This window comes from Mitsuaria sp. RG (assembly GCF_028369275.1).
Taxonomy (GTDB): domain Bacteria; phylum Pseudomonadota; class Gammaproteobacteria; order Pseudomonadales; family Pseudomonadaceae; genus Aquipseudomonas; species Aquipseudomonas peradeniyensis.
Map to the genome: position 1 here is coordinate 57,049 of NZ_JAQMYQ010000014.1, position 57,240 is coordinate 114,288.

General features: G+C 64.3%; 53 protein-coding genes and 1 pseudogene (2 of these 54 cut by a window edge). 31 read left to right on the forward strand and 23 right to left on the reverse strand.

What is annotated here, in order from left to right; genetic code table 11:
* On the reverse strand, positions 1-620 hold the 5' portion of the coding sequence (suhB, locus tag POF53_RS10515) for a type III secretion system regulator SuhB (RefSeq protein ID WP_110735793.1). It extends 199 nt beyond the left edge of the window; the window shows 620 of its 819 coding nt (coding positions 1-620); it begins with the start codon at positions 618-620; its stop codon lies beyond the left edge, outside the window.
* A gap of 151 nt (positions 621-771) precedes the next feature.
* Here suhB and trmJ point away from each other — a divergent pair, with 151 nt between their 5' ends.
* The 21 genes and pseudogenes from trmJ to POF53_RS10620 all read left to right on the forward strand — a co-directional run bounded on the left by trmJ (position 772) and on the right by POF53_RS10620 (position 19,555).
* On the forward strand, positions 772-1,527 hold the full coding sequence (trmJ, locus tag POF53_RS10520) for a tRNA (cytosine(32)/uridine(32)-2'-O)-methyltransferase TrmJ (protein ID WP_498967603.1): 756 nt from the start codon (positions 772-774) through the stop codon (positions 1,525-1,527).
* 3 nt (positions 1,528-1,530) lie between these two features.
* On the forward strand, positions 1,531-2,319 hold the full coding sequence (gene cysE / locus POF53_RS10525; RefSeq protein ID WP_028689587.1) for a serine O-acetyltransferase: 789 nt from the start codon (positions 1,531-1,533) through the stop codon (positions 2,317-2,319).
* A gap of 168 nt (positions 2,320-2,487) precedes the next feature.
* Positions 2,488-2,979 (forward strand): Fe-S cluster assembly transcriptional regulator IscR, encoded by a 492-nt coding sequence (gene iscR / locus POF53_RS10530; protein ID WP_050704358.1) that lies wholly within the window; start codon positions 2,488-2,490, stop codon positions 2,977-2,979.
* A gap of 44 nt (positions 2,980-3,023) precedes the next feature.
* The gene (locus tag POF53_RS10535; protein ID WP_232855676.1) at positions 3,024-4,238 is read left to right on the forward strand and encodes an IscS subfamily cysteine desulfurase; all 1,215 of its coding nucleotides are present in this window, start codon (positions 3,024-3,026) and stop codon (positions 4,236-4,238) included.
* Between the two features lie 46 nt (positions 4,239-4,284).
* Positions 4,285-4,671 (forward strand): Fe-S cluster assembly scaffold IscU, encoded by a 387-nt coding sequence (iscU, locus tag POF53_RS10540; protein ID WP_007929523.1) that lies wholly within the window; start codon positions 4,285-4,287, stop codon positions 4,669-4,671.
* A 28-nt stretch (positions 4,672-4,699) separates the two neighbouring features.
* Positions 4,700-5,023, forward strand: coding sequence for an iron-sulfur cluster assembly protein IscA (gene iscA / locus POF53_RS10545; RefSeq protein ID WP_023630636.1), 324 nt, complete (start codon positions 4,700-4,702; stop codon positions 5,021-5,023).
* Positions 5,024-5,031: 8 nt separating this feature from the next.
* The gene (gene hscB, locus POF53_RS10550) at positions 5,032-5,553 is read left to right on the forward strand and encodes a co-chaperone HscB (protein ID WP_110735787.1); all 522 of its coding nucleotides are present in this window, start codon (positions 5,032-5,034) and stop codon (positions 5,551-5,553) included.
* 43 nt (positions 5,554-5,596) lie between these two features.
* Positions 5,597-7,459 (forward strand): Fe-S protein assembly chaperone HscA, encoded by a 1,863-nt coding sequence (gene hscA, locus POF53_RS10555; RefSeq protein WP_498967610.1) that lies wholly within the window; start codon positions 5,597-5,599, stop codon positions 7,457-7,459.
* Positions 7,460-7,462: 3 nt separating this feature from the next.
* The gene (fdx, locus tag POF53_RS10560) at positions 7,463-7,804 is read left to right on the forward strand and encodes an ISC system 2Fe-2S type ferredoxin (RefSeq protein WP_028689592.1); all 342 of its coding nucleotides are present in this window, start codon (positions 7,463-7,465) and stop codon (positions 7,802-7,804) included.
* 16 nt (positions 7,805-7,820) lie between these two features.
* The gene (gene iscX / locus POF53_RS10565; RefSeq protein ID WP_498967644.1) at positions 7,821-8,015 is read left to right on the forward strand and encodes a Fe-S cluster assembly protein IscX; all 195 of its coding nucleotides are present in this window, start codon (positions 7,821-7,823) and stop codon (positions 8,013-8,015) included.
* 89 nt (positions 8,016-8,104) lie between these two features.
* Entirely contained in the window at positions 8,105-8,530 is a 426-nt protein-coding gene (ndk, locus tag POF53_RS10570; RefSeq protein ID WP_011532343.1) for a nucleoside-diphosphate kinase, read from the forward strand.
* A gap of 28 nt (positions 8,531-8,558) precedes the next feature.
* A complete protein-coding gene (gene rlmN, locus POF53_RS10575; protein WP_028689594.1) occupies positions 8,559-9,701 on the forward strand; it encodes a dual-specificity RNA methyltransferase RlmN in 1,143 nt (380 codons plus the stop codon).
* A 14-nt stretch (positions 9,702-9,715) separates the two neighbouring features.
* Entirely contained in the window at positions 9,716-10,477 is a 762-nt protein-coding gene (gene pilW / locus POF53_RS10580; RefSeq protein WP_203650719.1) for a type IV pilus biogenesis/stability protein PilW, read from the forward strand.
* Entirely contained in the window at positions 10,474-11,505 is a 1,032-nt protein-coding gene (locus POF53_RS10585) for a RodZ domain-containing protein (protein WP_234560413.1), read from the forward strand. The genes pilW and POF53_RS10585 overlap by 4 nt, the downstream gene beginning before the upstream one ends.
* Positions 11,506-11,508: 3 nt before the next feature.
* Positions 11,509-12,618, forward strand: a complete 1,110-nt coding sequence (ispG, locus tag POF53_RS10590; protein WP_011532347.1) for a flavodoxin-dependent (E)-4-hydroxy-3-methylbut-2-enyl-diphosphate synthase — start codon at positions 11,509-11,511, stop codon at positions 12,616-12,618.
* A gap of 24 nt (positions 12,619-12,642) precedes the next feature.
* Complete coding sequence (gene hisS, locus POF53_RS10595) at positions 12,643-13,929, forward strand: histidine--tRNA ligase (RefSeq protein WP_186712888.1); 1,287 nt, start codon at positions 12,643-12,645, stop codon at positions 13,927-13,929.
* A 38-nt stretch (positions 13,930-13,967) separates the two neighbouring features.
* Positions 13,968-14,609, forward strand: coding sequence for a tetratricopeptide repeat protein (locus POF53_RS10600; RefSeq protein WP_203650721.1), 642 nt, complete (start codon positions 13,968-13,970; stop codon positions 14,607-14,609).
* Positions 14,610-14,634: 25 nt separating this feature from the next.
* Positions 14,635-15,753, forward strand: coding sequence for an outer membrane protein assembly factor BamB (gene bamB, locus POF53_RS10605; protein ID WP_498967615.1), 1,119 nt, complete (start codon positions 14,635-14,637; stop codon positions 15,751-15,753).
* Positions 15,754-15,870: 117 nt separating this feature from the next.
* Positions 15,871-17,247, forward strand: a pseudogene (der, locus tag POF53_RS10610) (ribosome biogenesis GTPase Der); the annotation flags it as partial.
* Between the two features lie 380 nt (positions 17,248-17,627).
* Positions 17,628-18,776: a pyridoxal phosphate-dependent aminotransferase gene (locus tag POF53_RS10615; RefSeq protein WP_232855672.1), complete on the forward strand. Its 1,149-nt coding sequence runs from the start codon at positions 17,628-17,630 to the stop codon at positions 18,774-18,776.
* Positions 18,764-19,555 carry an amidohydrolase gene (locus POF53_RS10620; protein ID WP_203650728.1) on the forward strand — a complete coding sequence of 264 codons (792 nt, stop codon included), beginning with the start codon at positions 18,764-18,766 and terminating at the stop codon, positions 19,553-19,555. Before POF53_RS10615 ends, POF53_RS10620 begins: the two co-directional genes overlap by 13 nt.
* Before the next feature lie 114 nt (positions 19,556-19,669).
* On the opposite strand, the gene POF53_RS10625 is transcribed toward POF53_RS10620, so the two are convergent.
* Together POF53_RS10625 and POF53_RS10630 are read right to left on the reverse strand one after the other, a co-directional pair.
* Positions 19,670-22,222: a PepSY domain-containing protein gene (locus POF53_RS10625; protein WP_498967618.1), complete on the reverse strand. Its 2,553-nt coding sequence runs from the start codon at positions 22,220-22,222 to the stop codon at positions 19,670-19,672.
* A 219-nt stretch (positions 22,223-22,441) separates the two neighbouring features.
* Positions 22,442-24,664 carry a TonB-dependent receptor gene (locus POF53_RS10630; protein ID WP_498967646.1) on the reverse strand — a complete coding sequence of 741 codons (2,223 nt, stop codon included), beginning with the start codon at positions 24,662-24,664 and terminating at the stop codon, positions 22,442-22,444.
* Positions 24,665-24,943: 279 nt separating this feature from the next.
* Between POF53_RS10630 and POF53_RS10635 the strand changes: the two genes are divergently transcribed.
* Positions 24,944-25,624, forward strand: coding sequence for a Fe2+-dependent dioxygenase (locus tag POF53_RS10635; RefSeq protein ID WP_203650738.1), 681 nt, complete (start codon positions 24,944-24,946; stop codon positions 25,622-25,624).
* Positions 25,625-25,627: 3 nt separating this feature from the next.
* Complete coding sequence (locus POF53_RS10640; RefSeq protein ID WP_498967620.1) at positions 25,628-26,386, forward strand: tetratricopeptide repeat protein; 759 nt, start codon at positions 25,628-25,630, stop codon at positions 26,384-26,386.
* 51 nt (positions 26,387-26,437) lie between these two features.
* Here the strand turns inward: POF53_RS10640 and POF53_RS10645 are convergent, their stop codons facing one another.
* Positions 26,438-27,601, reverse strand: a complete 1,164-nt coding sequence (locus tag POF53_RS10645) for a type III PLP-dependent enzyme (protein WP_110735754.1) — start codon at positions 27,599-27,601, stop codon at positions 26,438-26,440.
* 656 nt (positions 27,602-28,257) lie between these two features.
* On the opposite strand from POF53_RS10645, the gene POF53_RS10650 reads away from it, so the two are divergent.
* The 3 genes from POF53_RS10650 to POF53_RS10660 all read left to right on the forward strand — a co-directional run bounded on the left by POF53_RS10650 (position 28,258) and on the right by POF53_RS10660 (position 32,252).
* Complete coding sequence (locus tag POF53_RS10650) at positions 28,258-28,746, forward strand: sigma-70 family RNA polymerase sigma factor (RefSeq protein WP_203650742.1); 489 nt, start codon at positions 28,258-28,260, stop codon at positions 28,744-28,746.
* A gap of 14 nt (positions 28,747-28,760) precedes the next feature.
* Positions 28,761-29,726: a FecR family protein gene (locus tag POF53_RS10655; protein ID WP_498967623.1), complete on the forward strand. Its 966-nt coding sequence runs from the start codon at positions 28,761-28,763 to the stop codon at positions 29,724-29,726.
* Between the two features lie 108 nt (positions 29,727-29,834).
* Complete coding sequence (locus POF53_RS10660; protein ID WP_475859580.1) at positions 29,835-32,252, forward strand: TonB-dependent siderophore receptor; 2,418 nt, start codon at positions 29,835-29,837, stop codon at positions 32,250-32,252.
* 115 nt (positions 32,253-32,367) lie between these two features.
* On the opposite strand, the gene POF53_RS10665 is transcribed toward POF53_RS10660, so the two are convergent.
* Genes POF53_RS10665 through POF53_RS10680 form a run of 4 tightly spaced genes read right to left on the reverse strand, consistent with a single transcriptional unit; the run spans position 32,368 to position 35,810 of the window.
* Entirely contained in the window at positions 32,368-33,525 is a 1,158-nt protein-coding gene (locus POF53_RS10665; protein ID WP_254464533.1) for an osmoprotectant ABC transporter ATP-binding protein OsmV, read from the reverse strand.
* On the reverse strand, positions 33,522-34,175 hold the full coding sequence (locus tag POF53_RS10670) for an ABC transporter permease (RefSeq protein ID WP_203650748.1): 654 nt from the start codon (positions 34,173-34,175) through the stop codon (positions 33,522-33,524). Before POF53_RS10670 ends, POF53_RS10665 begins: the two co-directional genes overlap by 4 nt.
* Positions 34,172-35,083 (reverse strand): glycine betaine ABC transporter substrate-binding protein, encoded by a 912-nt coding sequence (locus POF53_RS10675; protein ID WP_498967626.1) that lies wholly within the window; start codon positions 35,081-35,083, stop codon positions 34,172-34,174. The genes POF53_RS10670 and POF53_RS10675 overlap by 4 nt, the downstream gene beginning before the upstream one ends.
* Positions 35,084-35,096: 13 nt before the next feature.
* Positions 35,097-35,810 (reverse strand): ABC transporter permease, encoded by a 714-nt coding sequence (locus POF53_RS10680; protein ID WP_046854270.1) that lies wholly within the window; start codon positions 35,808-35,810, stop codon positions 35,097-35,099.
* 291 nt (positions 35,811-36,101) lie between these two features.
* On the opposite strand from POF53_RS10680, the gene POF53_RS10685 reads away from it, so the two are divergent.
* The 3 genes from POF53_RS10685 (at position 36,102) to POF53_RS10695 (ending at position 38,575) form a co-directional block, all read left to right on the forward strand.
* A complete protein-coding gene (locus POF53_RS10685) occupies positions 36,102-36,548 on the forward strand; it encodes a type II toxin-antitoxin system RelE/ParE family toxin (RefSeq protein WP_498967628.1) in 447 nt (148 codons plus the stop codon).
* Between the two features lie 3 nt (positions 36,549-36,551).
* Entirely contained in the window at positions 36,552-36,881 is a 330-nt protein-coding gene (locus POF53_RS10690; protein ID WP_203650753.1) for a helix-turn-helix domain-containing protein, read from the forward strand.
* Positions 36,882-36,991: 110 nt separating this feature from the next.
* Entirely contained in the window at positions 36,992-38,575 is a 1,584-nt protein-coding gene (locus POF53_RS10695; protein WP_234560398.1) for a peptide chain release factor 3, read from the forward strand.
* Positions 38,576-38,734: 159 nt separating this feature from the next.
* Here POF53_RS10695 and POF53_RS10700 read toward each other — a convergent pair whose 3' ends face one another.
* The 13 genes from POF53_RS10700 to POF53_RS10760 form a co-directional block, all read right to left on the reverse strand.
* Positions 38,735-39,814: a polyamine ABC transporter substrate-binding protein gene (locus POF53_RS10700; RefSeq protein WP_498967631.1), complete on the reverse strand. Its 1,080-nt coding sequence runs from the start codon at positions 39,812-39,814 to the stop codon at positions 38,735-38,737.
* 52 nt (positions 39,815-39,866) lie between these two features.
* The gene (locus POF53_RS10705) at positions 39,867-40,208 is read right to left on the reverse strand and encodes a cupin domain-containing protein (RefSeq protein ID WP_203650757.1); all 342 of its coding nucleotides are present in this window, start codon (positions 40,206-40,208) and stop codon (positions 39,867-39,869) included.
* 33 nt (positions 40,209-40,241) lie between these two features.
* The gene (locus POF53_RS10710) at positions 40,242-41,648 is read right to left on the reverse strand and encodes an NAD(P)/FAD-dependent oxidoreductase (RefSeq protein ID WP_498967633.1); all 1,407 of its coding nucleotides are present in this window, start codon (positions 41,646-41,648) and stop codon (positions 40,242-40,244) included.
* 64 nt (positions 41,649-41,712) lie between these two features.
* Entirely contained in the window at positions 41,713-42,522 is an 810-nt protein-coding gene (locus POF53_RS10715) for an AraC family transcriptional regulator (RefSeq protein ID WP_232855661.1), read from the reverse strand.
* A 366-nt stretch (positions 42,523-42,888) separates the two neighbouring features.
* Entirely contained in the window at positions 42,889-43,857 is a 969-nt protein-coding gene (locus POF53_RS10720; RefSeq protein ID WP_110735730.1) for a peptide ABC transporter ATP-binding protein, read from the reverse strand.
* Entirely contained in the window at positions 43,857-44,825 is a 969-nt protein-coding gene (locus POF53_RS10725; RefSeq protein WP_028689621.1) for an ABC transporter ATP-binding protein, read from the reverse strand. Before POF53_RS10725 ends, POF53_RS10720 begins: the two co-directional genes overlap by 1 nt.
* A 10-nt stretch (positions 44,826-44,835) precedes the next feature.
* Positions 44,836-45,762 (reverse strand): ABC transporter permease subunit, encoded by a 927-nt coding sequence (locus POF53_RS10730; RefSeq protein ID WP_096048649.1) that lies wholly within the window; start codon positions 45,760-45,762, stop codon positions 44,836-44,838.
* Positions 45,763-45,772: 10 nt separating this feature from the next.
* Complete coding sequence (locus POF53_RS10735; RefSeq protein ID WP_028689623.1) at positions 45,773-46,783, reverse strand: ABC transporter permease subunit; 1,011 nt, start codon at positions 46,781-46,783, stop codon at positions 45,773-45,775.
* Positions 46,784-46,860: 77 nt separating this feature from the next.
* The gene (locus POF53_RS10740; RefSeq protein WP_232855660.1) at positions 46,861-48,456 is read right to left on the reverse strand and encodes an ABC transporter substrate-binding protein; all 1,596 of its coding nucleotides are present in this window, start codon (positions 48,454-48,456) and stop codon (positions 46,861-46,863) included.
* Between the two features lie 72 nt (positions 48,457-48,528).
* Complete coding sequence (locus POF53_RS10745) at positions 48,529-49,908, reverse strand: OprD family porin (protein WP_203650760.1); 1,380 nt, start codon at positions 49,906-49,908, stop codon at positions 48,529-48,531.
* Positions 49,909-50,065: 157 nt separating this feature from the next.
* Positions 50,066-51,658 carry an ABC transporter substrate-binding protein gene (locus POF53_RS10750; RefSeq protein ID WP_203650762.1) on the reverse strand — a complete coding sequence of 531 codons (1,593 nt, stop codon included), beginning with the start codon at positions 51,656-51,658 and terminating at the stop codon, positions 50,066-50,068.
* 212 nt (positions 51,659-51,870) lie between these two features.
* Complete coding sequence (locus POF53_RS10755; RefSeq protein ID WP_050704070.1) at positions 51,871-53,496, reverse strand: ABC transporter substrate-binding protein; 1,626 nt, start codon at positions 53,494-53,496, stop codon at positions 51,871-51,873.
* 311 nt (positions 53,497-53,807) lie between these two features.
* Positions 53,808-54,530: an SIMPL domain-containing protein gene (locus POF53_RS10760; protein ID WP_203650770.1), complete on the reverse strand. Its 723-nt coding sequence runs from the start codon at positions 54,528-54,530 to the stop codon at positions 53,808-53,810.
* Positions 54,531-54,731: 201 nt separating this feature from the next.
* Here POF53_RS10760 and POF53_RS10765 point away from each other — a divergent pair, with 201 nt between their 5' ends.
* Together POF53_RS10765 and POF53_RS10770 are read left to right on the forward strand one after the other, a co-directional pair.
* Complete coding sequence (locus POF53_RS10765) at positions 54,732-55,991, forward strand: ATP-binding protein (RefSeq protein WP_203650772.1); 1,260 nt, start codon at positions 54,732-54,734, stop codon at positions 55,989-55,991.
* The gene (locus POF53_RS10770) at positions 55,988-56,548 is read left to right on the forward strand and encodes a response regulator transcription factor (RefSeq protein ID WP_023632665.1); all 561 of its coding nucleotides are present in this window, start codon (positions 55,988-55,990) and stop codon (positions 56,546-56,548) included. Before POF53_RS10765 ends, POF53_RS10770 begins: the two co-directional genes overlap by 4 nt.
* 162 nt (positions 56,549-56,710) lie before the next feature.
* Here the strand turns inward: POF53_RS10770 and POF53_RS10775 are convergent, their stop codons facing one another.
* Positions 56,711-56,899 (reverse strand): hypothetical protein, encoded by a 189-nt coding sequence (locus POF53_RS10775; protein ID WP_232857791.1) that lies wholly within the window; start codon positions 56,897-56,899, stop codon positions 56,711-56,713.
* Between the two features lie 14 nt (positions 56,900-56,913).
* On the reverse strand, positions 56,914-57,240 hold the end of the coding sequence (locus POF53_RS10780; protein WP_498967641.1) for a hypothetical protein. The gene runs 1,308 nt beyond the window's last position; the window shows 327 of its 1,635 coding nt (coding positions 1,309-1,635); its start codon lies beyond the right edge, outside the window; the stop codon is at positions 56,914-56,916.

Genomic DNA, 57,240 nt, shown 5'->3' on the forward strand with positions numbered 1-57,240 from the left:
GCGTCGAAGCGGCCAGCGGCTACATAAGCGAGGTCCAGGCTGGCGGAGCCGGCACGGCGGATGCCGGCGGTCTGGCCGGTCAGGGCGCGGAACATGCCCAGGTAGTTGTCCAGGTCGGCCATCTGGTTGTCACGGAACGGGAAGCCGGTACCCAGCAGCGCGCCTTCCAGGCTGGTGCGCGAGCTGACGCGCAGGCGGCGGCCGTTGATCTGGGCGCCACGGCCACGGCTGGCGGTGAATTCTTCCTGGCGAACCGGGTCGACGATCACGGCGTGCTCGAGGCGACCGCGGTATTTGCAGGCGATGCTGACGGCGAAGTGCGGAATGCCGCGCAGGAAGTTGGTGGTGCCGTCCAGCGGATCGATGATCCACAGGTAATCCTTGCCTTCTTCACCGCTGCCTGCATGCAGGCCGGTCTCTTCGCCCTGGATCGAGTGGTTCGGGTAGGCCTTGCGCAGGGCCTCGACGATGACCTTCTCGGCGGCGCGATCAACCTCGGACACGTAGTCCTTGGACTGCTTTTCGTCGACTTTGATGCTATCCAGGCGTTCGATGGAGCGGAAAATCAGTTCACTGGCGCTGCGAGCCGCGCGCAGGGCGATATTCAGCATAGGCTGCATGGGAAGGTCACCTGGAGATGTTAAAGAGGAAAGCCGATCATTCTAGCAGAAATCTTTGACGACAGAAGTGTCACATTTGCTTTCATGGCGTTACGCTGGTCGGTTCTGTAAGATCGAACCCTCCTGTTTCCGCATCCGAGAGCACGACACCTTGCTGCAAAATATTCGTGTTGTTCTGGTCAATACCAGCCACCCCGGCAACATCGGCGGCGCTGCGCGTGCCATGAAAAACATGGGCCTGTCGCGCCTGGTGCTGGTGCAGCCAAAAGAGTTTCCGGCCGCGGACGCCAGCGCCCGCGCCTCGGGCGCCGACGACGTGCTGGACAACGCCCAGGTGGTCGACAGCCTCGAGCAGGCGCTGGTCGGCTGCAGCCTGGTCATGGGCACCAGCGCCCGTGAGCGCAGCATCCCCTGGCCGTTGATCGACCCGCGCGAGTGCGGGGCGAAGGCCGTGGCCCAGGCCATGGGCGGCGAAGAGATCGCCCTGGTGTTCGGGCGCGAGCACGCCGGCCTGACCAACGAAGAACTGCAGCGATGTCACTTCCACGTGCACATTCCCTCGAACCCCGACTTCAGCTCGCTGAATCTGGCCGCCGCCGTCCAGGTGCTCTCCTATGAGGTGCACATGGCCTGGCTGGCAGGGCAGGGCGCGGCGGCGAAGGTCGAGAAGGTCGAAGCCAGCGAGCTGGCGACCATGGACGAAATGGAGCTGTTCTACGACCACCTGGAAAAGACCCTGGTGGACATCGGCTTCCTCGATCCCGAGAAACCCAAGCACCTGATGGCGCGCCTGCGCCGGCTGTATGGGCGAAGCTCGGTCGAGCGTCCGGAAATGAGCATTTTGCGCGGCATTCTTACCGAGACCCAGAAGGTCGCACGGGGCGAGCCGCATAAAAGGAAGGACTGACAGATGTTCGAGCGTCTGCGTGAAGATATCCAGAGCGTTTTCCATCGTGACCCGGCGGCGCGCAACGCCTTCGAGGTCCTGACCTGCTACCCGGGGATGCATGCCATCTGGCTGCACCGCCTGGGCAATGCCCTGTGGCGGCGCGATTTCAAATGGCTGGCGCGGCTGGTGTCGAACTTCGGTCGCTGGATGACTGGCATCGAGATCCACCCGGGGGCGACCATCGGCCGGCGTTTCTTTATCGACCACGGCATGGGCATCGTCATTGGCGAGACCGCCGAGATCGGTGACGACGTGACCCTGTACCAGGGCGTCACCCTCGGTGGCACCAGCTGGAACAAGGGCAAGCGTCACCCGACCCTGGAAAACGGCGTGGTGGTCGGTGCCGGGGCCAAGGTGCTGGGCCCGTTCACCGTCGGCGCCGGGGCCAAGATCGGCTCCAATGCCGTGGTCACCAAGGCGGTGCCGGCCGGCGCCACGGCGGTGGGGATTCCGGGACGGATCATCGTCAAGACCGAGGATGACGCCGTCGAGGCCAAGCGCAAGGCCATGGCCGAGAAGATCGGTTTCGACGCCTATGGCGTCAGCGGCGACATGCCCGACCCGGTGGCCCGCGCCATCGGCCAGATGCTCGACCACCTGCAGGCCGTCGACGAGCGCCTGGAGGGGATGTGCGGCGCGCTGACTCGGATGGGCAGTGACTACTGTGCCAAGGAGCTGCCGGCGCTGCCCGACGACGACTTCGCCGCGGCCTGCGCCGAGCTGAAGCAGGGCGACACTCAGTCGCATTGATTGCGCCGGGCCGACACAAGGGGCGTGTGCTTGCGCCCCTTGTCTGCTACACTCGCGCCCGCCTCCCGCATGCATACCCGACTAAAGCACTAGGTCTAATAGTTGACTTAAATGCTCGGGAATCGCATACTCGCACACATCCTGTAACTCCCGTGGTACCCATACGCCATGCGACTGACTACCAAAGGCCGATACGCCGTGACCGCCATGCTTGACCTGGCGTTGCACGCGCAGCATGGGCCGGTGTCTTTGGCCGATATTTCCGAGCGCCAGGGCATCTCCCTCTCTTATCTGGAACAGCTGTTCGCCAAGCTGCGCCGCAGCAGCCTGGTTTCCAGCGTTCGCGGTCCGGGCGGCGGCTACCAGCTGTCGCGGGGCATGGAAACCATTCAGGTGGCCCAGGTCATCGACGCGGTCAACGAATCGGTCGATGCCACCCGTTGCCAGGGCCTGGGGGACTGCCACGCCGGTGATACCTGCCTGACTCACCACCTGTGGTGCGACCTGAGCCAGCAGATCCATGAATTCCTCAGTGGCATCAGCCTGGCCGACCTCGTCATGCGCCGCGAGGTGCAGGAAGTCGCCCAGCGCCAGGACCTGCGCCGTGTCGCAGGCCGAGTTGCCCAGCTGGACAAGATTGAGACGTCCGCCGTCGACTGAAACCGCAGCGACGAGCGACGCCACCGCCTGATAGGAGATACTCAATGAAGTTGCCGATCTACCTCGATTACTCCGCGACCACGCCGGTCGATCCCCGTGTCGCCCAGAAGATGGCCGAGTGCCTGCTGGTCGACGGGAACTTCGGCAACCCGGCCTCGCGCTCCCACGTGTTCGGCTGGAAGGCCGAGGAAGCAGTCGAGAACGGCCGCCGCCAGGTCGCCGAGCTGATCAACGCCGACCCGCGCGAGATCGTCTGGACCAGCGGTGCCACCGAGTCCGACAACCTCGCCCTGAAGGGCGTGGCGCACTTCTATCAGACCAAAGGCAAGCACATCATCACCTCCAAGATCGAGCACAAGGCGGTCCTGGACACCGCTCGCCAGCTCGAGCGTGAAGGTTTCGAAGTCACCTACCTCGAGCCTGGCGAAGACGGCATCGTCACCCCGGCCATGGTCGAGGCTGTCCTGCGCGACGACACCATCCTGGTCTCGCTGATGCACGTGAACAACGAAGTCGGCTCGATCAACGACATCGCCGCCATCGGTGAACTGACCCGTTCGCGTGGCGTGCTGTTCCACGTCGATGCCGCCCAGTCGGCCGGTCGCGTCGAGATCGACCTGCAGAAACTCAAGGTCGACCTGATGTCGTTCTCCGCGCATAAGGTCTACGGCCCGAAAGGCATCGGCGCGCTGTACGTCAGCCGCAAGCCGCGCGTGCGCCTGGAAGCCATCATTCACGGCGGTGGCCATGAGCGCGGCATGCGTTCGGGCACCCTGCCGACCCACCAGATCGTCGGCATGGGCGAAGCCTTCGCCATCGCCAAGCAGGAAATGGCCACTGAAAACGTGCGCATCAAGGCCCTGAGCGACCGCTTCTTCAAGCAGGTCTCGGACCTCGAGGAGCTGTACGTCAACGGCAGCCAGACCCAGCGCGTGCCGCACAACCTGAACCTGAGCTTCAACTACGTCGAGGGCGAGTCGCTGCTGATGTCGCTGAAGGACATCGCCGTTTCGTCCGGTTCGGCCTGCACCTCCGCTTCGCTCGAGCCGTCCTACGTCCTGCGCGCCCTGGGCCGCAACGACGAACTGGCGCACAGCTCGATCCGCTTCTCCTTCGGCCGCTTCACCACCGAAGAAGAAGTCGACTACGCCGCGCAGGAAGTCTGCAAGGCCGTGAACAAGCTGCGTGAATTGTCGCCGCTGTGGGACATGTACAAAGACGGCGTCGACATCTCCAAGATCGAGTGGGCCGCCCACTAAGCAGTCGCCGGCAAGAGCGGCTCCCTGATGAGGAAGGAATTGCACCATGGCATACAGTGAAAAGGTCATCGACCACTACGAAAACCCACGCAACGTCGGCAAGATGAATGCCGAGGATCCGGATGTCGGTACCGGCATGGTCGGCGCTCCAGCGTGCGGCGACGTGATGCGTCTGCAGATCAAGGTCAACGAGCAAGGCATCATCGAAGACGCCAAGTTCAAGACCTACGGCTGCGGTTCGGCCATCGCCTCCAGCTCCCTCGCCACCGAGTGGATGAAGGGCAAGACCCTGGACGAAGCCGAAACCATCAAGAACACCCAGCTGGCTGAAGAGCTGGCACTGCCGCCGGTCAAGATCCACTGCTCCGTGCTCGCCGAAGATGCCATCAAGGCCGCTGTTCGCGATTACAAGCAGAAGAAAGGCTTGATCTAAGTCGACTGTCGCGAGGTAAGGAGTTCCGATGGCTATCAGCATGACAGAAGCCGCCGCCAACCACATTCGCCGCTCCCTCGACGGGCGCGGCAAGGGTGAGGGCATTCGCCTGGGCGTGCGCACCACCGGCTGCTCGGGCCTGGCCTATGTGCTGGAGTTCGTCGACGAGCTCGCCGCCGAAGACCAGGTGTTCGAGAACCATGGCGTGAAGGTCATCATCGACCCGAAAAGCCTGGTCTACCTCGACGGCACCGAGCTGGACTTCGTCAAGGAAGGGTTGAACGAAGGCTTCAAGTTCAACAACCCCAACGTGCGCGGTGAGTGTGGCTGCGGCGAAAGCTTCAACGTCTGAGGCTGGCCGTGGGTACTCCTTGTCATTTCGCCCTGTTTGAGCTGCAACCCGGTTTTCGCCTGGACCTCGACAAACTGGCTGTTCGCTACCGCGAGCTGGCCCGCGAGGTCCATCCGGACCGTTTCGCCGACGCTTCCGAGCGCGAGCAGCGCGTAGCCCTGGAAAAGTCGGCGGCCCTCAACGACGCCTACCAGACCTTGCGCAGCGCGCCGCGCCGGGCCCGCTACCTGCTGGCCATCGGCGGCCACGAGGTGCCCCAGGAAGTCACCGTGCACGACCCGGACTTCCTGTTGCAGCAGATGCAGTGGCGCGAAGAGCTCGAAGAGCTGCAGGACGAAGCCGACCTCGACGGCGTCGCCGTGTTCAAGAAGCGCCTCAAGGTCGCCCAGGACACGCTGAACGAGGATTTCGCCGCCTGCTGGGATGTTGCTGCAGAGCGTGAGCAGGCCGAGCGCCTGATGCGCCGCATGCAGTTCCTCGACAAGCTCGCCCAAGAAGTGCGCCAACTCGAAGAGCGCCTCGACGATTAACCCCGGCGTTGCCCGTGATGACGCCTAAGGTACTCAGATAAGCATGGCCCTACTGCAGATCGCCGAACCCGGTCAGAGCCCCCAGCCGCACCAGCGCCGCCTGGCGGTGGGCATCGACCTGGGCACCACCAATTCTCTCGTCGCCGCCGTGCGCAGCGGGCGCAGCGAGCCGCTGCCCGATGCCCAGGGTAGTGTCATCCTGCCGTCCGCCGTGCGTTATCTCGACAACGCTGTCGAAGTCGGCCTGGCCGCGCGCGAGGCTGCCCCCAGCGACCCGCTCAACAGCATCCTGTCGGTCAAGCGCCTGATGGGGCGTGGCCTGGCGGACGTCAAACAGCTGGGCGAGCAATTGCCGTACCGTTTTGTCGGCGGTGAATCGCACATGCCGTTCATCGATACCGTTCAGGGCCCGAAAAGTCCGGTGCAAGTGTCGGCCGATATTCTCAAGGTGCTGCGTCAGCGCGCCGAGCAAACCCTAGGTGGCGAGCTGGTCGGTGCGGTAATCACCGTGCCGGCCTATTTCGACGACGCCCAGCGCCAGGCCACCAAGGACGCCGCCAAGCTGGCCGGCCTCAATGTCCTGCGCTTGCTCAACGAGCCGACCGCAGCTGCCGTGGCCTATGGCCTGGACCAGGATGCCGAAGGCGTCGTGGCGATTTTCGACCTGGGCGGCGGCACCTTCGATATCTCCATCCTGCGCCTGACTGCCGGTGTCTTCGAAGTGCTGGCCACCGGTGGTGACACCGCCCTGGGTGGCGATGACTTCGACCATGCGATCGCTGGCTGGATCATCGAGCAGGCCGATTTGTCCGCCGACCTCGGTCCGGCCACCCAGCGCCTGCTGCTGCAGACCGCTTGCGCGGCCAAGGAAGCCTTGACCGACAGTGACGCCGTCGGCGTCCAGCATGGTGCCTGGCAGGGCGAGCTGACCCGTGCCGCCTTCGAAGCCATGATCGAACCGATGATCGCCCGCAGCCTCAAGGCCTGCCGCCGCGCCGTGCGCGACAGCGGCATCGAGCTGGAGGAAGTCGGCGCGGTGGTCATGGTCGGTGGTTCGACCCGTGTGCCGCGTGTGCGCGAGGCGGTCGGCGCGCTGTTCGGCCGTACTCCGCTGACCTCGATCGACCCGGACCAGGTGGTGGCCATCGGTGCCGCCATCCAGGCCGACACCCTCGCCGGCAACCGTCGCGAAGGCGGTGAGCTGCTGCTGCTCGACGTCATCCCGCTGTCGCTGGGTCTTGAGACCATGGGCGGGCTGATGGAGAAGGTGATCCCGCGCAACACCACCATTCCGGTGGCCCGCGCCCAGGAGTTCACGACTTACAAAGATGGCCAGTCGGCCATGATGATCCACGTGCTGCAGGGCGAGCGCGAGCTGATCAGCGACTGCCGTTCCCTGGCGCGCTTCGAGCTGCGCGGCATCCCGGCCATGGTCGCGGGCGCGGCGAAGATCCGCGTGACCTTCCAGGTCGACGCCGACGGCCTGCTCAGCGTCGCGGCCCGCGAACTGGGTTCGGGGGTGGAATCGAGCATTCAGGTCAAGCCGTCCTACGGTCTGACCGACGGCGAGATCGCCCGCATGCTCAAGGACTCCTTCGAGCACGCCGGCTCCGACAAGCATGCGCGCCAGTTGCGCGAGCACCAGGTCGACGCCGAGCGCCTGCTCGAGGCGGTGCAGGGCGCCCTGGACGCCGATGGCGAGCGCCTGCTCAGCAGTGACGAGCGCGACGCGATCGAATTCCAGATGCAAGAACTACGTGATTTGCTGACCGGCACCGATGGCGCCGCCATCGAGCAACAGACCAAGCGTCTGTCGCAGGTGACCGATGCATTTGCCGCCCGTCGCCTTGATTCGACGGTCAAAGCCGCACTGGCCGGGCGCAACCTGAATGAGATCGAGGAGTAACCGATGCCGCTGGTGACATTCCTGCCGCATGAGAAGTTCTGCCCCGAGGGCTTGACCGTGGAAGTGCCGACCGGGACCAACATCCTGGAACTGGCCCACGACCATCACATCGAGATGGAAAGCGCCTGCGGCGGCGTCAAGGCCTGCACCACCTGCCATTGCATCATCCGCAAGGGCTTCGACTCCCTTGAAGAAGCGGACGAGCTCGAAGAGGACATGCTGGACAAGGCCTGGGGCCTGGAGGCGCAGTCGCGCCTGGGTTGCCAGGTGGTCGTCGGCGATGAGGACCTCACCATCGAGATCCCCAAGTATTCGCTCAACCACGCCGCCGAAGCGCCGCACTGAGGGCCTGTACATGAGTCTGAAATGGGTTGATGTACTTGAGATCGCCATCCAGCTTGCGGAAAGCAAGCCCGAGGTCGATCCTCATTACGTGAATTTCGTCGATCTGCGCGCATGGGTCATGGCCCTGCCGGACTTCGATGACGATCCGTCGCGTTGCGGCGAGAAGGTTCTCGAGGCCATCCAGGCGGCCTGGATCGAAGAAGCCGACTGAGCGCACGCCGCAGGTTAGGCAATCCCCTGGAACCCGCGTATAATTCGCGGGTTTAATTTTTCGCAACACTCATATTTCTGGAGTTTTCCATGGCTGTTCAACGTACTTTCTCGATCATCAAGCCTGACGCCGTCGCTAAAAACGTCATCGGCAAGATCACCACTCGCTTCGAAGAAGCCGGCCTGAAAATCGTCGCTTCGAAAATCAAGCAACTGTCCAAGGCCGAAGCCGAAGGCTTCTACGCCGAGCACAGCGCTCGTGGCTTCTTCGGTGACCTGGTTGCCTTCATGACTTCGGGCCCTGTCGTTGTTCAGGTTCTGGAAGGCGAAAACGCCATCGCTCTGAACCGTGAGCTGATGGGCGCCACCAACCCTAAAGAAGCTGCTCCAGGCACCATCCGTGCTGACTTCGCCGAGTCGATCGACGCCAACGCCGTTCACGGTTCGGACTCCGAAGCTGCCGCTGCTCGCGAAATCGCTTACTTCTTCGCTGCTACCGAGGTAACCACTCGCTAAGCGAAAGCTTACGGGTGAGGGTGAATCCATGACGACATCGACTGACAAGATCAACCTGCTGGGGCTGACCCTGGCGGAAATGGAACAGTTCTTCGACTCAATCGGGGAGAAGCGCTTCCGTGCCGGTCAGGTGATGAAATGGATTCACCATTTTGGCGTCGATGATTTCGCCGCCATGACCAATGTCGGCAAGGTCTTGCGCGAAAAGCTCGAGGCCGTTGCCGAGATTCGCGGTCCGGAGGTGGTCAGTGAAGACATTTCCGCCGACGGTACCCGCAAGTGGGTGGTCCGCGTTGCCTCCGGCAGCTGCGTCGAGACCGTCTACATCCCCACCGACGATCGCGGCACCCTGTGCGTGTCGTCGCAAGCCGGCTGTGCCCTGGACTGCAGCTTCTGCTCCACCGGCAAGCAAGGCTTCAACAGCAACCTCACCGCCGCCGAAGTGATCGGCCAGGTGTGGCTTGCCAACAAATCCTTCGGGACCGTCCCGGCCAAGATCGACCGCGCCATCACCAACGTGGTCATGATGGGCATGGGCGAACCCCTGCTGAATTTCGACAATGTCATCGCCGCCATGAAGATCATGATGGAAGATCTGGGCTATGGCATTTCCAAGCGTCGCGTCACCCTGTCCACCTCGGGCGTGGTGCCGATGATCGACGAGCTGGCCAAGCACATCGACGTGTCGCTGGCCCTGTCGCTGCACGCGCCGAACGACGAACTGCGCAACAAGCTGGTGCCGATCAACAAGAAGTACCCGCTGAAGATGCTGCTGGAGTCGTGCATGGGCTACATGTCCACCCTCGGCGGCAAGCGCGTGCTGACCATCGAGTACACCCTGCTCAAGGATGTCAACGACCAGCCCGAGCATGCCGCGCAGATGATCGAACTGCTGCGTGATGTGCCGTGCAAGATCAACCTGATCCCGTTCAACCCGTTCCCGCATTCGGGCTACGAGCGACCGAGCAACAATGCCATCCGTCGCTTCCAGGACCTGCTGCACCACGGCGGCTTCAACGTGACCACCCGCACCACCCGCGGTGACGACATCGACGCCGCCTGCGGTCAGCTGGTGGGTCAGGTCAACGACCGTACCCGCCGCAGCGAGCGCTACATCGCCGTGCGTCAGCTGGCTGCCGACGAGCCGCAAGACAGCGCTGCGCGCCCCTGACGAGCACCTGCCCCATGAGCCTGCGCGCCGCGCTGTCGATCCTGACGCTTTCGCTGCTGGCCGGCTGCGTGTCCGGCGGCGCGGGCGACCCCCTGGCCAGCCGCCAGGGGCGTGAGGCGGCGGGGCAGGCCTACGTGCAGTTGGGGCTGGGGTATTTGCAACAAGGTTTGACCGAGCGCGCCAAGGCACCGCTGGGCAAGGCCCTGGCCCTGGACGCCCGTGACGCCGAGGCTCATGCAGCACTGGCCCTGGTGTTCCAGGCCGAGGATGAGCCCGCATTGGCCGGCGAGCACTTCGCCAAGGCCTTGGCCATCCGCCCGGATGACACACGAATCCGCAACAATTACGGCAGTTTCCTATATGCTCAGGGCCGTTTCGACGAAGCCCGGGCGATGTTCCTCCAGGCTGGGGCCGATACCCTGTATCCTGAGCGTTCCCGCGTGTACGAGAACCTGGGGCTCACCGCCCTGAAGCAGGGGCAGGGTGATCAGGCGCGTGCCTACCTGGAAAAAGCCCTTCGGCTCAATCCGCGGCAACCGAAGGCATTGCTCGAAATGGCTGAGTTGTCCTACGAAAACAGGCATTATGTGCCGGCCCGGGATTACTACGATCGATTCAGCCAGCTGAGTGACCAGGATGCCCGCAGCCTGCTGCTCGGCCATCGCCTGGCACTCGCCCTCGACGAACAGGGCACCGCGACCCGTTTGGGCCAGCAATTACAACGACTTTATCCCGGTACGCCGGAATATCAGCAATACCTGTCGGAGCAACGATGAAAGCCGCGCACACTGAAGTAGCAGCAGCGACTCGCCAGAACCCCGGTGATGTCTTGCGCCAGGCCCGCGAAAAACGCGAATGGAGCCAGGCCGAGGTCGCTCGCAAGCTCAACCTCACGGTATCTTCGCTGAACAACCTGGAAAACGGCGCCTTCGACAAGCTGCCCGGGCACACCTTCGCCCGTGGCTACATCCGCGCCTACGCCAAGCTGATGGACATGGACCAGGCGCCTCTGGTCGAGGCCTTCGACCAGATCACCGGCACCCACGCCCAGGGCAGCGAAGTGCACGCCCTCGGCCGCATCGAAGAGCCGGTGCGCCTGTCGCACAACATCCTGCGGGTGGTCAGCCTGTTGCTGCTGGTCGCGGTGGTCGGCGGTGGTTTCTTCTGGTGGCAGGACCAGAGCAGCCTGCGCGGCAAGGACCTGGCCAAGATCGCCCTGGAGCACGTCGAGGTCGAGAGCGCCGACGGCACCACGCAAATTCATCCGCTGGACGAGCCGGAAGACCAGGCCGTGAGCGAAGGCCAGCAGCCCGAGGGCCAGGCCCTGCCACTGGAGCCGAACGCTACCGAGCAGGCGCCGGTCACCGAGGCCCAGGCGCCAGTTGCGCCTGTGGCACCCGCCGCGCCAGCCACCAGCGCGGCACCGGCACCGACGGCCGCCGCACCTGTGGCACCGGTTGTCGCGCCAGCCGCTCCTGCAGTGGCCGCGCCTGTCGCCGCCGCGCCAGCCGCCCCCGTCGCTTCGAGCGCACCGGCTGCGCCCGCTGAAGTCGCCCCGGCCGGCAGCGCCAAGGTCCATATCCAATTCACCGCCGATTGCTGGACCCAGGTCACCGACGGCAACGGCAAGGTGCTGTTCAGCGCCATCAAGCGCAAGGGCGACAACCTGGAACTGACCGGCAAGCCACCGTTCGCGGTGCGCCTGGGCTTCGCCCGCGGCGCCCAGGTGAGCTACAACGGCCAGGCGGTCGATGTCGCCCCGTTCACCAGTGGCGAAACCGCTCGCCTGAAGTTGGGACAGTAAGTCATGCACGGCGAATCTCCGATCAAACGTCGCGAATCCCGCAAAATCTGGGTCGGCAATGTGCCGGTGGGTGGCGATGCGCCCATCGCGGTGCAGAGCATGACCAACACCGACACCAACGATGTCGCCGCCACCGTGGCGCAGATCCAGCGCCTGGTCGATGCCGGCGTGGACATCGTGCGGGTCTCGGTGCCGGACATGGACGCCGCCGAGGCGTTCGGCAAGATCAAGAAGCTGGTCAGCGTGCCGCTGGTCGCCGACATCCACTTCGACTACAAGATCGCCCTGCGCGTGGCCGAACTGGGCGTCGACTGCCTGCGCATCAACCCGGGCAACATCGGCCGTGAAGACCGTGTGCGCGCCGTGGTCGACGCGGCCCGCGACCGCGGCATCCCGATCCGCATCGGCGTCAACGCCGGTTCCCTGGAAAAGGACCTGCAGAAGAAGTACGGCGAGCCCACCCCGGCGGCGCTGGTCGAGTCGGCGCTGCGCCATGTCGAGCACCTCGACCGCCTGGACTTCCAGGACTTCAAGGTCAGCGTCAAGGCCTCCGACGTGTTCATGGCCGTCGAGGCCTACCGCCTGCTGGCCAAGCAGATCATCCAGCCGCTGCACCTGGGGATCACCGAAGCCGGCGGCCTGCGCTCGGGGACGGTGAAATCCGCCGTCGGCCTAGGTATGCTGCTGGCCGAAGGCATCGGTGACACCATCCGCATCTCCCTGGCCGCCGATCCGGTCGAGGAAGTGAAGGTCGGCTACGACATCCTCAAGTCGCTGCACCTGCGTTCCCGTGGCATCAACTTCATCGCCTGCCCGAGCTGCTCGCGGCAGAACTTCGATGTGGTCAAGACCATGAACGAACTGGAAGGGCGCCTGGAAGACCTGCTGGTACCGCTGGACGTGGCGGTGATCGGCTGCGTGGTCAACGGCCCGGGCGAGGCCAAGGAATCGCACGTGGGCCTGACCGGCGGCACGCCGAACCTGGTCTACATCGATGGCAAGCCATCGCAGAAGCTGAACAACGACAACCTGGTCGACGAGCTGGAAAAGCTCATCCGCCAGAAAGCGGCCGAGAAGGCCGAGGCCGACGCGGCGCTGATCGCCCGCGGCTGAGACACAGATTCGTAAGGACTACTCGTGAGCAAATCGCTGCAAGCCATTCGTGGCATGAACGACATCCTGCCCGACCAGTCGCCGCTGTGGCGCTATTTCGAGGGCACCGTGGCCGGCTTGCTGGACAGCTACGGCTACAGCCAAATCCGCACGCCGATCGTCGAGTTCACCGAGCTGTTCAAGCGCTCGATCGGTGAAGTCACCGATATCGTCGAGAAAGAGATGTACACCTTCCAGGACAACAAGGACTCGCTTACCTTGCGTCCGGAAGGCACCGCCGCTTGCGTGCGCGCAGTGCTCGAGCACGGCATCATCGGTAATGGCCAGGTGCAGAAACTCTGGTACGTGGGCCCGATGTTCCGCCACGAGCGCCCGCAACTGGGACGCTACCGCCAGTTCCACCAGATCGGTGTCGAGGTCTTCAACCTGGCCGGCCCCGATATCGACGCCGAACTGATCATGCTCACCTGGCGCCTCTGGGCGTTGCTGGGTATTCAGGACGCGGTGACCCTGGAGCTCAACAGCCTGGGCACCAGCGAAGCCCGCGCGCGCTATCGTGATGCACTGGTCGAATTCCTGTCCCAGCGCATTGATCAGTTGGACGAAGACAGTCAGCGCCGCCTGAAGAGCAATCCGCTGCGTATCCTCGACAGCAAGAACGAAGGCACCCAGGCCGCCCTGGTGGGCGCGCCGAAGCTCGAAGAGTACCTGGACGAAGAGTCCCGCGTGCACTTCGATGGCGTGAAGGCCCGTCTTGACGCTGCCGGCATCCCGTTCGTGATCAACACCAAGCTGGTGCGCGGCCTGGATTACTACAGCAAGACCGTGTTCGAGTGGGTCACCGACAAGCTCGGTGCCCAGGGCACGGTCTGCGCCGGTGGGCGCTACGATGGCCTGGTCGAGCAGATGGGCGGCAAGCCGACCGCCGGCGTTGGCTTTGCCATGGGGATCGAGCGTCTGCTGCTGCTGATCGAAACCCTGGGCCAGGTGCCTGAGTCGATCAGCCGTACCATCGACGTTTACCTGTGCGCCTTTGGCGAGCAGGCGGAGCTGGCTGGTCTGAAGATCAGCGAGCAACTGCGTGATCGTCTGCCGAACCTGCGCCTGGCAGTCAATGCCGGTGGCGGCAACTTCAAGAACCAGTTCAAGAAAGCCGACAAGAGCGGCGCGCTGTTCGCGCTGATTCTGGGCGACGACGAGCTCGAGAAGCAGCAGATCGGCCTGAAGCCCCTGCGTGGCCAGGGCGAACAACAGAACATTGCCTGGGATGCGCTTGCCGCGCACCTGGAAACCGCGATCGCCCAGGCGTGACGCGGTCTGACAACGAATAGGCGAATAGGAGTATTGGGGTGTCGAGTACCGATGATGAGAGCCTGGCAGCAGCCAAGGACTGGTGGAACCGCAACGGCAAGCCGCTGCTGACCGGCGCCCTGCTGGCCGGCGTGGTGGTGTTGGGCTGGCAGACCTGGCACAAGTACCAGGCCAACCAGTCCCAGGGCGCCTCGGTGCTGTATCAGGCGCTGCTGGAAACCTCGTTGACGCCTGACGGCAAGCCCGACGCGAGTAAGGTTGCCGAGCTTTCCGGCAAGCTCAAGAGCGAGTTCGGCGGTACCGCCTACGCCCAGTACGGCAGCCTGTTCGTGGCCAAGGTCGCGGTCGAGAGCGGCAAGCTTGACGATGCGGCCAGCGAGCTCAAGGGCGTGCTGGACAAGCCGGCCGACGCCACCCTCGGCGAGATCTCGCGCCAGCGCCTGGCCCGCGTGCTCGCGGCCCAGGACAAGGCCGAGGACGCGCTCAAGCTGCTCGACGGCGACACCGACAAGGCCTTCCTGGCCAGCCGCGAAGAACTCAAGGGCGACCTGCTGGTACAGCTGGGCCGCGCCGACGACGCGCACAGCGCCTACGAAAAAGCCAAGGCCGCGCTGTCCGACGACGCCGCGATCGGTGGCCTGCAACTGAAGCTGGATGACCTGGCCAAAGGGGACGCCTGAAGTGAAGGGTTGGAAACAAGCAGCAGTGCTCACCCTCGCCGTGCTGGCGGCGGGTTGCAGCAGCAACAGCAAGAAGGAACTGCCCCCGGCCGAGCTGACCAAGTTCACCGAGGAAGTGGTGCTGAAGAAGCAGTGGAGCCGTTCGATCGGTGACGGCCAGGGTGAGACCTACAACACCCTGGTACCGGCCATCGAGAACGACCGCATCTACGCCTCCGACGTCAACGGCGAGGTCTTTGCGCTGAACCGCATCACCGGCGACGTGGTGTGGAAGAAGGACCTCGAGCTGCCGGTTTCCGGCGCCGTGGGCGTGGGCTACGGCCTGGTCATGCTGGGAACCCTCAAAGGCGAGGTCATCGCCCTGGATTCCAGCACCGGCGAGGAGCGCTGGCGCTCGCGCGTCAGCAGCGAAGTGCTGGCGCCGCCGGCCAACAACGGCGACGTGGTGGTGGTACAGACCCAGGACGACCGCCTGGTCGGCTTCGACGCCGCCACCGGCGACCGTCGCTGGATCTACGAGAACAGCCCGGCCGTGCTGACCCTGCGCGGCACCGGCGCGCCGGTGGTGACCAACCGCCTGGCCGTGGCCGGCCTGTCCACCGGCAAGGTGGTGGCGGTCGACATCAGCAACGGCGTGCCGGTGTGGGAGAGCCGCGTGGCGATTCCGCAGGGCCGTTCCGAGCTGGACCGGGTGGTGGACATCGACGGCGGCCTGCTGCTGTCCGGTGGTACCCTGTACGTCGGCACCTACCAGGGTCGCGTCGCCGGCCTGGAGCTGGAAAGCGGTCGCGTGCTGTGGCAGCGCGATGCCTCCAGCTACGTGGGTGTCGCCCAGGGCTTCGGCAACGTCTACGTAAGCGAAGCGTCGGGTACCGTGCAAAGCGTCGACGAGCGTTCCTCCAGCTCGCTGTGGAGCAACGACTCGATGGCTCGCCGTCAGCTGTCGGCGCCGGAAGTGTTCTCCAGCTATGTGGCGGTGGGCGACTTCGAAGGTTACCTGCACCTGCTCAGCCAGGTCGATGGCCGCTTCGTCGGCCGTGAGCGTATCGACAGCGATGGCCTGCGCGCCCGACCCCTGGTGGTCGGCGACACCATCTACGTCTTCGGCAACAGCGGCAAGCTCGAGGCACTGACCATCCGCTGAAGCTATGCTTGAGCTCGCTCGCGGGCTCAGGCCGCGGCGCATGAAGCGCCGCCCGAACTCCGGCCGCTGCCTTGCAGCGGCCTTTGCATTTTCAAGAATTCAAGAGTGGAGAGCCGCATGGTTCCCGTAATCGCCCTGGTGGGCCGGCCGAACGTCGGTAAATCCACCATGTTCAACCGCCTGACCAAGACCCGCGACGCCATCGTCGGTGACCTGTCGGGCCTGACCCGTGACCGCCAGTACGGCGATGCCAGCTGGCAGGGTCGTTCGTACATCCTCATCGACACCGGCGGTATCACCGGTGACGAAGTGGGCATGGACGAGAAGATGGCCGAGCAGTCGCTGATGGCCATCGAGGAAGCCGACTACGTGCTGTTCCTGGTCGATGCCCGTGCCGGCATGACCGCCGCCGACCAGATGATCGCCGATCACCTGCGCAAGCGGAACAAGGAAGCGATCCTGGTCGCCAACAAGATCGACAACATCGACCCCGATATCGCCCGCGCCGAGTTCTCGCCGCTGGGCATGGGCAACGCCATTCCGGTGGCGGGCTCCCAGGGCCGTGGTATCAACGCCCTGATGGAGTCGCTGCTCGGCCATATTCCCCGTGATCCCGAGGAAGAAGCCCTCGACGAGGATGTCGCCGAAGGCGAGGAAGCCACGCGCATCCCCGGCCCGAGCGAGAAAGACGGTATCAAGATCGCCATCATCGGCCGCCCCAACGTGGGCAAGTCGACCCTGGTCAACCGCATGCTCGGCGAAGAGCGCGTGGTGGTGTACGACCAGCCGGGCACCACCCGCGACAGTATCTACATCCCGTTCGAGCGTGATGGCGAGAAGTACACCTTCATCGACACCGCCGGCGTGCGCAAGCGCGGCAAGATCCACGAGGAAGTCGAGAAGTTCTCGGTGGTGAAGACCCTGCAGGCGATCAAGGACGCCAACGTGGTGATCTTCGTCATGGACGCCCGCGAAGGCGTGGTCGACCACGACCTCAACCTGCTGGGCTTCGCCCTGGACGCCGGCCGCGCCGTGGTCATCGCCCTGAACAAGTGGGACGGCATGGAGTCGGGTGAGCGCGACTACGTGAAGACCGAGCTGGAACGCCGGCTGTTCTTCGTCGACTTCGCCGACATCCACTTCATCTCGGCGCTGCACGGCACCGGCGTGGGCCACCTGTACAAGTCGGTGCAGGCCGCGTTCAAGTCGGCGGTCACCCGCTGGCCGACCAGCCGCCTGACACAGATCCTCGAAGACGCCATCAGCGTGCACCAGCCGCCGCTGGTCAACGGTCGCCGGATCAAGCTGCGCTATGCCCACCTCGGTGGCGCCAACCCGCCGCTGATCGTGATCCACGGCAACCAGACCGACAAGATCCCCAACTCCTACTCGCGTTACCTGGAGAACACCTACCGCCGGGTGCTCAAGCTGGTCGGCACGCCGATCCGCATCGAGTACAAGGGCGGTGACAACCCGTTCGAGGGCAAGAAAAACACCCTCACCGATCGCCAGGTCAACAAGAAGCGTCGCCTGATGTCGCACCACAAGAAGGCCGAGAAGAAGCGCCGCGACAAGCGTTAACAACCGCTTGGCGTGCCTTCCCAGGCCGTGCGCCCCCTGTAGGAGCGGCCTTGTGCCGCGAAAGGGCTGCGTAGCAGCCCCAGGGTTCAGAATGCGCTGCAAGGAAGCCGGGGCTGCTTTGCAGCCCTTTCGCGGCACAAGGCCGCTCCTACAGGGATGTGCGTAAATCCTGATCTCCCCCTACACGTTGACCCACCGCAATCCCCCTATTGTTTCAACCTTTTTCCTGACTGCTCGATCCGCTATGCTCGGACCCAACCCCGTGCCGGACAAACCCCAGGAAAGAGGGCTCCATGATCCGCAGCAAACTGCCGAACGTCGGCACGACCATCTTCACCACCATGTCGCAACTGGCCATGCAGACCGGTGCGCTCAACCTCTCCCAGGGCTTCCCTGACTTCAACGGCCCCCAGGCCTTGCTCGATGCCGTCGGTCGTCATGTGGCCGCCGGGCACAACCAGTACTCGCCCATGACCGGCCTGCCGGCACTGCGCCAGCAGGTGGCGGCGAAGATCGCCCGGCTGTACGGCGCGAATGTCGATGCCGACCAGGAGGTGACCATCACCCCCGGTGCCACCGAGGCGATCTTCTGCGCCATCCAGGCGGTCATCCATGCCGGCGACGAGGTGATCGTCTTCGACCCCAGCTACGACAGCTACGAGCCGTCCGTGGAACTGGCCGGCGGGCGCTGCGTGCATGTGCCGCTGACCGACGGCAGCTTCAGCATCGATTGGCAGAAATTCAGCGATGCCCTGAGCCCGCGCACGCGCATGGTCATCCTCAACTCGCCGCACAATCCCAGCGGCGCGCTGATCAGCCGCGAAGACCTGGACCAACTGGCCAGGCTGATCGGTGACCGCGATATCTACCTGATCAGCGACGAGGTCTACGAGCACCTGATCTATGACGGCGTGCACCATGCCAGCGTGCTGGCCCACCCGCAGCTCTATTCGCGGGCGTTCGTGGTCAGCTCGTTCGGCAAAACCTACCACGTCACCGGCTGGAAGACCGGCTATGTGGTCGCTCCGCCGGCACTGGGCGCGGAACTGCGCAAGGTACACCAGTACGTCAACTTCTGTGGCGTGACCCCCTTGCAGTGCGCCCTGGCCGACTTCATGGCCGAGCACCCCGAGCATATCGACGAGCTGCCGGCCTTCTACCAGGCCAAGCGCGACCTGTTCTGCGACCTGCTGCAGGCCTCGCGTTTCACCTTCACCCGTACGCCGGGCACCTATTTCCAACTGGTGGACTATTCGCAGATCCGGCCCGACCTGAACGATGTCGACATGGCCCTGTGGCTGACCCGTGAGCATGGCGTGGCCAGCATCCCGGTGTCGGTGTTCTACCAGCAACCCATCCCCGAGCAACGCCTGGTGCGCCTGTGCTTTGCCAAACGCGAGGAGACGCTGCGCCAGGCAGCGGAGAAACTATGCGCGATCTGAGCCAACTGCCGAACCTGAAAATCGCCCTGGTGCAGACCACCCTGGCCTGGCACGACCGCGAGGCCAACTACGCGCACTTCGAGGAACTGATCGGGCAGGCCGGCGAGGTGGACCTGGTGGTCCTGCCGGAAATGTTCACCACCGGTTTCTCGATGGAGTCCGAAAGCCTGGCGGAGCCGGAGAACGGCCCGACCTACAAGTGGCTCAAGGCCCAGGCGAAAAAAGCCAACGCGGTGATCACCGGCAGCGTGATCATCCAGGCCGCCGACGGCAGCCACCGTAACCGGCTGCTGTGGGCACGGCCCGACGGTGAGATCCTGCACTACGACAAGCGTCACCTGTTCCGCATGGCCGGCGAGCACAAGCACTACACCCCGGGCGAGCGCCAGGTGCAGTTCGAGCTCAAGGGTTGGCGGATCCGCCCGCTGATCTGCTACGACCTGCGCTTCCCGGTGTGGAGCCGCGACGCCCAGGACACCGACTTGCTGCTGTACACCGCCAACTGGCCGGCGGCGCGGCGCCTGCACTGGAACCGCCTGCTGCCGGCGCGGGGCATCGAGAACCTGTGCTTCGTCGCGGCGGTGAACCGGGTGGGCACCGATGGCAAGGGCTTCGCCTATTCCGGCGACAGCCAGGTGCTGGACTTCCAGGGCGAGAGCCTGCTGAGCGCGGGTGAGGCCGACGGGGTGTTCACCGTGGTGCTGCGGGCTGCGGAGCTGGCAGCGTACCGGGCGCGGTTCCCGGCGAACCTGGATGCCGATACCTTCGAATTGCATTGAAGGTCATGAGGCGCTTTCGCGGCACAAGGCCGCTCCTACAGGAGATCGCAACCCCATGTAGGAGCGGCCTTGTGCCGCGAAAGGGGCGCAACGCGCCCCCAGGGATGTGACTGTTCAATACACGTCTCGCCGATATCGCCCATCCTCGATCAACTGCTGCACGACAGCTTCACCCAGCATCCCCTGCAACGCCGCATCCACCCCGGCAGCCATCCCTTGCAGGCTCCCACAGACATACACGCAAGCGCCGTCATCCACCCAGCGCTTGAACTCGGCGGCCTGCTGCAACAGCACGTCCTGCACATAGATTTTCTCGGCCTGGTCCCGCGAAAACGCCAGGTCCAGTCGTTGCAGATCGCCGCTTTCCACCCAGCCTTGCAGTTCCTCACCGCACAGCAGATCGTGCGCCCGGTTGCGTTCGCCGAACAGTAGCCAGTTGCGCTGTTCGCCCCCGGCAATCCGGGCCTTGAGCAGGCTGCGCAGACCGGCCAGGCCGGTGCCATTGCCGATCATTACCAAGGGCGCCGACTCGGCGGGCAAATGGAAACCGCTATTGCGACGCAGGCGCGCGCTGACGCTGCCTTGCAGCGGCAGGTATTCGGTCAGCCAGCCGGAGCCCAGGCCGAGGTTGCCATCGGCGTGGCGTTCCTGTCGCACGATCAGCTCCAGCACGCCATCGCTGGCGATGGAGGCAATCGAGTATTCACGGGCGGTGAGCGGGATCAGGGCATCGACCAGTGCCTGGGCATGCAGTCCGACCAGGTGTTCGCGGCTGACCGGCAACTGGCGGGTGGCCAGGGCCTGCACCAGTGTTTCCTGCAGGTCGTCGAGCTGCACCGGGCTGCCTGGGTCGAGGCCCAGGCCGGCAAGGAAGGCATCGACACGAGGCTGGCCGTTGCGCGGCAGGATCTCAATCAGGTCGCCGGCTTCCCAGGTCGCGGGCGCTTCTGCCTGCAGGCCCAGCAGGTACACCGGCGCCCCCTGGCTGCCCGGGTTGATCCGTTCGCGGCGCAACAGTTGCCAGTTGCCGAAGCTCGGCGGCTGCCAGGCGGCGACCGGGCGGGCGCCAGTGAATTGCGTCAGTTCCTGTTGCCACAGCTGCAGCGCGGCGGGGTCGGCGTTGTCCACCTCCACCGGGCTGAAGGCGCAGGTGGCACCGCGTTCGCCGAGCCAGGCCTGGAGCCGGCGGGCGAAGCCGCAGAAGTGTGGGTACTGGCGGTCGCCCAGGGCCAGCAGGGCGTAGTCCAGGTGATCCAGCGGCCAAGGTTGGCCGAGCACCTTGCGCTCGAAGCCACGGGCGCTGTCCGGGGCTTCGCCGTCGCCGAAGGTGCTGACCACGAACAGCGCGCGGTTGGCCTGGCGCAATTCGGCCTCGCCCAGTTCGGCCAGCGGGCGTACCTGCACCGGCAAGCCGGCGGCTTGCAGTTGACCGGCGCTCTGCCAGGCGAGCTGCTCGGCAAAGCCGCTCTGGCTGGCGAAACCGATCAGCCAGCTGTCGCCGTCGTTCGCCTGAGCGGCCACCGCGCCACGGGCGGTGCGCACCTGGCGCTTCTTGCTCCGGCGGTCGAGGTACAGCAGCCAGCCGGTGACGAAGAATAGCGGCATGGTCAGGCTGGCGAGGGTGACGATGATTCGCCCCGGCAGGCCGAAGTAGCTGCCCACGTGCAGGGCATAGACGCTCTGCAGCAACTGGGCCTTGAACGACTTGTCGGTGTAGCGCTCGTGACGCTTGACCTGGCCGGTGGCCGGGTCGAGTGTGAGGGTGTTGAGGGCGCGCTCGTGGTCGGCGCCCTGCAGCAGGTAGAACAGGGTCGCCGGTTGCCCGCCGGCCGGCGGCAGGCGCAGGTTGTAGGTGGACAGGCCAGGGCCTGCGGCGGCCTTGAGGTTGGTCCAGATGGCCTCGTAATCGACAATAAGAGGCGGAGCGTTCTTGTCGGCCTTGGGCGGCCCATGGCGACCGCCACGGCCTTCGCCACGCTTCTGCTCGCCCGCCGCAGGCTGGTCGGCCAGCAGGCGATTGAGGCCTTCGCGGTACCACTCGTAGGACCAGAACAGCCCGGTCAGGGCGAACAGCAGGTAGAACACCAGGCACCAGGTGCCGAACACCGCGTGCAGGTCCCAGTTGAAGGCACGGCCTTTCTTCGCCCAGTCCAGCGTCAGCCAGGTCCGCCAGTTCAGTGCCTTGCGCGGCCAGCGCAGGTACAGCCCGGAGAGGCAGAAGAAGATCAGCATCAGGGTGCAGGCACCGGTGATCTGCCGGCCTGTGTCGCCCATGGCCAGGAACCGGTGCAGGTTGAGCATGAGGTTGAAGAAGCCCAGGCCGGCGACGTCACCCTTGAGCTCGCCGGTGTACGGATCGGCGTAGCGCAGCGCACCACGGCGCTCGCCGGGGGCGGGGGTGAAGAAGATCCGTGCGGCGTTGCCTTCGCGGATATCGACCCAGAGCATGGAGACCTTGTCGCCTTGCGCGGCCTCGACCCGGCGCACCAGCTCGGCCGGCGGCAGCACGCCTTCCTGGCGTACCTCGACCTTGAGCACCTCGGCGTTGAACGCGCGCAGCAGTTCTTCCTGGAACGACCAGATCGCGCCGGTCACGCCCATCAGCGCCAGCACCAGGCCGGCGGTGATGCCAAAGAACCAGTGCAATTGGAACAGCGTCTTCTTCACCACATCGATCACCTTGTATTGCCGCCAGGAACTGCGCGGCGTGCATTATGCCTTGGTACGTAAACGCCCCGTTCACGGGAATGAACGGGGCGGGGTGTCCTGTGCCGGCCTCTTCGCGGGCAATCCCGCCCCCACAGGTACAGCACTGACCTTCGGAGCGGTGGCGAACCTGTGGGGGCGGGTTTACCCGCGAAGAGGCCAGTGCAGACGCCGCTTACATCAGAAGTGCACGCTGGTGGTCAGCAACGCCGTGCGCCCTGCCGCCTGGTTGGCGAAGTGGGTGGAGTAGGCCTTGTCGTAGTAGACCTCGTTGGTGAGGTTCTGCACGTTCAGCTGCAGGTCGATGTTCTTGGTCAGCTTGTAGGCGGCCATGGCGTCGTAGCGTACGTAGCTGTCGACCATGGTGGTGTTGGCCACGCTGCCGTAGACGTCATCCACATAGAAGGCGCCGCCGCCGACCGTCAGCTTCGGCGTCAGCTGGTAGGTGGTCCACAGGCTGGCGCTGTTGTTCGGCGTGTTGGGCAACTGGTTGCCGTCGTTCGCCTTGCCCAGCGGGCCACCGTCGATCTGGCGGGCCTGCATGTAGGTGTAGCCGGCGAACACCTGCCACTTGTCGGTCAGCTTGCCGCTGGCCGACAGCTCGATGCCTTGCACACGGGTTTCACCGACGTTCTCGTAAGTGTTGGTGTTGACCTGGACCCGGGCGTTCTCCTTCTCGGTGCGGAACAGCGCCGCAGCCAGGGACAGGCGCTGGTCGAGCAGGTCCCACTTGGTGCCGAGCTCGTAGTTGGTGGTCTCTTCCGGCTCCATGTCACTGCCCAGCAGGTTGCCGGAACGGTCGGTGGTGTTGCCCAGCGGGTTGCCTTCGGTGCCCTCGCCGAGCATGGCGCCAGGCGGCGTGGCGGAGGTGGCGTAGGACACATAGATGCTGCCGTTGTCCGCCGGTTTCCACACCAGGCCCAGCTGGCCGGTGATGAACTCGCTGGTGTCCGAGCCTTTGGCGGGTACGCCCTTGCTGCTCACCGCGGTACTGCCGTCGGCATTGTAGCCACGGTAATCGGTGTCGAAGTGGTCATAGCGCAGGCCCATGTTCAGCAGCCATTGCGGGGTCAGCTCCAGGGTGTCGAACACATAGAGTGCGCGAGTCTTGCTGTTGGTCCTGGTGCCGGCGTAGTTGCGCTCGACCGTGCCGACCCAGTTGTCGTCCGGGTTCGGGTTGTCCAGCGAGGTGCAGCTGCCGCCGCTGCCCGGGCCGGTGCAGGTGAGCTTGCTGTTGGGGGTAACGGTGTAGCTCTGGCGGTCGGACTCTTCCTTGGTGAACTCGACGCCGGTGGAGAAGCTGTTCTTCAGGCCGCCCAGGTAGAACTCGCCGAACAGGTCGGTCTGGTTGGTGGTGGTGGCGGTGTTGCCCACACGGCTGTTGGCGCGACGCCAGACACCGTTGTTGTTGACGTTGCCGGCGCTGTCGTCGGGCTGGGTCAGCACGTAGTCCTGCATGCTGTTGCCGTGGCGCAGGGTGTTCTTGATGGTCAGCGTGTCGGTCAGGTCGTGCTCGATGGCGAAGGTCGCGATATCGACACGGGTCTTACGGAAGTCGCGTCCGGTCAGGCCGTAGAAGTTGTCGCTGTCGCCACCGTCGACCGGCTTGTCCGGATGCGCCGAAGTCCGTGCGGTGCTGCCTGCACGGGGCACGCTGTAGGGGATGCCGGAGTCCGGCAGGTCGTCGCTTTCCAGGTGGTAGTAGTCGAGGTTGACGCGGGTTGGTGTACCCAGGCCGAAGGCCAGCGAGGGGGCGATGCCCCAGCGGTCGTAGTTGACCTTGTCGCGACCGGCGACATTGCTTTCGTGGGTCATCAGGTTCAGGCGCCCGGCAACGCTGTCGCTGAACTGGTAGTTGCCGTCGAAGGTGTAGCGTTGGGTCTGGTCGCTGCCCCAGGTCCAGGCGCCGTCCAGCGAGTTGCCCAGGTGCGCGCGCTTGCTCACCAGGTTGATGGTGCCGCCTGCGGCGCCACGGCCACCGACCGCCGAGTTCGGCCCCTTGGCCACTTCGACAGACTCGATGGCGAAGATTTCGCGGGTCTGGGCACCCGTGTCGCGCACGCCGTCCAGGTAGGTGTCGCCCTGGGCGTCGAAGCCACGGATGAAGGGACGGTCGCCTTGCGGGTTACCGCCTTCACCGGCACCGAAGGTGATACCCGGCACGGTGCGCAGAGCATCCTGCAGGGACATGGCGTTGGTGTCCTTGATCACCTGCTGCGGGATCACGGTGACCGACCGTGGGGTGTCCACCAGCGGCGCGGTGTACTTCTGCGACGAGGCCTTGTCGACCTTGTACTCGGTGCTTGCCTGTTCGGCCTTGCCATTGACGCTGGTGGCGTCCAGGGTGATGGCGGTAATGGCGGCCGGGTCGGCGGCATAGGCCGAGGTGGCGGTGATCGCCATGCCGATGGCGGAGGCGAGCAGACGTGGTGAACTCACAGCAGATGGCACGTGACGCATTGTTGTAGACCTTCCCCAAGGTATGAAGGCCGCGGAGCATAATGTAAGTGATTGTAACGAACAATTGAGAAGCGTTTACATTCGCCATAAATTTACATTCTTTACAATTTCGCCTTACGGTTTTTACGGTCTCATCCGTCGTGCCATGGATAAAGGGCTTGTGGTAGGTAAAAGGGAATCAATATCATTGGCGCTCCTTCAGTCATACCTGGTGCCGCCGCCATGCTGCTTCATATTCCCGGGCTGTTCGACGCCGACGAGATCTCGCGCATTCGCGAGGCCCTGGAGCAGGCCGACTGGGCAGACGGCAAGATCACCGCGGGGTACCAGTCGGCCAAGGCCAAGCACAACCTGCAGTTGCCCGAGGGCCATGCGCTGGCCAAGGAGATCGGCAGTGCGCTGATCGAGCGGCTGTGGCGCAACCCGTTGTTCATGTCGGCGGCCCTGCCGCACAAGGTGTTCCCGCCGCTGATCAACTGCTACCGCGAAGGGGGCAATTTCGATTTCCACATCGATAACGCCCTGCGCCAGCCCAAGGGCAGCCCGGAGCGGGTGCGCACCGACCTGTCCTCGACGCTGTTCCTCAGCGATCCGGACAGCTACGACGGTGGCGAGCTGGTGATCCAGGACACCTTTGGCATGCGCGAGGTCAAGCTGGCCGCCGGCGACCTGGTGCTGTACCCCGGCACCAGCCTGCACAAGGTCAACCCGGTCACTCGCGGGGCGCGCTATGCGGCGTTCTTCTGGACCCAGAGCCTGGTGCGCGAGGACAGCCAGCGCACCTTGCTGTTCGAGATGGACAACGCGATCCGCCAGCTCACCGCCGATGTGCCCGAGCATCCGTCGCTGCTGCAACTGACCGGTACCTATCACAATCTGTTGCGCCGCTGGGCCGAGGTCTGAGCCGTGTCCTATCAGTTGCGTCGTGAAGAGGTGGTGGATGTTGCCGGGTTGCAGGCGATGCTCGAACACAGTCCGGGCCAGGCCGCCCAGGCGATCCTGGCGGCGGCGGGGCAGGGGGTGGTCGAGGCGCAATTGTTGCTTGGGCAGATCCTGCTCGATGGGCGCGGTATCGAAGAGGATGCCGGCGTGGCCCGCCGTTGGTTCGCCATCGCCGCCCAGGGTGGCAGCGCCATGGCGCACAACATGCTCGGCCGTTGCCTGGAGCACGGCTGGGGTGGCGAGGTGGAGCTCGCGCAGGCGGCCATTCACTATGCCCGTGCGGCCGACGCCGGCCTGGACTGGGGGATGTACAACCTGGCCAACCTGTTGGCCACCGGGCGCGGGGTGCCGGCCGACCAGGCCCAGGCGTTGATGTGCTACGAGAAGGCCGCGCAGCTGGGGCATGCCAAGTCGATGAACCTGTATGGGCGCTACCTGGAGCAAGGTATTGCCACTGCGCCAAGCCCTGCCCGGGCCGTGCGCTGGTATCGGCGCTCGGCCGAGGCCGGGGATTTTCGCGGGATGTTCAGCCTGGCGCTGGTGCTGGTCGAGCGCGGGGAAATCGGCGAGGCCGGGCCATGGCTGGAGCGGGCCAGGGTCGAGGGCAACCTGAATTTCCTGCGCAGTGCGCTGGTGACGTTGCAGGGGGCGGGGCCGGCGCTGATGGCCCATGCGGCGCGCTATGCCGAGGAGATCGAACGAAGGCCGGCGCCACCCCTGTAGGAGCGGGGCAGGGCGGCAAATGAAAACGGGGCCTTGCGGCCCCGTTGTGCATTACAGGTAGTAGGCCTTCAGCGGCGGGAAGCCGTTGAACTCCACCGCGCTGTAGCTGGTGGTGTAGGCGCCGGTGGACAGCCAGTACAGGCGGTCGCCGATGGCCAGGTTCAGCGGCAGGCCGTACTTGTAGTTCTCGTACATGATATCGGCGCTGTCGCAGGTCGGGCCGGCGATCACCACTTCCTCGGTCTCGCCTTTCTTCTCGGTCCAGATCGGGAACTTGATCGCCTCGTCCATGGTTTCGATCAGGCCGGAGAACTTGCCCACGTCGGTGTAGATCCAGCGCTCGACGGCGGTACGCGACTTGCGCGCCACCAGCACCACTTCACTGACCAGGATGCCGGCGTTGGCGATCAGCGAACGGCCTGGCTCGAGGATGATTTCCGGCAGGTCGTCGCCGAAGTCTTCCTTGAGGAAGCGGATGATTTCTTCGGCATAGGTCTCGAGGCTGTTGGTGCGGGTGATGTAGTTGGCCGGGAAGCCGCCGCCCATGTTGATCAGCTTCAGTTCGATGCCGTCTTCTTCCTTCAGGCGCTCGAAGATCACCTTGACCTTGGCGATGGCCGCGTCCCACACGCTGATGTCGCGCTGCTGGGAGCCTACGTGGAAGGAGATGCCGTAGGGCACCAGGCCCAGGTCGCGGGCGAGGATCAGCAGGTCCATGGCCATGTCGGTCTGGCAGCCGAACTTGCGCGACAGCGGCCAGTCGGCGGTGGTGGAGCCTTCGGTGAGGATGCGCACATAGACTTTCGAACCCGGCGCGGCCTTGGCGATGTTGCGCAGGTCCGCTTCGGAGTCGGTGGCGTACAGGCGCACGCCCTTCTCGAAGAAGTAGCGGATGTCCTTGGACTTCTTGATGGTGTTGCCGTAGCTGATGCGATCGGCGCTGACGCCACGGCCCAGCACCTTGTCCAGCTCGTAGATCGAGGCGATGTCGAAGCTCGAGCCTTTTTCCTTGAGCAGGTCGATGATCTCGACCGCCGGGTTGGCCTTGACCGCGTAGTAGACCTTGGCGAACTCGAAACCGGCGCGCAGGTCGTCATAGGCCTGGCTGATCATCTGGGTATCGATGAGTACGAACGGGGTTTCCTGCTTGTCGGCGAACGCCTTCATTTTCTGGAAGGTGTCACGCGCAAAGTAGTCTTCGACCTGGATCGACATGCTCAAGGGCTCCATGGGCAAACTGAAAAGATAAGTGGCAGCAAACTGAACGTCCTCCGTATCCCCACTTTGGTTCGCCTACTTCCCAAGGCATGTCGCCGAAAGCAAAAAGGTCAACCGTGCCAGGGAAGGGCGGCGGGTGACCTTGCTGTCTCGTCGTCAGTACTTGAGCCGGATGGATCGTTTCCAGCATGGACGTTCGGCGCGCACTTTAGGACGTGAAAACCGCAAGATCAACAGGCAGGTCCGGGGTGTTCGTCGTGTATCGATGCCCCACCGCTGCAATAACCGACCGATGCGTGGCGTGGATGTTCCGGAAAAGGCCACAAGCGTTAAAAATTGTGGAATAGGTGGCGATCTGGTCGCGAACGGCTGATAGCTGGGTTCTTTGCATGTTGGCTGGCTTTCGCCGCGAAAGAGCCGAAGAATCGGCAGAAGACCGTTTGTCGGGGTTGTGTGGTGAACGGGGTTTTTCCGGAGAGTGTTCATATTTATGGCCACGGCGCGACGCCCGTCATTTTTTTCGAAATCGCCATAAATTTTTTGTTACCGACACCGGAAACCACCCTTGGTCGGCTCAAGAATGGGCCGATTGCCGTCCTTGATGAGAAACATTACTATTCGCGACCTCATCTGCCTCCCTGACGACCCCGAACGTGTCCGGACACAAAGGCTTCCTCGACCACTACCATGAGCTGATCGGCACCTGGACGCGCAAGTTGCGCAGTCGTCAGCAGGCCGAGGACCTCGCTCACGACGCCTTTGTCCGGGTTCTGGAAAACCCCAACGAGCAGGTCGAGCAGCCGCGTGCCTACCTGCACCAGACCGCCCGCAACATCGCCGTCGATGGCTTTCGCCGCGAGGACCGTCGCCAGGCGCTGGAACTTGAGGCGTTCGCCGACGGCGCCGCCAATGGCAGCGACCCGGAGGCTTATGTGCATGCCCTGGAACTGGCCGACAGCGTCGAGCGGGCGCTGGCCGAACTGCCGCTGAACTGCCGCCGGGTGTTCATCTGGCAGAAGCTCGAGGGCCTGACCCAGGCAGAGATCGCCGAGCGCATGGGTTTGACCAAGAACATGGTCGAAAAGTATATGATCCGCACGCTCCGACATCTGCGTGAGCACTTGGATGTGTCGGCCAGATGAGTCAGGAGAGCCCATTGATCAGACAGCATGCGCCCGATCCCGTGGGCGAGCAGGCGGCCAGCTGGTTTGCCCGGGCCCAGGAAGCGCCGCATGACAGCGCCGTGCAGCAGGCCTTGCAGGCATGGCTGGCGCAGCACCCACGCCATCGCGAGGAATACCAGCGCCTGGTGCAGCTGTGGCGCGCCGCCGATTTCATCCCCCGACAACGCCTCGAAGCGCTGTGCCAGCCCGAGCCGGTGCGCCAGCTCCCACGCCGCCGCCTGCTGCGCCAGGCATTGGCGGCCGGCGTGGCGGTGGTCGCGCTGGGGCTGGGCTGGACGGGTTGGCAGTATCAGCAGCTCAACCATCAGGACACCTTGACTACAGCCCTGGGCGAGCGGCGTCCGGTCGAGCTGCCGGACGGATCACGGCTGGAACTCAACAGTGCCACCCAGGTGCAGGTGATGTTCTCTTCGGGGCGTCGCCATGTGCGCCTGGCTGCGGGCGAGGCGATGTTCATCGTTGCCCACGACAGTGGCCGACCATTCGTGGTGAGCACCGCACAGGGCGAGGTCACCGTCACCGGCACCCGCTTCGATGTGCGCCAGGAGCCGACCAGCACCCGCGTGGCGGTGGAGCAGGGTTCGGTGAAGGTGCAGGGCGCGGCCGAGTCGCTGGCGCTGCTCGGTGCCGGGCAGGGTTCGCACATCGACGCCCAGGGTAAGGTCGCCGCGCCCTATGTAGTCGACGCCAACGCCGTGACCGCCTGGCGCCAGGGCAAGCTGGTGTTCGACAACGCGCCGCTGAGCGAGGTGGTGGCGGAGGTCTCGCGCTATCGCGCCCAGCCGCTGCATGTGGCACCCGGCAAGGCCGCCGCGCTACGCCTGTCGAGCACCTTCAGCACCGATGACCCGGACGCGCTGCTGCGGGCGTTGCCAAGCATCCTGCCGGTGCAGGTGAACACCCGTCCGGATGGCTCCAGCGAAATTGTTCTGAAATAAATTCAGGTTTTTTTCCGTTCGTTCGTCTTCCCCGCCAGCTGCAACTGCCAAGCATTTACATTTGCATGCGGTTGGCGTTTATCCCGACTCTCAGGACCTCTCGAAGACGTGAACAACAATAAGCCCCTTCTCCAGCTGCGCCGCCTGGCGCTTGCCCTGGCGGTCAGCGCCGCCGCTGGCAACAGCTACGCCGATACCATCCAGATCCAGGCCCAGCCGCTGGCGGGCGCGCTCAAGCAGCTTGGCCAGCAGACCAACCTGCAACTGTTCTTCAGCCCCGAGCTGGTGGACGGCAAGCAGGCCCCGGCGGTGTCCGGCAACCTGGCGCCGGAGCAGGCCCTGCAGCAACTGCTGCAAGGCAGCGGGCTGACCTTCGAGCAGTCCGCGGACACCGTGGTGGTCAAGCCGGCCCAGGCCGCCGGCAGCCTGACCAGCGGCAGCCTGGAGCTGGCGCCCACCGATGTGAAAGTGGTCGGTGACTGGCTGGGCGACGCCCAGCAGAGCGTGGTGCAGAACCATCCTGGCGCGCGCACCGTGGTGCGCCGCGAAGCGATGGTGGAGAAGGGCACGATGAACGTGCGCGACGCCCTGCGCGGCATTCCGGGCGTGCAGGTGCAGGACTCCAACGGCACCGGCGGCAGCGACCTGTCGCTGAACGTCGGCGTGCGCGGCCTTACCTCGCGCCTGTCGCCGCGTTCGACCGTGCTGATCGACGGCATCCCGGCGGCCTTCGCCCCTTACGGCCAGCCGCAGCTGTCGATGGCGCCGATCTCCTCGGGCAACCTCGACAGCATCGATGTGGTACGCGGCGCCGGTTCCGTGCGCTACGGACCGCAGAACGTCGGCGGGGTGATCAACTTCGTGACCCGGGCGATTCCCGAGAAGGCGACCGGCGAGTTGTCCACCACCCTGGAGACTTCCCGCCATGGCGGCTGGAAACATACCGAATCGGCCTTCGTCGGTGGCACCGCCGATAACGGCATGGGCGTGGCGCTGCTGTACACCGGCGTAAACGGTGACGGCTACCGCAGCAGCAACAACGACAACGATATCGACGACGTGATGCTCAAGACCCACTGGGCACCGACCGATGTCGACGAGTTCTGGCTCAACTTCCACTACTACGACGGCCGTGCCGACATGCCTGGCGGGCTGACCCAGGCCCAGTACGATCACGACCCCTACCAGTCGGTGCGCGACTACGACTACTTCAGTGGCCGGCGCAAGGACGTGTCGTTCAAGTGGCTGCGCCAGATCGACGACGCCACCCAGTTCGAGGTGCTGACCTACTACACCGACAGCTTCCGTGGCAGCGCCATCGCCGCGCGCGACATGAAGACCCTGTCGTCGTACCCGCGCAACTACCACACCTTCGCCATCGAGCCACGCCTGTCGCGGATCTTCTTCGTCGGCCCGACCACCCAGGAAGTCAGCGTCGGCTATCGCTACCTGAAGGAAGCCATGCGCGAGCAATCCACGCGCCTGGCCCTGGTCGACAACGTGCCCACCGTCACCCCGACCTCCGACGGCCATGTGTTCCAGGACCGCAGCGGCGGCACCGAGGCCAGCGCCTACTACATCGACGACAAGATCGACGTCGGCAACTGGACCATCACCCCGGGCATCCGCTTCGAGCACATCAACACCGACTGGCGCGACCGCCCGGTGCTGGACGCCAACTACCGCCCGGTGGCGGAGAAGAACCGCAGCATCACCAGCAACGAACCGCTGCCGGCGCTGAGCGTGATGTATCACATGTCCGATGCCTGGAAGCTGTTCGCCAACTACGAGACGTCCTTCGGCAGCCTGCAGTATTTCCAGCTGGGCCAGGGCGGAACCGGCAACAACACGGCCAATGGCCTGGAGCCGGAGAAAGCCAAGACCTATGAAGTGGGTACGCGCTATGACAACGGCGGTTTTGCCGGTGAGCTGACCGCGTTCTACATCGACTTCGACGACGAGCTGCAGTACATCAGCAACGACATCGGCTGGACCAACCTGGGGGCGACCAAGCACCAGGGCATCGAGGCCTCGGTGCGCTATGACCTGGCCGGACTCGATCCGCGCCTGGAAGGCCTGTCGGTCAATGGTGGCTACACCTACACCCGCGCTACCTATGAAGGGGAGATTCCCGGCTTCAAGGGTCGCGACCTGCCGTTCTACTCGCGCCAGGTAGCCACTGCCGGGCTGCGTTACGCCGTCAACCGCTGGACCTGGAACCTGGATGCCTACGCCCAATCCAAGCAGCGCGCGCCGGGGACCGGGATCAATGCCAACGGCAGCTTCAACGGTGACTACATTACCGAGCCGAGTGCCGACGGGCAGTATGGCGATATCCCGGGGTACGTGACCTGGCATGCCCGTGGCGGCTATGACTTCGGGCCGCAGCTGTCGAACCTGAAGCTGGCGGCGGGGGTGAAGAACCTCTTCGACAAGCAGTACTTCACCCGTTCCAGCGATAACAATGCCGGGATCTATGTGGGTGAGCCGCGCACGTTCTATGTGCAGGCCAGTGTAGGATTCTGAATGGGACCGCTTTGCGGTCCTTTCGCGGCACAAGGCCGCTCCTACAATGGAATGCGGTCCCCTGTAGGAGCGGCCTTGTGTCGCGAAAGGGGCGCAAAGCGCCCCCGGCTTTCTATCAGGAGGCCACTGCCTCGGCAGGCGACACGATACTGGTCTTGCCGCCCCGCGACCTGCCCGAGCTCAGGTACGCCGCAATCGACTCCTGCGTCACCTCCCCCAAAAACATCCCTTCGGCATCCAGCACCGGCAACCATGCCCGGTTGAACTCGTACATCCGCGACAGCAGGATGCGCAAGTGCTCGTCATGGGCCGCGGTGGCATTGAACGTCCGCAGGAAATCCCCGCACGTCCCCTGCTGGCGGTGCATGTCGCGCCTGCGCACATAACCCAGCGCCTTGTTCTGCCCATCGGTGACCACCACGTAGCGGCGGTCATGCTCGTCCAGCAGTTCCAGCGCGTCGCTCACCGCTGTTTCCGGGCTCACCGATGGCGCGTTGTCCGCGGCATCCTCGGCGCGGACCAGCAGCAGGCGCTTGAGCGTGCTGTCCTGGCCGACGAAGTTGCTGACGAAATCGTCCACCGGATGGGCCAGCAAGGTGTCCGGGTGATCCAGCTGCAGCAGCCGGCCTGCGCGGAAGATGGCGATCTTGTCGCCCAGCTTGATGGCCTCGTCGATGTCGTGGCTGACCATGATCACGGTCTTGTTCAGTGCCCGCTGCATCTCGAAGAACTCGTTCTGGATCATCTCGCGGTTGATCGGGTCGACCGCGCCGAATGGCTCGTCCATCAACAGCACCGGGGCCTCGGCGGCCAGGGCGCGGATCACGCCGATGCGCTGCTGCTGGCCACCGGAGAGTTCGCGTGGGTAGCGCTGCAGGTACTGCTTGGGCTCGAGCTTGATCATGTGCATCAGCTCGCGGGCGCGGTCGTGGCAGCGCTGCTTGTCCCAGCCGAGCAGGCGCGGGACCACGGTGATGTTCTCTTCGATGGTCATGTTGGGGAACAAGCCGATCTGCTGGATCACGTAACCGATATGCCGGCGCAGGGTCACTTCGTCCAGCGCGCTGGTGTCCTCGCCATTGATGAACACCTGGCCGGCGGTCGGGGTGATCAGGCGGTTGATCATCTTCAGCGTGGTGCTCTTGCCGCAGCCCGAGGGGCCGAGGAACACGCAGATTTCCCCTTCGTTGACGGTGAGGTTGACCGCGTCGACGGCTTTGACGTCCTTGCCGTTGACGTTGAAGGTCTTGCTGAGGTTCTTCAGTTCGATCATGGGCGCAGTCCTTCCGGAGTCAGGGCACGTTGCAGGGTTTGCAGGAGCAGGTCAGCGATGATCGCCAGCAGGCTGACCAGCACGGCGCCGACCAGCAGCATCGACATGTCGCTGCGGCTGATGGCGGTGAGGATGAGCACGCCCAGGCCGCCGGCGCCGATGGTCGCGGCGATGGTCATCACGCCGATGTTCATCACCACGGCAGTGCGCACGCCGGCGAGGATCACCGGCACGGCGATGGGCAACTCGACCATGCGCAGGCGCTGGCCGAAGGTCATGCCGATGCCGCGTGCGGCCTCGCGGATGCCCGGTTCGACGTTGGTCAGGGCCAGGTAGGTGTTGCGCAGGATCGGCAGCAGTGAATAAAGGAACACGGCGGTGATCGCCGGCAGCGGTCCCAGGCCCTGGCCGAACTTCGAATAGAACGGCAGCAGCAGGCCGAACAGGGCAATCGAGGGGATGGTCAGCAACACCGTGGCGCTGGCCTGCAGGGGGCCGGCGAACACCGGGAAGCGGGTCATCAGGATGCCCAGCGGCACGCCGACGATGATGGCCAGGCTCACCGCGATGCCGACCAGCATGATGTGCTGCCAGGTCAGTTGCAGGACCTGCGCCCAGTCGAGGTGGGCAAAGGTGTCGAGCAGGTTCATGGTTGTACCTCGCCGAGTGAATGCTCACGCAGGAATGCCGCGGCGACCACGGTCGGGCTCTGATGCTCGACATCGACCTGGGCGTTGAGCTTGCGCATGGTCTGGTCGTCGAGCTGATTGGCCAGCGGCTCGAGCAGGGTGGCCAGTTGCGGGTGGGCGTCGAGCACTGCCTTGCGCAGCACGGGCGCTGCGGTGTAGTCGGGGAAATAGTGCTTGTCGTCTTCCAGCAGCTTGAGGTCGAAGGCGTCCAGGCGCCCGTCGGTGGTGTAGACCAGGCCGGCGAACACCTGGTTGTTGCGCATCGCCGTGTAGACCAGGCCGCCATCCATCTGGCGGATGTTGCGCCGGTCCAGGGGCAGCCCGTACATCTCGCGCAGGCCGACCAGGCCATCGGGGCGGTTGGCGAACTCGGTGTCCAGCGCCACCAGGTGGTTGCGGCCGGGCTCGTTACGCAGCACCTGGTTTAGATCGCTGATGGTGTTGACCTGCGGATAGGCTGCGGCAACCTGCCTGGGCAGCCCCAGGGCGTAGGTGTTGCTGAATTTCGACGGAGTCAGCCAGACCAGTCCTTTTTCTGCGTCGAGTTTTTTGACCCGGGCGTAGGTGGCTTCGGCGCTGGGCATGCGTTCGTCGATATGGTTGTAGGACACCAGTGAGACCCCGGTGTATTCCCACATCAGGTCAAGCTGCCCGGTTTCCTGGGCCTGGCGGGCGATGTTGCTGCCAAGACCGGCGGTCACCCGCACGTCGAAGCCGTTGGCGCGCAGGTACTGGGCGGTGATTTCGGCGAGCACGGTCTGTTCGGTGAACACCCGTGCGCCGATGCGGATCAGCGGTTTTTCCGCTGCCTGGGCAAAGCCTGCGCATAGCAGGGCCGCGCCCAGCAACAGGGCGATTGTTTTCTTCATGGTTTCCCTCTTGTTATCGGGCCAGGCCACGTTCCAGCCAGCGTTTGCTGGAGAAACTCACCAGCGCGTCGAGCGCCAGGGCCAGCAGCGCGGTACACGCGGCACCCAGCAACAGCTGCGGCTGGTTGTTCAGGGCGATGCCGGGGAAGATCAGGCTGCCCAGGCTGTTGGCGCCGATCAAAAACGCCAGCGGCGCGGTACCGACGTTCAGCGCCAGGGCCACGCGGACTCCGCCGACGATGATCGGCACGGCATTGGGCAGTTCCACCTGCCACAGCTGCTGGCGCGGGGTCATGCCGATGCCGGTGGCGGCTTCCTTGAGCGAGGCGGGGACGTTTTTCAGGCCCTCGTAGGTATTGCGCACGATGGGCAGCAGGGAGGCGAGGAACAGCGCGAAGATCGCAGGACCCGCGCCGATGCCCAGGATACTCAGGGCGATGGCCAGGACGGCCAGGGGAGGAATGGTGTTGCCAACGTTGAAAAACTGCATGAAGCGCTCGGCCTTGTCGACCCGGTGCGGTCGACTCAGGGCAATGCCGGCGGGGATGCCCACGGCCAGCGCCGCCGCCATCGAAGCCAGCACCAAGACCAGGTGCGCTTGCAGGTAGAACCCAAGATCGTCGCGGTAGCGGTCGATCGTGTCGATGCCGATCCAGTGGACCAGCAGGGCCAGGATGACGAGCACGGCGGCCCATCCCAACAGCCCTTTTCCGTAGCGTGCAGCCACAGGCGGACTCCTTTTTTATAGTCGGCGATCACACCCCCGTGTGGCCGGCCATTCCTGGCGGCGGGCAGCGTGGTCGCGAGCAGCAGCCCGATGCGCGGCATCAGGCCATGAGCCGAACCCCGTCGGGCTCGTGAAGCAGGTGAAACCAGCCCTGAACCGAAGCGGGTTGCAGGGGAGTGGACGTCTCCGTGGAGGGAAAGGTTCCCATCTGGGGCGGCATTTGGCCAGTGCTAATCACTGGCATTTAGGAAATTTCACGCGAAAATCAAGCGTGAATATTACGTTGAGACGTTGAAGTACCTGCTATCGAGGCATCTTGCAGATGTTCAGAATTTCTTCTCGAATAATCTCGATATGCGCTTGAGGGGATATTCCCTTGGAGGTATTTTGATGGGGTGGTCTATTGGAATGTGCCGGGAGTTCAATGCCGAGCTAGAGGTGTTGACCGAGGTGGTACAGGATGAATTGCTGGCGCAGCTTCATCTGCTCAAGCATTTTGGCCCCGCATTGGGGCGTCCACATGTGGACACGCTGAAGGGCTCGCGGCATTCGAATATGAAAGAGTTGAGGTTCAACGCAGATGGTGGTGTATGGCGGGTCGCATTCGCTTTCGATCGTTCGCGCTCTGCGTTGTTGCTCGTTGCGGGGGACAAGGCTGGCATCAATGAGCGTAGATTTTATGGAAGCCTGATTACCCGTGCCGATGAACGGTTTGATCGACATTTGTCCAGAGGTTGAGAAATGTACAAGACGCTTGAAGACGTAATGAACGAGCTGACGCCTGAGCGCAGGGCCAGAATCGAGGAGCGTGGTCGCGAACTGATTCGTGAGGAAATGACGCTTCAGGCCTTGCGTAAACAGCTCGAGATCACCCAGGAAAGCATGGCCGAGCGCCTCGACGTTCGTCAGGGCAATGTTTCCAGGTTCGAGAACCGTAGCGATATGTTGATCTCTACGTTGCGTGACTATCTGGAAGCCATGGGGGGAAGACTGGAGCTGGTCGCTCATCTGCCTGGCCGCGCTCCTATAACCATCGAGGGGCTTGCCGGCGATTCGCTTGTCGATGGTTAACCGATGCGGCAGGGGCGAGTTGGGTCGAACCGTTGGGGCTTGTTTTGGCCTGACGCCCGACTTCAGGTATGATATCGCCCCTTTTTGAATCCCCAGTCAGGCGATTTCCCATGACCAACCAGGCCGCCGAAGTCGCGAAGCGCCGCACTTTCGCAATCATTTCCCACCCCGACGCCGGTAAGACCACCATCACCGAGAAGCTCCTGCTGATGGGCAAGGCGATCGCCGTCGCGGGCACCGTGAAGTCGCGCAAGTCCGACCGCCACGCCACCTCCGACTGGATGGAAATGGAGAAGCAGCGCGGTATCTCCATCACCACCTCGGTGATGCAGTTCCCCTACCGCGAGCACATGATCAACCTGCTCGACACCCCCGGCCACGAGGACTTCTCGGAAGATACCTACCGCACCCTGACCGCGGTGGACTCGGCGCTGATGGTGCTCGACGGCGGTAAGGGTGTAGAGCCGCGTACCATCGCCCTGATGGACGTCTGCCGCCTGCGCGACACGCCCATCGTCAGCTTCATCAACAAACTCGACCGTGACATCCGCGACCCGATCGAACTGCTCGACGAGATCGAGGCGGTGCTGAAGATCAAGGCCGCGCCGATCACCTGGCCGATTGGTTGCTACCGCGACTTCAAGGGCGTGTACCACCTGGCCGGCGACTACATCATTGTCTACACCCCGGGCCACGGCCATGAGCGTACCGAGGCGAAGATCATCGAGAAGCTCGACTCCGATGAAGCCCGTGCGCACCTGGGTGACGAGTACGATCGCTTCCTCGAGCAGCTGGAGCTGGTACAGGGTGCCTGCCATGAGTTCGATCAGGACGAGTTCATCAATGGCCAACTGACGCCGGTGTTCTTTGGTACCGCACTGGGCAACTTCGGAGTCGACCATGTGCTCGACGCCGTTGTCGACTGGGCGCCGCGCCCACTGGCCCGTGTCGCCCACGAGCGTACCGTGGAGCCGGTGGAAGAGAAGTTCTCAGGCTTCGTGTTCAAGATCCAGGCGAACATGGACCCGAAACACCGCGACCGTATCGCCTTCATGCGCATCTGCTCGGGCAAGTACGAGAAGGGCATGAAAATGCGTCACGTGCGGACCGGCAAGGACGTGCGCATCGGTGACGCGCTGACCTTCTTCTCCTCCGAGCGCGAGCAACTGGAAGAAGCCTATGCCGGCGATATCATCGGCCTGCACAACCACGGCACCATCCAGATTGGCGACACCTTCACCGAAGGCGAGGCGCTGGGCTTCACCGGTATCCCGCACTTCGCCCCGGAGCTGTTCCGCCGCGTGCGCCTGAAGGACCCGCTGAAATCCAAGCAACTGCGCCAGGGCCTGCAGCAGCTGGCCGAAGAGGGCGCGACCCAGGTGTTCTTCCCCGAGCGCAGCAACGACATCATCCTCGGCGCGGTCGGCGTGCTGCAGTTCGACGTGGTCGCCAGCCGCCTGAAGGAAGAATACAAGGTCGAGTGCGCCTACGAGCCGATCACCGTCTGGTCGGCGCGCTGGATCAGCTGCGACGACAAGAAGAAGCTCGAGGAATTCCAGAACAAGGCCGTGGAGAACCTGGCCATCGACGGTGGCGGTCACCTGACCTACCTGGCCCCGACCCGGGTCAACCTGTCGCTGATGGAAGAGCGCTGGCCGGATATCAAGTTCCGCGCGACCCGCGAGCATCATTGATTCCGCAGGTCTGCACTTGACCCTGTAGGAGCGGCCTTGTGCCGCGAAAGGGCCGCAAAGCGGCCCCAGAGATCTTTGCCTAACACTGAACCCTGGGGCCGCTACGCGGCCCTTTCGCGGCACAAGGCCGCTCCTACAGGGGGCGCGTAATGCCTGCAATCAATTCCCGGCCTTGATACTGGTCCAGATGCGTGTGCGAATGCGGTCGATCTTCGCCGGCATCGCCTCCAGCGCATACAGCTTGCCCATCACATCCGCGCTCGGGTAGATCATCGTGTTGCCCTTCATCGCCGGGTCCACCAGCGTGTCAGCCTGCTGGTTGCCATTGGCGTACTGCACGAAGTTGCTGATGTTCGCCATCACCTGCGGCTGCAACAGATAGTTCATGTACGCGTACCCGGCCTTCTCGTTGGGCGCATCGGCCGGCATGGCGACCATGTCGAACCACATCGGCGCGCCTTCCTTCGGGATCGAGTAGCCCACCTTCACCCCATTCTTCGCCTCCTCGGCACGGTTCTTCGCCTGCAGCACGTCGCCCGAGAAACCCACCACCAGGCACACGTCGCCATTGGCCAGGTCGCCGGTGTACTTCGAGGAGTGGAAGTAGCTGATGTACGGGCGCACTTTCATCAGCAGTGCCTTGGCCTTGTCGTAGTCCGCCGGGTTCTGGCTGTGGTGCGGCAAACCCAGGTAGTGCAGGGCGATCGGCAGCAGCTCGGGGCCATTGTCCAGCACCGCCACGCCGCAGCTCTTGAGCTTGGAAAGATATTCGGGCTTGAAGAAAAGGTCCCACGAATCGGTGGGGGCACTGTCGCCGAGCACCGCCTTGACCTTGTCGATGTTGTAGCCGATCCCGGTGCTGCCCCACAGGTAAGGGAAGCCGTACTGGTTGCCAGGGTCGTTCACCTCCAGGGCCTTGAGCAGCACCGGGTTGAGGTTCTTCCAGTTCGGCAGCTGCGACTTGTCCAGTTTTTTCAGGGCCTTGCCCTGGATCTGCCGGGCCATGAAGTGGTTGGAGGGGAACACCACGTCGTAGCCGGAGTTGCCGGTCATCAGTTTGCCGTCGAGGGTCTCGTTGCTGTCGAACACATCGTAGGTGGGCACGATGCCGGTGGCTTGCTGGAAGCTCTTCAGGGTGTCCGGGGCGATGTAGCTCGACCAGTTGTAGATCTTCACCGAGTCGGCGGCGCCAGCCACGCCTGCGGCCAGCATCAGGGGAGCGATAAGGAGCGTGCGCATGTCGGGGTTACCTTGCTTTGTCTGTTGTTATCGAAGGCAGGCGATCAGCGGATCAGAAAATCAGTACGTAGGTTTTGCGCACGGTCTCCTGGATATCCCAGGTGCCGAGGCTGTTGGCCGGTAGCATCAGGGCGTCTCCAGCTTCTATGAATAGTGGCTCGCCACCGTCCGGGGTGAAGGTGCAGCGGCCCTTGAGGAAGTGGCAGAACTCCTGCTGCACGATCTGCCGCCGCCAGCGCCCCGGGGTGCACTCCCAGATTCCGGTCTCGACGCCGTCACTGCGTTCGACGCAAGTGACCGAGGTGACCGCGACCGGCTCGCCGAGGGGCACGGCGACCGGGGTGGAGCTGTCCAGGATGGCGCTGTCGGTGTGCTTGAACTGGGTGATGCTCATGACCGGTGGATCCTGTGTGGTGATGAAGGGAAGTCAGTGCATGAAACCTTCCATGAAGTCGGCCAAACCGCTGGCCAGGCGCCGCCGCCAGGGGGCGCTGGCCGGGTTGGCGAGGGTCCGGTCCTCGTGGACGAAACTCTGGATGATTGCGTTGTAGCCCAGCCAGCGGCAGGGCTCCGGTGGCCAGCTGGCCAGGCTCGACAACGGGCGGTTGTCGTGCACCCAGGGCTGGGCCGTGAGTTCGTTGTGTTGGCCGAGGATCAGCGCGGCCAGGGTGCGCCCGCCCAGGTTGGTGGCGCCGACGCCTTCGCCGCCGTAGCCACCGGACAAGGCGATGCCGCGCTGGCGGTCACACAGCATGTGTGGGCGAAAGCGCCGGGCCATGCCCAGGTTGCCGCCCCAGGAGTGGGTGATGCGCACATGCTTGAGCTGCGGGAACAGTTCGCCGAACAGGTAGCGGCGCAGTTCGACCTCGTTGTCGGTGAGGGTGAAGTCTTCGCGCAGGCGACCGCCGAAGCGGTAGCCGCCGCGGGCGCCGAACACCAGGCGGTTGTCGGCGCTGCGCTGGCCGTAGGTGACCTGGCGGCTGTTTTCGCTGAAGGCCTGGCCCTGGCTCAGGCCGATCTGTTCCCAGGTCGACTCGGGCAGCGGCTCGGTGGCCACGAGCAGGCTCTGCACCGGCAACTGGTGCCGCCCGAGCGGTGGCAGACTGGCGGCGTAGCCTTCGACGGCCGGCACCACCCAGTGGCTGTGGATTCGCGCCAGCGGCGTGCGCACCTCGCCAGTCTGCCAGTCGATGGCCGGGGTGTTCTCGTAGATCGGCACGCCCATGGCCTCGACCGTCCGCGCCAGGCCGCGCACCAATCTGGCCGGTTGGATCGTGGCGACATGTGGGCTGTAGAGCGCGCCGTAGGGGTTGCTCACCTTCAACTGGGCATCCAGCTGTTCGGGGCGCAGCCAGCGGTAGTCGTCTTCGTTCATGCCCTGGCGGTAGAGGTCATCGAGCCAGGCGCGCAGGCTGCGCTCCTGTTCCGGGTAGCGGGCGGCGCAGTACAGCACGCCGCCCTTGCGGTAGTCGCAGGCGATACCTTCGCGCAGCAGCACGTCGTGGACTTCGTCGGGGATGCCGTGCAACAGGTCGATGCTTTCACGCCGCTGTTGCGGCGAGAGCGTGGCAAGCAGGCGGTCCTCGCCCAGCAGGTTGCCCATCAGCCAGCCGCCGTTGCGCCCGGAGGCGCCGAAGCCGGCGATATTGGCTTCGATCACGGCGATGTTCAGCTGAGGTGCCTGGCGCTTGAGGTAGTAGGCGGTCCACAGGCCGGTGTAGCCGGCGCCGATGATGCACACATCGAGGTCCAGGTCCTGGCGCAGTGCGGGGCGTGCGCACAGGGGCTCGTCGAGCTGGTCCATCCACAGGCTGATCGTGCGCAGGGGTTGCATCGGGTCGGGCTCCACATCCGCTGGGGTCTGTGGGCGATCCTAGTGAAGCGCGGGCGGGGCTGTCTTACGTGCGTGCACGCAGGGAAATTTGCTTCAGATACGCCTTGGGCGACAGCCCGGTATGCTCGCGAAAGCACTTGTAAAAGGCCGACAGCGAGTTGAAGCCGGCATTGAACGCCAGTTCGTCGATGGGCGTGCGTGCACTGGCGTCGGCGAGGCTGGCCATCAGGTGTTGCAGGCGCGCCTGGTTGACGTAGCGGTAGAAGCTCTGGCCGAGCACCTGGTTGAGCAGGTAGGAGATCTGGTTGCGGCTGTAGCCGCTTGCGTCGGCGACCTGCTGCAGGTCGAGTTCCGGGTCGAGATAGGGGCGTTGGGCCTGGAAGTAGTGCTCCAGGTCCTGGGCCATGGTCGACAGCTGGCGCGGTGACAGGCCCAGGCGGCTGGTGGCCGGACGCGGGCCGCCCGGCAGGCTGGCGTTGCCGCCCTGGCGTACCAGGGTGGCGTATTCGTTGACCCGCCAGATCAACCCGTCCCTGACCGTGATCGCCTCGCTGGACTGGAACGCCACCAATCCCTCGCCACCCTGGACCGTGACCTGGTACTGGATGAACGCGGTGCAGCCGTCGACGCGGATACGGTCGCTGTGGACGATGTCCTCGCCGGCTTCATGGGGCAGGCAGGCGCGCACGTAGTCGCGCAGCTCGTCGAAGCCGAGCACGCGGTTCTGGAAGAAGTCGTGGTACTGGACATGTGGGTGGTAGAGCGCCATCACCCCGTCCAGGTCGCGATGCTTCCAGCACAGGTGGTAGCGCATGACGGTGTCGGCGGTGAGCGGGGTCTGCCCGGGGCCGTCGGGGAGGGGAGTGGCGGTCATGGGCTCGATAGTGCATTGCAGAAAACCCAGGCGCAAGGGCATGGATCCGGCATTTTGCACGGTTTCTGCAAGCGGTTACCGGCTAAGGCTTTGATTCATATGCGTGTAATTTTTTGATACAGCTGGCATGCAGGGTGCACCTCTTTTGTTCAACACCGAACGAGGAGAACGGCCATGCGCTCGATACTGCTGTGGATGATTGGGGTGCCGATTCCGGTGATCATCCTGATCTGGTTCTTTATGCATTGAGAGCCCAGGGGCCGCCTTGCGGCCCTTTCGCGGCACAAGGCCGCTCCTACAGGGGGTTGCGTTCACCTGTAGGAGCGGCCTTGTGCCGCGAAAGGGCTGCGAAGCAGCCCCAGCTATCTACAGGAACTGCTCGGCATAGTGGCAAGCCACCTGCCGCGTACTCACCTGTCGCAACGCCGGCACTTCCTTGGCACAACGCTCTGTGGCATACGGGCAACGCTTGTGGAACGCGCAGCCATCCGGCGGATTCAACGGGTTGGGCAGTTCACCGGCAATGCGGATCTTCGGCTTTAGCGGATCCGGATGGATCGCCGGGGTCGCCGACAACAGCGCCTGGGTGTACGGGTGCAGCGGCTTCTCGTAGATATCCTCCTTCGGCCCCATCTCCGCCGGCCGCCCGAGGTACATCACCAGCACCTGGTCCGCCACATGGCGCACCACCGCCAGGTTGTGGGAGATGAACACGTAGGCGGTGTTGAACTCCTTCTGCAGGTCCATGAACAGGTTCAGCACCTGGGCCTGGATCGACACGTCGAGGGCCGAGGTCGGCTCGTCGGCCACCAGCACCTTGGGTTGCAGCATCATCGCCCGGGCCAGGGCGATGCGCTGGCGCTGGCCGCCGGAGAACATGTGTGGATAGCGCTGATAGTGCTCGGGGCGCAGGCCCACCTGCTCCATCATCTTCTGCACTTTCTCGCGGCGCTCGGTCTTGCTCAGCGAGGTGTTGATCAGCAGTGGCTCGGCGAGCTGGTCGCCGATCTTCTGCCGCGGGTTGAGCGAGGCGTAGGGGCTCTGGAACACCATCTGCACGTCGCGGCGCAGTTGCTTGCGCTGGTCCTTGCTGGCGCCCTTGACCTCGTGGCCGGCGATCTGCAGCGAGCCGGAGGAGGGTTCCTCGATCAGGGTCAGGGCTCGGGCCAGGGTCGATTTGCCGCAGCCGGACTCGCCGACCACGGCCAGGGTCTTGCCGGCCTCCAGTTCGAACGACACACCATTGAGCGCGCGGACCAGCGCATGGCCCTTGAACATGCCGCGGGAGACTTCGTAGTGGCGGGTCAGCTCACGAGCGGAAAGAACGACGGCCATCACGCCACCTCCTGGTTCAGCGGATAGAAGCAACGCACCAGGCTGTGGGCCTGGGGATCGAGGGCCGGGCGCTGCCGGCGGCAGTTTTCCTGCACATAGGGGCAGCGCGGCGACAGCAGGCAACCCTGCGGGCGGTCATAGCGGCCGGGGACGATGCCGGGCAGGGTGGCCAGGCGCTCGGCGCCGATGCTGTGCTCGGGGATGGCCGCCAGCAGCGCTTCGCTGTACGGGTGGGCGGGGATGTCGAACAGCTCCGGCACCTGGCCGACCTCGACGGCCTGGCCCGCGTACATCACGCACACGCGCTTGGCGGTCTCGGCGACCACGGCCAGGTCGTGGGTGATGAGAATGAGCGCCATGTTGCGCTCTTTCTGCAGGTTGACCAGCAGCTCCATGATCTGCGCCTGGATGGTCACGTCCAGGGCCGTGGTCGGCTCGTCGGCGATCAGCAGCTTCGGTTCGCCGGCGATGGCCATGGCGATTGCCACGCGCTGGCTCATGCCGCCGGACAGCTGGTGCGGGTAGGCGTCCAGGCGGCTTTCGGCGGCTGGGATCTCGACCTTCTTCAGCAGTTCCAGGGCACGCTGGCGCGCGGCCTTGCCTTTCAGGCCGAGGTGCTGACGCAGTACTTCCTCGATCTGGTAGCCCACGGTGTAGCTGGGGTTGAGCGCGGTCATCGGGTCCTGGAAGACCATGGCGATGTCCTTGCCCACCACCTTGCGGCGCTGGCGGCCGCTGAGCTTGAGCATGTCGATGCCGTCGAAGTTGAGTACGTCGGCGGTGATGCGCCCGGGGGCGTCGATCAGGCCCATCAGGGCCATCATGGTGACGGACTTGCCGGAGCCGGACTCGCCGACGATGGCGAGGATCTCGCCGGCGTCCACGCTCAGCTCGAGGCCGTCCACCACGGGCACGGCATTGGCGTCGCCGAAGCGCACGTTCAGGTTGTTGATCTGCAACAGTGACATGGCGTTCTCCTCAGGCGGCGTTCTTGAGTTTCGGGTCCAGCGCGTCGCGCAGGCCGTCGCCCATCAGGTTGATTGCCAGCACACTGAGCAGGATCGTCAGGCCGGGCAGGCTCACCACCCACCAGGCGCGCTCGATGTAGTCGCGGGCCGAGGCCAGCATGGTGCCCCACTCGGGGGTCGGCGGCTGGACGCCGAGGCCAAGGAAGCCCAGGGCGGCGGCGTCGAGGATCGCCGAGGAGAAGCTCAGGGTGGCCTGGACGATCAGCGGCGCCATGCAGTTGGGCAGCACGGTGACGAACATCAGGCGTGGCAGGCCGGCGCCGGCCAGGCGCGCGGCGGTGACATAGTCGCGGTTCAGCTCGCCCATCACCGCGGCGCGGGTCAGGCGCACGTAGGAGGGCAGCGAGACGATGGCGATGGCGATCACCGTGTTGATCAGGCCTGGGCCGAGGATGGCGACGATGGCCACGGCCAGCAGCAGCGACGGCAGGGCCAGCATCACGTCCATCAGGCGCATGATCGAGGGGCCGAGGATCTGCGGGAAGAAGCCGGCCAGCAGGCCCAGCAGGATACCCGGGATCAGCGACATCACCACCGACGACAGGCCGATCAGCAGCGACAGGCGGGCGCCCTGGATCAGCCGCGAGAGCAGGTCGCGGCCCAGTTCGTCGGTGCCGAGGATGAACTGCCAGGTGCCGCCTTCGAGCCACACCGGCGGGGTGAGCAGGAAGTCGCGGTACTGCTCGCTGGGGTTGTGCGGCGCGACCCAGGGGGCGAACAGCGCGCAGAACACCACCAGGGTCATGAAGGCCAGGCCGGCCACCGCGCCCTTGTTGCGCGAGAAGGCCTGCCAGAACTCTTTGTACGGCGAGGGGTAGAGCAAACTTTGGTCAACCGCGCTGGGCGGGGTGACGGATTTCGGAATCGGGCTGGTCATGGCGGAGTCCTCAGCGCTGATGACGGATGCGTGGGTTGGCCAGGCCGTAGAGGATGTCCACGACGAAGTTGACCAGGATCACCAGGCAGGCGATCAACAGGATGCCGTTCTGGACCACGGGGTAGTCACGGGCACCGATGGCTTCGATCAGCCATTTGCCGATGCCCGGCCAGGAAAAGATGGTTTCGGTGAGCACGGCGCCCGCGAGCAGCGTGCCGACCTGCAGGCCGAACACGGTCAGCACCGGGATCAGTGCGTTGCGCAGGCCGTGGATGAACACCACGCGGGACGGCGACAGACCCTTGGCGCGGGCGGTACGGATGTAGTCCTCGCGCAGCACCTCGAGCATCGACGAACGGGTCATGCGGGCGATCACCGCCAGCGGAATGGTGCCCAGCACGATGGCCGGCAGGATCAGGTGCATCACTGCGTCCTTGAATGCGCCTTCCTCGTCGCTGAGCAGGGTGTCGATGAGCATGAAGCCGGTTTTCGGCTCGATGTCGTAGAGCAGGTCGATGCGCCCGGAGACCGGGGTCCAGCCCAGGCTTACCGAGAAGAACATGATCAGGATCAGGCCCCACCAGAAGATCGGCATCGAGTAGCCGGCCAGCGAGATACCCATCACCCCGTGGTCGAACAGCGAGCCACGCTTGAGCGCGGCGATCACCCCGGCCAGCAGGCCGATGACCCCGGCGAACAGCAGGGCGGCCATGGCCAGCTCCAGCGTTGCCGGGAACAGGGTGAGGAATTCGTTCCATACGCTTTCACGGGTGCGCAGGGATTCGCCCAGGTCGCCCTGGGCGAGCTTGCCGACATAGTCCAGGTACTGGGCCGGCAGCGGTTTGTTCAGGCCCAGGCGCTCCATGGCCTGGGCGTGCATTTCGGGGTCGACACGGCGCTCGCCCATCATCACCTCGACCGGGTCGCCGGGGATCAGGCGTATGAGCGCGAAGGTCAGCAGGGTGATACCGAAGAAGGTCGGGATCAGCAGGCCCAGGCGTCGGGCAATAAAACTCAACATTGTCAGGGGTACCTCATCAGCCGGTAACGGCGGCGCCGCCGGGGCCTCTTGCACAAGGTCCGGCGGCTGTTGTTGTTCTACTTCACCCGGGTGGTGGCGAAGTTGTTGTTGGTCAGTGGGTTGATCACATAGCCTTCGACGTTCTCGCGCATGGCGGTGAACATCTTCGGGTGGGCCATGCTGATCCACGGCTGGTCTTCATCGTACACCGCCAAAGCCTCGTTATAGAGCCTGGCGCGTTCGTCGTTGTCGATCACTTCGCGGGCACGGGTGATCAGGTCCTGGAATTTCTGGTTGCACCAACGCGCGTAGTTTTCGCCGCTCTTGACCGCATCGCAGCTGAGCATCGGCGTGAGGAAGTTGTCCGGGTCGCCGTTGTCGCCGGCCCAGCCCGCTGACACCAGGTCGGCCTCGCCCTTCTTGGCGCGACGCAGCATCTCGGCCCATTCCATCACGCGGATGTCGAGCTTGATGCCGATCTTGGCCAGGTCGGACTGGAGCATTTCGGCCGACAGGCGCGGGTTGGGGTTGGTCGGGCCGCCGCCGTTGCGGGTGAACAGGGTGATCACCGTGCCTTCCGGCACGCCGGCTTCCTTGAGCAGGGCGCGGGCCTTGTCGAGGTCGTGGGGCGGGTTCTTGTTGTCGGTGTTGTAGCCGATCATGGTCGGTGGATATGGGTTGACGCCGACCAGCGCGTTGCCCTTGCCGAACAGCTGGTCGACGTGGGTCTGGCGGTCGAAGGCCATGTCGATCGCCTTGCGCACGCGCACGTCGCTCAGGTACTTGTGCTGGGTGTTCATCGAGATATAGCCGGTGACCAGCGCCTCGATCTCGGCAACCTTGAGTTTCGGATCGGTCTTGATCCCCGGCACGTCATCAGGCTTGGGATACAGGGCGATCTGGCACTCGTTGGCGCGCAGTTTCTGCAGGCGCACGTTGCTGTCGGTGGCGATGGCGAAGATCAGCCCGTCGGCCGGCGGCTTGCCGCGGAAGTAGTCCGGGTTGGCCTTGTAGCGAACCTGGGCATCCTTGCTGTAGCGCTGGAACACGAACGGGCCGGTGCCGACCGGCTTGCTGTTGAGGTCGCCGGTCTTGCCGGCCTTGAGCAGCTGGTCGCCGTACTCGGCGGAGTAGATCGAGGTGAAGGCCATGGCCAGGTCGCGCAGGAAGGGCGCTTCCGGGCGGGTCAGGGTGATCACCACGGTGTGATCGTCGGTCTTTTCCACCGACTTGAGCAGGTCCTTGAAGGCCATGCTCTCGAAATAGGGGTAGCCGACGCTGGTCTTGTCGTGCCACGGGTGGTCTTTCTTCAACTGGCGGTTCAGGCTCCACAGCACGTCATCGGCGTTGAAGTCGCGGGTGGGCTTGAAGTAGTCGGTGGTGTGGAACTTGACGCCTTCGCGCAGGTGGAAGGTGTACACCAGCCCGTCGGGGCTGACCTCCCAGCGGGTGGCCAGGGCCGGCTGGATCTCGGTGGTGCCGGGCTTGAAGTCAACCAGGCGGTTGAAGATGGCCTCGGCCGTGGCGTCGGCGGTGACGGCGGTGGTGTACTGGACGATGTCGAAGCCTTCCGGGCTGGCTTCGGTGCACACCACCAGCGGCTTGGCCGCCAGATTCGATGCGGCGCCCAGGATGACGGCTGCCAAGGCAGCACGTAGCGGTAGCATTTTCATGGAACCTCCCTGCAGTGCTAGTTCCAGCGTAGCCGCCACGGCCCGTGGGGAGTCGGGCCGTGGCGCCAACGGTCAGAGGATGTTGAACGGAATGGTGGTCACGACGCGGAACTCGTCGAGGCTGCCGTCGCTCTGTGCCTTGCTGGCACGGTGGGCGGTATAGGTGGCGCGGATGGTGGTGTCCTTCAGCATGCCGCTCTGTACCGCGTAGCTGGTGCCGATGCCCCACTCGTAGTGGTTTTCGCCGTCCTGGCCACGGACGTCATAGGCGGTGCCCTTGTAATGGGTACCGTCGATGTCCCAGCCGCGGGCGTTGTAGACGTTGAACTTCAGGCCCGGCACGCCATACGGCGCCATGTTCAGCACATAGCTGATCTGCAGGGATTTTTCGTTCGGGCCGTTGAAGTCCGACAGCAGGGAGTTGGCCAGGTAGATGCCGTTGGTTTCGTGCAGGTAGTCGAAGTACTCGTTGCCGTTGACCTGCTGCCAGGAGGCGGTGAGGGTATGGGCCTGGTGGGTCAGGCCGAACGACAGGCTGTAGGTGTCGTTGTCGATCTCGCCCATCTTCTTGCTGCCTTCGTCCACGGTCTTGTAGTAGTTCAGACCGGTGGTCAGGCTCAGCACCGCGCTGTCGCCCAGTACGTGGTTGGCACCGAAGTAGTACTGGTTCCAGAAGTCCTCGACCTTGGTGGCGTAGAGGCTGGTGGTCAGGCTCTTGAGCGGCTGGTAGTTGATGCCGACGGTGCTGGCGCGGTCGGTTTCCACACCGTTGCCGTATTCGCTGCGGAACTTGCTCAGGCTCTGCTCGGTACGCGGCGAGACGCGGTCGAAGGTACCCACATCGAACGACAGGTTCTCGAATTCGGCGCTGTGCAGGAACGCACCCTGGAAGCTCGAAGGCAGCGCACGGTTGCCGATATAGGCGATCATCGGCGTGTCCACCGACTGGCGGCCCACGGTCAGCGTGGTGTTGGAGATGCGCGCCTTGACGTTGCCCAGGCCCATCTTGCTCCACTGGCCGATCGGATCACCGTCGCTGTGGGTCAGCGTGCGGTTGTTCGGGCCGGCCACGGCGGCGCGGCCCTGCTCGAGGGCGATGGCGTTGTAGGCTGCGGCCTCGACGGCGAAGCCCACGGTACCTTCGGTGAAGCCCGAGCTGTAGTTGAGGATGGTGCCCTGGACCCAGTTGTCGCGGCTGTGGGTGTCGTGGCGGGTGCCGTCGCTCTTGGTGTACTTCCACAGCGGCGCGCGGGTGGCGCGTTCGCGGGCGTACCAGTTGCGGGTGCTGCCGGACAGGCTCTGGCCATCGATGAAGCCCTTGGCTTCGGCCTGCTCGCTGCTGGACTTGAGCGCGATCGGCACGAAGTCCTGGCTCATCGGTTCGGCCTGGGCGAGGGCGCAGAAGGCGCCCACGGACAAGGCCAGTGCGGTGGTGGTGGTACGAATCAACATGAAAGCTCCCTGATATTTTTTTAGTTATCACCCGACCTCGTGGGCCGGGCTTGTCACGGTGACGCGGTACTGCAGTGTCTGCCTTGGGGTTGCCAGGCAAATCCGGGCTGCACGCGGGCGCGGGAGTGGGTCGCACTCCCGGCCGGGCAATGCAGGGTCAATCGATGCTGACGCCGGAAAAAACGTTGCGTCCGAAGGGGCTGACCTTGAAGTCTTTCACGCTGATGCTCAGCGGCTGGTTGACCGTGGAGTGCGCGACCGGGGTGATCGGCACCTGTTGCTTGAGACGTTGCTGGGCTTGTTCGTAGAGGCTGGTGCGCTGGTCGCGGTCGGTGACCTGCTTGGCTTTCTTGACCAGGGCGTCGTACTGCGCGTCGCACCACAGCGAGTAGTTGTTGCTGCCGATGGCGTCGCAGCTGAACAGCGTGCCCAGCCAGTTGTCCGGGTCGCCGTTGTCGCCGGTCCAGCCGATCAGGGCGATGTCGTGCTCGCCGTTCTTCATGCGCTTGAGGTACTCGCCCCACTCGTAGCTGACGATGCGCACCTTGAAGCCGAGCTTGCTCCAGTCGGACTGGAGCATTTCGGCCATCAGCTTGGCGTTGGGGTTGTAGGGGCGCTGCACCGGCATGGCCCACAGGGTGATCTCGGTACCTTCCTTGACCCCGGCCTGCTTGAGCAGCTGCTTGGCTTTTTCCGGGTCGAAGGGCGCGTCCTTGATCGACTTGTCGTAGGACCACTGGGTCGGCGGCATGGCGTTCGATGCGGCTTGGCCGGCGCTCTGATAAACCGCGCCGATGATGGCTTCCTTGTTCACCGCCATGTCCATGGCCTGGCGCACCTCCAGCCGGTCGAATGGCGGGTGCTGGGTGTTGTAGGCGATGTAGCCGAGGTTGAAGCCGGGCTGGGTCATCACCTGCAGCTGCTTGTCGGTCGAAAGCGCTGGCAGATCGGCGGGGCGTGGGTGCAGGGTTACCTGGCATTCGTTCTTGCGCAGCTTCTGGATACGTACCGAGGGGTCGACGTTGATGGAGAAGATCAGGTTGTCGATCTTCACCCGGTCCGGCGCCCAGTAGTCCTTGTTGCCCTTGAAGCGGATCTGCGAATCCTTCTGGTAGCGCTGGAACACGAACGGGCCGGTGCCGATCGGCTTCTGGTTGATGTCGCTGGCCTTGCCGCCGGCCAGCAGATGATCGGCGTACTCGGCGGAGAGGATCGCGGCGAAGGCCATGGCGATGTTCTGCAGGAACGCGGCGTCGACCTTGTTGAGGGTGAAGACCACGGTGAGCGGGTCGGTCTTCTCGACGCTGGCGATGTTCTTGTCCAGGCCCATGCTGATGAAGTACGGGAACTCGGTGGGGTAGGCCTGGCGGAAGGGGTGGTTCTTGTCGAGCATGCGGTTGAAGGTGAACAGCACGTCGTCGGCGTTGAAGTCGCGGGTGGGCTTGAAGTCCTTGTTGGCGTGGAACTTCACCCCGGGTCGCAGGTGGAAGGTGTACTTCAGGCCGTCCTCGGACACCTGCCAGTCGGTGGCCAGGCCCGGCTGCACGGCGGTGCCGCCACGCTCGAACTCGACCAGGCGGTTGTAGATCGGCTCGGCGGCGTCGTTGTCGGTGGCCGCGGTGTACTGGGCGGTGTCGAAGCCCGCCGGGCTGCCCTCGGAGCAGAACACCAGGTTGTTGGCGAGGCTCGCCGGGGCCTGGCTCAGCAGGCCGAGGGCAAGCAGGGTGGAACACAGTGTGGTCAGGCGCATGGCAGATCCTTTGTCCGTCTTTTTCGTGCCGCGACAGGCAAAACGCGGCTGCAACATCCCGGTCCTGACGATAGGTGCGCCAGAATGTGGGAGCCAGGGTTCGCTACTGATTTGGGTGCGGGAGCGTTCCGGCGAGCGTGAGGGAATTGCCCTACGTATCGCCCGTTCGTGTCATCGTCCCGCCGGCAAGCCCGGCGGGACGATCACGGCCGTTACTTGCTCACGCTGACCCCGTAGAAGGAGTTCAGGCCGAAGGGGCTGATCTTGAAGTCCTTCACGGACGTGCTCATTGGCTGATACACGGTGGAGTGGGCGATCGGGGTGATCGGCACCTGCTCCTTGAGGATGTGTTGCGCCTGCTTGTACAGCTCGGTGCGCTTGGCCTGGTCGGGGGTGGCCTTGGCCTGCTTGATCAGGTCGTCGTAGGGCTTGAAGCACCACTTGGAGAAGTTGTTGCCGCTCATGGCGTCGCAGCTGTACAGGGTGCCGAGCCAGTTGTCCGGGTCACCGTTGTCGCCGCTCCAGCCGATCAGCATGGCGCCTTGCTCGCCGCCCTTGGAACGCTTGATGTACTCGCCCCATTCGTAGCTGACGATCTTGGCCTTGATGCCGACCTTGGCCCAGTCGGACTGGAGCATTTCGGCCATCAGCTTGGCGTTGGGGTTGTAGGGGCGCTGCACCGGCATGGCCCACAGGGTGATCTCGGTGCCTTCCTTGACGCCGGCTTCCTTGAGCAGCTGCTTGGCTTTCTCAGGATCGTACTTGGCGTCCTTGATGGTGGTGTCGTAGGACCATTGGGTCGGCGGCATGGCGTTGACCGCCAGCTGGCCGGCGCCCTGGTACACCGACTCGATGATCTGCTGCTTGTTGACAGCCATGTCCAGCGCTTCGCGCACCTTGAGTTGCGACAGCGGGTTGGCGTCGTTGCTGCCCTTGACCTTGTCCATCACGTTGTAGGCGATGTAGCCGAGGTTGAAGCCGGCCTGTTCAGGCATCTGCAGCTTCTTGTCTTCCTGCAGCGGCTTGATGTCGGCCGGGCGCGGGAACAGGGTGACCTGGCATTCGTTCTTCTTGAGCTTCTGCATGCGCACCGAGGCGTCGGTGCTGATGGCGAAGATCAGGTTGTCGATCTTGACGTCCTCGGGCTTCCAGTAGTCCTTGTTGCCCTTGTAGCGGATCTGCGCGTCCTTCTGGTACTTGCTGAACACGAACGGGCCGGTGCCGATCGGCTTCTGGTTGATATCGGCGGCCTTGCCCTGCTTGAGCAACTGGTCGGCGTACTCGGCGGACTGGATCGAGGCGAAGCTCATGGCCAGGTTCTGGATGAACGCGGCGTCGACGTCGTTGAGGGTGAACTTCACGGTGTGCTCATCGACTTTCTCGAGCTTGGCGATGTTCTTGTCCATGCCCATGTCGGTGAAGTACGGGAACTCGGTGGGGTAGGCCTTGCGGAAGGGGTGGTCCTTGTCGAGCATGCGGTTGAAGGTGAACAGCACGTCGTCGGCGTTGAACGCACGGGTCGGCTTGAAGTACTCGGTGGTATGGAACTTCACGCCTTCGCGCAGGTGGAAGGTGTAGGTCTTGCCGTCATCGGAAACCTCCCACTGGGTGGCCAGGCCCGGAATGACCTTGGTACCGCCGCGCTCGAACTGGGTCAGGCGGTTGAACATGGTTTCGGCGGAGGCGTCAAAGTCGGTCCCGGTGGTGTACTGGCCAGGGTCGAAACCGGCCGGGCTGCCTTCGGAGCAGAACACCAGGTTGGTCGCGGCGTGGGCGAACGGTGCGCCGGCTAGCAAGCCTGCACCTACCAGGAACGGAATGACTGCGTGTTTGAGCATGGTGGCCTCATTGTTGTCATTTTTCGAATTGAGGCGGCCTCGTGAGCCGACCTGCGGATACTTATGCAGGGGGTGTTCCCAATGCAACACTCAGCGGGATGGTTGGCGCCAATTTTGTGGTACGGACGTACATGGATGTCGCATCCATATAACTTTGGCGAATGTTGATCGTTTGCGCGGGAGAAAAGGGCGAAAATTACAAGATATTTCGCACTTTATGTGACAAGCAGACGCACCCGTTTGGTGCGTAGGAAAGGTCTGAAACTGCTGTCCGAGACGCTTTACGCGACTCGGACATCCAGTTGGAGGGGTCAGGGGACCTGGACTTCGATCAGGCCATCGGCACTCATGCTGACTTCGCTGGTGCCCGCCTCGATATCCGGCGCTGGCGCGGCCTCGTCGGCGGCGCCCTTGGCCATCATCGCCATCGGTGCGCTGCGCAGGTACGGACGTGGGTAGCCGCTGCTGTTGAGGTTCAGGCTGACCACCTTGTAGCCTTTGCCGCCCAGGGCCTCGGTGGCCAGCTGGGCGCGGGCCTTGAAGGCGGCGACGGCGTCCTTGAGCAGCTCGTCCTCATTGGACTTGCGCGTGGTCGGGGCGATGGAGAAGTCCATGCCGCCCATTTTCAGGTCTTGCAGGAGCTCGCCGGTGAGCTTGGACAGGGCCGGGAAGTCGGCGCCTTCCAGGCGCAGCTCGGCGCGCTCGCGCCAGCCGGTGATCTTCTGGCCCTTGGTGTCGTAGATCGGGTAGCTGTTGCGGCTGCCCTGGCTGATCTTCACGTCCTTGACCTGACGGGCCTGCTGCACGGCCTTGTTCATGGTCTCGGTGATCTCCTTGGCGAGCTTGCCCGGGTCGCTGTTCTGGGCTTCGCTGTACAGCGTCACGACCATCAGGTCGCGCGCCACTTCCTTGCTGACTTCGGCGCGCAGCGACACCTGGTTGTAGCGAGGCTCATCGGCGGCCAGGGCCGGCAGACTGGCGAGCATGCCGCAGGACAGGGCAACGGCGGCGGCGCCGCGACGGGAAATGTGCATGTGGAGCTCCTTGGCAAGGTAAGGCGTGGATGAGGACATCCGTTCCACGCATGGCCGATCAGACCGGCAACAGTGTAGTGGGTTCAAAAATGCCATCATGAGTCTGTGACAAACTGTGGCGCTTTGCCGCATCGCTGCAGCGAGGCGCCCGGCTTCGGTATACTCCAGCCGATTTTCCTGGAGCACTCATTGGGAGAGCTCATGCTCGCCGTCGCACAACCGTTGTCCGCTACACGCCAGAACCTCTGGCGCCTGACCTTCATCCGCATTCTCGTGCTGGCGGCCCAGGCCGGCTCCGTGGGCGTTGCCTACTGGACCGAACTGCTGCCGCTGCCGTGGTTCTCGCTGGCGGTGACGCTGGCCCTGTCATCGTTGCTGTGTGCGTTCACCGCCCTGCGCCTGCGCCTGTCGCTGCCGGTCACCGAACTCGAGTACGCCCTGCAACTGGCCTGTGACCTGTTGATCCACAGCGCCCTGCTTTATTACTCGGGTGGATCGACCAACCCCTTCGTTTCATATTACCTGGTACCGCTGGCGATCGCCGCGGTCACGCTGCCGTGGCTCTACTCGCTGGTGCTCTCGGGCATTGCGCTGGTGGCCTACAGCCTGCTGCTGGTGCAGTACTATCCTCTGGAGACGCTGCCGCTGGCGCGTGACACCATGCAGGTCTACGGCATGTGGCTGAGTATCGCCTTGGCCGCCGGGGTGATCACCTTCTTCGCCGCGCGCATGGCCGAGGAGCTGCGTCGGCAGGAGAACCTGCGCGCTGAACGCCGTGAAGAAAGCCTGCGCGACGAGCAGCTGCTGGCCGTGGCCACCCAGGCCGCCGGCGCCGCCCATGAACTGGGCACGCCGCTGGCGACCATGAGCGTGCTGCTCAACGAGATGCGCCAGGATCACGCCGACCCCCTGTTGCAGGAGGACCTGCAGATCCTTCAGGACCAGGTCAAGCTGTGCAAGGAAACCTTGCAGCAACTGGTGCGCGCCGCCGAGGCCAACCGACGGCTGGCGATCGTCGAGCAGGACGTCACCGCCTGGCTCGACGAGGCGCTCAACCGCTGGCACCTGATGCGCCCCGAGGCCAGCTACCGCTTCCAGCGCCTGCGCGACGGCGTGGTGCCGCGGCTGACACCGCCGCCGGACCTGACCCAGGCCCTGCTGAACCTGTTGAACAATGCCGCCGATGCCTGCCCGGATGACCTGGAAGTGCGCCTGGACTGGGATGCCCACGACATCGTCATCAGCATCCGCGACCACGGCCCCGGCGTGCCGCCGGCCATCGCCGAGGCGATCGGCAAACCCTTCATTACCACCAAGGGCAAAGGCTTCGGCCTGGGCCTGTTCTTGAGCAAGGCCAGCGTGACGCGTGCGGGCGGTTCGGTGAAACTCTATAGTCATGAGCAGGGTGGCACCCTGACCGAATTGCGCCTGCCCCATGGCAAGCGAGGAGATGCAAGATGAGCGAAGAAAACCAGGTCGAAGGCGAAGAACTGCCGCACCTGCTGCTGGTGGATGACGACGCCACCTTTACTCGGGTGATGGCCCGGGCTATGTCGCGTCGTGGGTTCCGTGTGAGCACCGCGGGTTCCGCCGAGGAAGGCTTGAAACTGGCCGAGCAGGACTTGCCCGACTACGCCACGCTGGACCTGAAGATGGAAGGCGACTCGGGCCTGGTGCTGTTGCCCAAGCTGCTGGAGCTGGACCCGGAGATGCGCGTGGTGATCCTGACCGGTTACTCGAGCATCGCCACGGCGGTCGAGGCGGTCAAGCGCGGGGCCTGCAACTACCTGTGCAAGCCGGCGGACGCCGACGATGTGCTGGCGGCGCTGCTCTCGGAGCACACCGATCTGGACACCCTGGTGCCGGAAAACCCGATGTCGGTGGATCGCCTGCAGTGGGAGCACATCCAGCGGGTGCTGGGTGAGCACGAAGGCAACATCTCCGCTACGGCGCGGGCGCTGGGCATGCACCGGCGCACGCTGCAGCGCAAGTTGCAGAAGCGCCCGGTTCGGCGCTGACGCATATTCCTGTAGGAGCGGCCTTGTGCCGCGAAAGGGCTGCGCAGCAGCCCCTATCTCGGTGGAACGCTGAAACCGCCGGGGCCGCCTTGCGGCCCTTTCGCGGCACAAGGCCGCTCCTACAGGGATTGCGCATGATCTGATGAGAGGCCCGGCCTTGTATCAGGCTTTCACCCCCGAACGATCAACCCGCACCGCCAGCTGTCCTGCCCCCGATGGCGCCTCGAACGCCACCTGTCCCCCTGCCGGCACTTTCGCCCGGCCAATCACCTTGCCGGCACGCAGCAACTCCAGCGGCATGCCTTCCATCGACTGGCCCGAAGCCAGTTCCAGTTTGACCTTGATATTCATCGGTGACCTCCTTGTCACGCGTTGCGATCGATATAGAGCGTGGTCTTGCCGTCCAGGCTGGCGATCAGTTCCGGTGAACCGCCGCGGAACTGGCGGAACAGGTTGCGCCCGCGCTGCTTGCCGTCCGCCTGCACTTGCACGCTGGGGTGGAACTGGTCGGTCAACTCGACATAGGCGCTCCACGGGCCGATGTACGACTCGTTGAGCTGGTCGGTGACGCTGAAGGCGTAGCGCACCGCGTTGCCGCGCTGCCAGTTCAGGCCATCGGGCTCGCGGCGCTCCCAGCCGGTGATCGCTGGCGAGGTGGCCGGGGCATCGATGAAACCGGTGGGCTTGTTCGG

What these genes read in the sequence shown, in the direction of transcription:
- cysE (WP_028689587.1), top strand. Translation starts at nt 1,531, where the DNA reads ATGTTCGAGCGTCTGCGTGAAGATATCCAGAGCGTTTTCCATCGTGAC.
- iscR (WP_050704358.1), top strand. Translation starts at nt 2,488, where the DNA reads ATGCGACTGACTACCAAAGGCCGATACGCCGTGACCGCCATGCTTGAC.
- POF53_RS10535 (WP_232855676.1), top strand. Translation starts at nt 3,024, where the DNA reads ATGAAGTTGCCGATCTACCTCGATTACTCCGCGACCACGCCGGTCGAT.
- iscU (WP_007929523.1), top strand. Translation starts at nt 4,285, where the DNA reads ATGGCATACAGTGAAAAGGTCATCGACCACTACGAAAACCCACGCAAC.
- iscA (WP_023630636.1), top strand. Translation starts at nt 4,700, where the DNA reads ATGGCTATCAGCATGACAGAAGCCGCCGCCAACCACATTCGCCGCTCC.
- hscA (WP_498967610.1), top strand. Translation starts at nt 5,597, where the DNA reads ATGGCCCTACTGCAGATCGCCGAACCCGGTCAGAGCCCCCAGCCGCAC.
- fdx (WP_028689592.1), top strand. Translation starts at nt 7,463, where the DNA reads ATGCCGCTGGTGACATTCCTGCCGCATGAGAAGTTCTGCCCCGAGGGC.
- ndk (WP_011532343.1), top strand. Translation starts at nt 8,105, where the DNA reads ATGGCTGTTCAACGTACTTTCTCGATCATCAAGCCTGACGCCGTCGCT.
- rlmN (WP_028689594.1), top strand. Translation starts at nt 8,559, where the DNA reads ATGACGACATCGACTGACAAGATCAACCTGCTGGGGCTGACCCTGGCG.
- pilW (WP_203650719.1), top strand. Translation starts at nt 9,716, where the DNA reads ATGAGCCTGCGCGCCGCGCTGTCGATCCTGACGCTTTCGCTGCTGGCC.
- POF53_RS10585 (WP_234560413.1), top strand. Translation starts at nt 10,474, where the DNA reads ATGAAAGCCGCGCACACTGAAGTAGCAGCAGCGACTCGCCAGAACCCC.
- ispG (WP_011532347.1), top strand. Translation starts at nt 11,509, where the DNA reads ATGCACGGCGAATCTCCGATCAAACGTCGCGAATCCCGCAAAATCTGG.
- POF53_RS10615 (WP_232855672.1), top strand. Translation starts at nt 17,628, where the DNA reads ATGATCCGCAGCAAACTGCCGAACGTCGGCACGACCATCTTCACCACC.
- POF53_RS10620 (WP_203650728.1), top strand. Translation starts at nt 18,764, where the DNA reads ATGCGCGATCTGAGCCAACTGCCGAACCTGAAAATCGCCCTGGTGCAG.
- POF53_RS10630 (WP_498967646.1), bottom strand. Translation starts at nt 24,664, where the DNA reads ATGGCGATCACCGCCACCTCGGCCTATGCCGCCGACCCGGCCGCCATT.
- POF53_RS10635 (WP_203650738.1), top strand. Translation starts at nt 24,944, where the DNA reads ATGCTGCTTCATATTCCCGGGCTGTTCGACGCCGACGAGATCTCGCGC.
- POF53_RS10645 (WP_110735754.1), bottom strand. Translation starts at nt 27,601, where the DNA reads ATGTCGATCCAGGTCGAAGACTACTTTGCGCGTGACACCTTCCAGAAA.
- POF53_RS10665 (WP_254464533.1), bottom strand. Translation starts at nt 33,525, where the DNA reads ATGATCGAACTGAAGAACCTCAGCAAGACCTTCAACGTCAACGGCAAG.
- POF53_RS10670 (WP_203650748.1), bottom strand. Translation starts at nt 34,175, where the DNA reads ATGAACCTGCTCGACACCTTTGCCCACCTCGACTGGGCGCAGGTCCTG.
- POF53_RS10675 (WP_498967626.1), bottom strand. Translation starts at nt 35,083, where the DNA reads ATGAAGAAAACAATCGCCCTGTTGCTGGGCGCGGCCCTGCTATGCGCA.
- POF53_RS10690 (WP_203650753.1), top strand. Translation starts at nt 36,552, where the DNA reads ATGTACAAGACGCTTGAAGACGTAATGAACGAGCTGACGCCTGAGCGC.
- POF53_RS10695 (WP_234560398.1), top strand. Translation starts at nt 36,992, where the DNA reads ATGACCAACCAGGCCGCCGAAGTCGCGAAGCGCCGCACTTTCGCAATC.
- POF53_RS10700 (WP_498967631.1), bottom strand. Translation starts at nt 39,814, where the DNA reads ATGCGCACGCTCCTTATCGCTCCCCTGATGCTGGCCGCAGGCGTGGCT.
- POF53_RS10705 (WP_203650757.1), bottom strand. Translation starts at nt 40,208, where the DNA reads ATGAGCATCACCCAGTTCAAGCACACCGACAGCGCCATCCTGGACAGC.
- POF53_RS10710 (WP_498967633.1), bottom strand. Translation starts at nt 41,648, where the DNA reads ATGCAACCCCTGCGCACGATCAGCCTGTGGATGGACCAGCTCGACGAG.
- POF53_RS10715 (WP_232855661.1), bottom strand. Translation starts at nt 42,522, where the DNA reads ATGACCGCCACTCCCCTCCCCGACGGCCCCGGGCAGACCCCGCTCACC.
- POF53_RS10720 (WP_110735730.1), bottom strand. Translation starts at nt 43,857, where the DNA reads ATGGCCGTCGTTCTTTCCGCTCGTGAGCTGACCCGCCACTACGAAGTC.
- POF53_RS10725 (WP_028689621.1), bottom strand. Translation starts at nt 44,825, where the DNA reads ATGTCACTGTTGCAGATCAACAACCTGAACGTGCGCTTCGGCGACGCC.
- POF53_RS10730 (WP_096048649.1), bottom strand. Translation starts at nt 45,762, where the DNA reads ATGACCAGCCCGATTCCGAAATCCGTCACCCCGCCCAGCGCGGTTGAC.
- POF53_RS10735 (WP_028689623.1), bottom strand. Translation starts at nt 46,783, where the DNA reads ATGTTGAGTTTTATTGCCCGACGCCTGGGCCTGCTGATCCCGACCTTC.
- POF53_RS10740 (WP_232855660.1), bottom strand. Translation starts at nt 48,456, where the DNA reads ATGAAAATGCTACCGCTACGTGCTGCCTTGGCAGCCGTCATCCTGGGC.
- POF53_RS10745 (WP_203650760.1), bottom strand. Translation starts at nt 49,908, where the DNA reads ATGTTGATTCGTACCACCACCACCGCACTGGCCTTGTCCGTGGGCGCC.
- POF53_RS10750 (WP_203650762.1), bottom strand. Translation starts at nt 51,658, where the DNA reads ATGCGCCTGACCACACTGTGTTCCACCCTGCTTGCCCTCGGCCTGCTG.
- POF53_RS10755 (WP_050704070.1), bottom strand. Translation starts at nt 53,496, where the DNA reads ATGCTCAAACACGCAGTCATTCCGTTCCTGGTAGGTGCAGGCTTGCTA.
- POF53_RS10760 (WP_203650770.1), bottom strand. Translation starts at nt 54,530, where the DNA reads ATGCACATTTCCCGTCGCGGCGCCGCCGCCGTTGCCCTGTCCTGCGGC.
- POF53_RS10765 (WP_203650772.1), top strand. Translation starts at nt 54,732, where the DNA reads ATGCTCGCCGTCGCACAACCGTTGTCCGCTACACGCCAGAACCTCTGG.
- POF53_RS10770 (WP_023632665.1), top strand. Translation starts at nt 55,988, where the DNA reads ATGAGCGAAGAAAACCAGGTCGAAGGCGAAGAACTGCCGCACCTGCTG.
- POF53_RS10775 (WP_232857791.1), bottom strand. Translation starts at nt 56,899, where the DNA reads ATGAATATCAAGGTCAAACTGGAACTGGCTTCGGGCCAGTCGATGGAA.